Here is a 57,671-nt window from a genome sequence, read left to right as displayed (position 1 = left end):
CTTGTGTGTAAGTTATATTTTTAGGGTCTGCAATTTTCACAATAATGCTATTTTATAGTTAACAATTTTTAAGTTAAAGCAAACGAAAAACCTAGGTTTTTCGTTTGCTTAACATCAAACTAAACTTAAACTAATTTCAACTTTTGATATTAAAAATTAGGTCCTCCAACATCCCACCATAAACGAGTTCCGCCATGATCTGGGCCGTTTAAATAGCTAACAGCAGTTGCTACATTTTCTCCATTTGTATTTACTTCGCTTTCAACAAAATTTATTCTTCTTACTTGTATGTTTGTGTCTATATCACCGCCGCTATTATTAACCACTACAGGAAATATTCTTGGGTATCCTGTGCGTCTAAACTCACTCCAAGCTTCTTGTCCGTCGGGGAACATAGCTATCCATTTTTGGGTAATAATTTGCTCTAACTGTTCTTCGTTGGTGCCAGCATCGTTATATGCTATTTTTACATCGCTTGCATAAGCAATGTTGTTAGTGGCGTTAAGTGCATCTACAAAATCTGCTGGTGTACTGGTATTATCTGCTAGGTAAGTATCTGCTCCAGATATTCCATGTTGAGCAAACGATGCGGTAACTCCAGCTTCGTAATTGGTTTTAGCATCGCCAGCTCCTGTCCAACCTCTTAAAGCAGCTTCAGCTTTTAAGAAGTGTACTTCGGCAGCAGTCATCCAAGTTAAAGTTTCTCCATCAATAACGCTTCCTATAGAGGCATGATCGCCATATTGACTCTTTGCAGTAATATCAATACCCATTCTAATTCCTTTATAATCTCCTGCCAATGATGCATCAGCCGAAGGGTTAAAGTAGGTTTCAATTCTATCGTCATTATAACCGGTTAAGATCGATTCCATTTCGGCTCCCATTCTAACATCTCCCCAAGATCCGCTAATAACAGTAATTGGATGAGGGAAACCTGTATTAATTACCATATCTGTACTTTCCATTAAACCTGCATTACTAGATAACGAAAGTTCACCTTGAGTTTTTGCAAGTGTTGGGTTTACTTTAGATACTCTAATGGCTAAGCGTAACCTTATGCTGTTTGCAAATTGTCTCCATGAAGCTATATCGCCAGCAAAGTTAGACATATCGAAAGGTGCAAATTGGCCTTCGCCTTCAAAGGCTTCTAAACCATCAATAGCAGCTCCTAAATCGTCAAAAAATGCTTGGTAAGCAACATCTTGTGGGTCGTACTCTCCAGTTGTAGCAAAATCGTTAAATTTTGTATAACGAATTGGTCCGTAAATATCGGCAACACGATGCATGCCTGTTACTTTTATAATATTAGCTAGGTGAACAAACTTAGTACCATTTGCATCTCCACTTAACTCTACTGCATTTTTCACATTTAAAGCTTGTGGCATTACATTTCCGTAAGCATCGCTCCAAGGGAAACCATTCCATCCATCAACTAATGCATAGGTTTGGTTGTTTACATTTCCTGCAAAAGGTGTTGGTGCAGTCATGTATCCAGAAAACACATCGCCCATAAGGCCTTGTTGTAATTGGTAATTCCATGCTGGTGTTACATTAAACACATTTAAAAACATGGGGCCAAACTCGTTACCAACATTGTTGTTCATTTGAGTTAAACTCTCCTCTGAAATACCATGAGGGTTGGTGTTTGTTTTTTCAAAATCGTCTGTACAACTAGCTAAACTAATTGTTATGAAAGAAGCTAGTACGTATTTATATATATTTTTCATTTTTCTTAGAAATTTACGTTAATGTTTAATCCTATACTTCTTGTTGAAGGTTGCCCGTATATGTCTACACCTTGTAACCCTATACCGGTACTAGAAGCGATGTTTGGATCGAACGGTGCATCTTTATAAATAAAGAATAAGTTGTTGGCTATTAATGATAGTTTAATAGAATCAAAGAAATCGTTAACTTTTGGTAAGGTGTAACCAATAGATAGTTCTCTTAAACTTATGTTGGTTGCGTTGTATACGTATTCACCTAATAAACCAGCTCTGCCTGCTGTTTTAGTATAGTAATCTTGTGCTGTCATTTGTGCACTTGCCCCACCAGTTGTTACAACGTTAATCATTCCGCCGTTTTTATTTCTTGCATCGGCTGATGCTTGAGATACTCCGTAAAAATCGTTTACGGCTTCTGTAACACTTACAACATCGCCACCAAATTTACCATCGATTAAGAAGTTAACAGAAAAGTTTTTAAATTCGAAAGAGTTGCTTAAACCTAAAGTAAAGTCTGGTTGTGCATGAGCTATGGTTTCAAATTCTGTAGCTTCAATAGTTAAGTTTCCACCATCATCTGTAACAACAGGTAATCCGTCTTCATTTCGTACTATTGATCTACCTCTAATACTACCAAAATCTTCTCCTTCAATTAAAGAATATGCATAACCATTAACACCAGGAGCAGTTAGTATAGCTTCTCCATTATCAAGCGATGGGTGTACAGAAACTACTTTGTTTTTGTTTGATGCAAAGTTTAAAGCTGCATTCCATGTAAAGTTATCGTTTACAATTGGCTTACCATTTAATACTAATTCTATTCCTTTGTTTGAAATTTTACCTGCATTAACTATGTTTTGAGTATATCCTTGAACGTTAGGTTGCGCTGCTATAAAGAATATTTGATTTTCTGTGTTAGAGCTATAGTAAGTTAAGTCTAAGCCTAACCTGTTTCCTAAAAAGCGCCATTCTGTACCAATTTCGAAAGATTTTTGTTTTTCTGGTTCTAAAGTTTCTCCTTCTCTAGGTGCAAAAGTTGCTTGGTTTGCAGAGCCAACAGTACCTGTTGTGCCAGTTGTACCAATAGTTCTTAGGGGTACGGTGGCGTAAGCAGGAATATCTTTACCAACCTCGGCGTAAGAGACTCTTACTTTAGCAAAATCTATAGCCTCTGGCATTTCAAACATTTCTGATAAAACGTTAGTTAAACCAAATGATGGGTAAAAGAATGAGCTAGATTTTGTGTTAACTAACGTAGAAGACCAATCTGTTCTTCCTGTAATATCTAAATATAACATGTCTTTATAGCCAATGTTTGCCGCACCAAATACAGATTGTACTTCTCTGTTTGCTACAGTTTGTGCAATACCGTTAGACGATTCAAAATTAGCAATAGTAAATACGTTAGGGAATCTTAAGCCTTCTGGACCAGAATCTAATAATATTTGGTCTCCAATTTTGTATTTAGTTAAACTTGTACCAAGAGTTAAGTTAAAGTCGAAATCTTCAGATAAATCTTTGTTATAATTTGCTATTAAATCTAAATACTGTTGTGTGTTTTCGGTTTTTTCAAGGATATAACGACCTGTAGTTGGTACAAATGTTAAATCGCTACCTGCGTACAACCTTTTATCGTAAGTAAAGAATGATTTATCAAAACTACCTCTAGACTGTAGTGATAAATTTTCGTTTAGTTGATATTTAACACTTACACTAGCAAGTACTCTTTGGGCAATATCTTTACTTGGATTTCTGTGTATTAACCAATATGGGTTTTGTTGTATGTTTTCATCAAATGATGTAGCATATTGATCCATCATGTTGGTCGCCGTATTAAAATACTCGAATTTATTTTTGTAATTGTTTAAATCAATTCCAACAGGATTAAGGTATAAACCTGTTAACGGGTTAGAGTATAAGCCATTACCTGGTCGGTTCCAGATGCGTTGGTCTGATAAACTAATGTTTGCAGAAACTTGAATTTTATCGTTTAAAAAGCTAGCGGTTTCGCGTAAGTTTAAAACATTTCTGTTTAATCTGTTTTCTGGCATAACTCCAGTAGCAGATGTGTTAGCAAAAGAGAAATATGTTTGTGCTACTTTATTACCCGCACTTAAAGAAATGGCTTGTGTTGCTGTGGTACCCGTTTTAAAAAAGTCGTCAATAGTGTTTGATAAGCCACTTGTTTTTGCTCCCCAAGATTTAGGGTCTGTTACTCGACCATTTTCGGTAATAGCACCTCCTACAGAATTGGATTGGTATTCGGTTTGAGGCTCTGGTAACGATATAACATTATCTACCGTAAAGGTTGTATTAAAGTTTACTTTTATTTTACCTTCTTTACCGCTTTTGGTAGTAATTAATATAACACCATTTGCACCTTGACTACCATATAATGCAGCTGCCGAAGCTCCTTTTAGTACCGTCATACTTTCAACATCATCAGGGTTAATAAGTGATGTAATGTCTCCACCATCTCTATTACCAGTTTGGCTACCAAAAATACTAGTTCCAGGAGCTTCACCATTTTGTCCGTTACCGTTATTTAACATAGGAACACCATCAATAACATATAACGGGTCGTTATTACTTGTAGAAGAGTTACCTCTTAAAACCACTTTAGTAGCGCCACCTACACCAGAAGCACTTCGTGTAATAGTTAAACCTGCAGATTTTCCAGATAAACTATTAATAGGGTTGGTTTGTTTTACCCTTGTTAAGTCGTCTCCTTTAACGTCTTGAGCAGAATAAGTAAGTGTTTTTCTTTCTTTTTTAATACCTAAAGCTGTTACAACAACTTCGTTTAATTGTGTGGCATCTTCTACTAATTCAACATCAATCACACTAGAGTTTCCAACGGTAACTTGTACGTTTGTCATTCCTATATAAGAAAATGACAGAATGTCTCCAACATTAGCTGTTAATGAATAATTACCATCAAAATCTGTTTGGGCACCGTTAGTTGTTCCTTGTACAACCACATTCACACCAGGAAGCGGAATGCCATCGGCTTTTGAAGTTACTGTTCCTGTAATTTCTTTTTCTTGGGCAAAAGTTATTTGAGCCGTTAATAATAAAAAAGAAAACAAGAAGAGTGTTCGTAAATTTTGTTTCATAATTTGATTATTTTGTTTTTTTTAGTTAAGCCAATCTATTTAATATTAAAATAGTTTTAAAAAAAATTATATAAACGACATCATTTTGCATATAGACAACATTTTAGATTCGATAAGTGATTTTGGTAAAATAAACTATTGTTATTTTAATTGTTAATTAGTGAATATATCATTAAAATTGCTGTATATTGATGATGAATTTTCAATAAAAATCATTTAAATCTAAGAATTATTTCAATCTTTAATAAAAAAATAGGCGAAACTATTCCCATTAAATATCATGTTATTTTTTGGTTAGGATACTTTATTTTTAATGTTGTAAGATGGGGAAGTTATTATAACGATTACTGGTATTCGTTTAAATCGAATATCGTTACATTTTCTATGGCAGTTATTTTGGTATATGTGAATATATATATACTAATTCCTAAATTTATACTAAAGAAAAAATATAAAAGGTATGCATTTTACTTTATTGTTTCGCTCTGTTTATTTTATGTTATTAGAACAGAGCTTATTTATATGTTTATAAATAAAAATGTATGGCCAGAGTCGGGATCTCCACAACAAGCGTATTCTTTTAACCATATTGTTGTTGTGGTTTTAAGCGGAATTTATGAAGTTGGTTTGGCAACAACAATAAAATTAACCGCCGATTGGATTTTTGAGCGTAAGCGTGTAGAAAAACTTGAAAAATTACAATTAAGCTCGGAGCTTAAATACTTACGAACCCAAATACAACCTCATTTTTTCTTTAACACTTTAAATAATCTGTATGCATTAACATTAAAAAAATCGGATAATGCGCCACGTATGATTCTTAAATTATCCGATATGATGCAATACGTATTGTATGAGATTAAAGACTCGAAAGCTAGTTTGTTAAATGAAATTAGCCACATTAATAATTTTATAGATATAGAACATCTTCGTTTTGAAGATAGAGTAGATGCAGAAATGGATATTTCGGGTGATATTGAAGATATTTGTGTGCCACCATTATTATTACTTTCGTTTGTAGAAAACTCTTTTAAACACGGCATGAAAGATAACGAAAAACTTAAATTACGAATGAATTTTAATGTGTTAACTAATAATTATTTAGAATTTACACTAATAAATAATTTTAACCCCGAAGCATCTCAAGATAGCAGTTATGGTATTGGAAATGAAAATGCCAAACGTCGATTAGAATTGCTTTTTCCAAACGATTTTGTTTTAGAGACTAAAGCCGAAGGAAACAACTACATTCTGTTTTTAAAAATTCCGGTATCATGAAAATTAAGTGCATTATAATTGATGACGAGCCTTTGGCAATTTCTGTGATTGAAAATCATTTAAAGAGTTTTGATCATATTGAAATTATTGAAACTTTTACCAACCCATTAAAAGCCTATCGTATTTTAGAACAGGAAAAAATAGATCTTATTTTTTTAGATATTAATATGCCACAAATGACAGGGTTTTCATTTATTGAAAACTTAAGCCACAAGCCTCTTATTGTATTTACAACTGCTTATCGTGAATATGCCGTAAAAAGTTTCGAGCTTAATATTTTAGATTATTTGGTAAAACCTATACCGTTTAATCGCTTTTTAAAAACTATAAATAAAGTGTACCAACAAGTTTATGTTAGCAATACCTCGGCCGAGTATAGTTTGCAACAAGAACCACATATTTTTTTAAAAGTTAATAAAAAGCTAATTAAAATAAACTTAAACGATATACTTTATGTAGAAAGCCTAAAGGATTATATAAAGGTAATTACAACTATAGGCGATTATGTAGTGCATAAATCGCTTACTGCTATAACCGAAGAGTTACCACAATCAAACTTTATTCGTATTCATAGATCGTATACGGTTTCAATTAATAAAGTTATAGCGTTAGAAGGAAATACTGTTGAAATTTCAAACAGAAAAATTCCTATAGGAAGAAACTATGTAAAACAAACAAAAGAGCGCATTTTTAATATAAATGACGATAAAGACGCTAAAAATTAACCAGAAAACCAGTAAATAATCATGTCTAATACACACGAAAAATTAGTAAAAAACAACACTTTTATACCTATTGCAATCATAGCAGGATTATTTTTTATTTTCGGTTTTGTAACCTGGATAAATGGAGCGCTAATCCCGTTTATGAAAACTATAAACGAATTAACAGATGCGCAGTCTTACTTGGTTGCATCAGCATCTTATATTTCATTTGTGGTTATGGCATTACCAGCCTCAAGAATTATAAATAAACTTGGTTACAGAAAAGGCATGTCGTTAGGATTAATTATCATGGCCGTTGGTGCTTTAGTTTTTATTCCTGCGGCCGAAGCCAGAACATATTGGATGTTTTTAACAGCTATTTTTATACAAGGTGCAGGGATGACTTTGTTGCAAACAGCATCAAACCCATACATAACTATTTTGGGGCCTATAGAGAGTGCTGCAAAACGCATAGCCATTATGGGAATTGCTAATAAAGTAGCTGGAGCTTTAGGCTCTGTAATTTTTGGTGCTCTACTCTTATCTGGAATAGATGAAATTAAAGAGAAATTAAGTTTAGTTGATGAAACAGAAAAAGCTAGCTTGTTAAACACCATGGCCGATAGTGTTGTTACACCTTACATAGTAATGGCTGTTGTATTATTTTTACTGGGTATTTTAATAAGAAAAGCACCTCTTCCGCATGTAGAAGCGCAACCTATTGAGGCTTCAGAAACTGGAGAAAAAACAAAATCTAGTATTTTTCAATTTCCGCATTTATGGTTGGGCGTTTTAGCTTTATTTGTTTATGTAGGTGTTGAGGTTATAGCTGGTGATACTATAATTTCTTATGGCATTTCTCTTGATATTCCTGTAGAAAAAGCTAAATTTTTCACCTTATTTACGTTAATGGCTATGGTTGCTACTTATGCTTTGGGCGTATTTTTAATACCTAAATATATAAGTCAGGCTTTTGCCTTAAAGTCTAGTGCTATTTTAGGCATTATACTTTCATTTTGTATTGTATTTACTAATGGGTTTACTTCGGTGCTTTTTGTTGCGGCCTTAGGTATTGCTAATGCTTTAGTTTGGCCAGCCATTTGGCCGTTAGCATTAACAGGGTTAGGTAAATTTACTAAAACAGCATCTGCATTACTAATTATGGCTATTTCTGGCGGAGCTATCTTGCCTCCGTTATACGGTACTTTAGTTGATAATAAAAAAGAAGCCTTGTTGGCAATTGGAGCCAATGAAGCTAACGCTTTAGCGGAAGCTGCATCTTTTGGATATTGGATTTTGTTACCTTGTTATATTATTATTTTTTATTACGCCTTTTGGGGGCATAAAGTAGGGCTTAAAAAAACATAAGCTTTTAAAATGATGTCTAACAAAAATAGAATTGAATCGGTTGATGTTTTAAGAGGGTTTACTATAGTAGCAATGATTTTGGTAAATACTCCTGGCGATTGGGGTGCTGTTTACTCACCATTATTACATGCTAATTGGCACGGTTTAACACCTACCGATTTAATATTTCCTTTCTTTTTATTTATTGTAGGTATCTCTATTTTTTATGCATATAAAAATAAACGAACTACAAGTAAAACGTATAAAAAAATTGCTATTAGAAGCCTTAAATTAATTGGTTTGGGTTTGTTTATTAATGTATTTACACCCATTTTTCCTTTTGTTGAAGATTTTGAAACTTTACGATTACCAGGTGTATTACAAAGAATAGGTGTTGTGTTTTTTATTTCATCGGTATTATACATTAATTGTAGTTGGAAACAATTGTTAGGTATTTCTATATTTATTTTAATTGCGTATTGGTTGTTTTTAGGTTTTGCCCCTTTACCAAATGACGTTTCACCTACTTTTGATAGAGCATCAAACAATTGGGTTAGTTTTATTGATTTGAAGTTTTTACAAAACCATATGTGGCAACCAGATTACGACCCCGAAGGTATTGTAAGTACAATTCCCGCAATTGCAACTTGTGTTTTAGGGGTTTTAACAGGTAAAATATTAAATCAAATAAACCCAGTTAAGCAGTTGTTTATTGTAGCTTTTGGTTGGTTGGTTTTGGGTTATGTTTTTAATTTGTTTTTTCCTATAAATAAAGCCATTTGGAGTAGTAGCTTTGTTTTAGTAACTAGTGGTTGGGGTGCATTAATATTGGCTGTTATTTACTATTTTAAAGATGTGAAACAGTACAAATTTGGAAGTATTTTTAAATACGTAGGGATGAATGCGATTACCATTTACTTTTTATCGAGCATAATATCAAAAACCATGTATTTAATAAAAGTAGATCAACAAAACAATGTACATTCGTGGCTTTACAATACGTTGTTTATTCAAGATTTTTTAAGTTTAAAATTCTCTTCGCTGTTGTATGCATTAACGGTTGTAATGTTTTATATTTTTTTAGGATATTTTATGTATAGGCAAAAGCTGTTTATAAAAGTATAAACTTATTTAAATTCTTTATCGTAAAAAGTAGTTGCATCTTTTATTAAAAGGTTTAGTTTTTCTTTTTCTAAAGATAATTTATGTGGTGTCCATTTTAAATACATTGCAAAATCGTTTGCCACAATGTTTAAGTATTTATTGATGCTTGAAATATTAAAGTATAACCGCCCAGTACGCCTAACAAAAAAGTCTGAAAGCGCATTAACCATTTCGTAATGTATGCAATACCAAAGTTCAGCTCTAATTAGGCATTCTAATTTAGTTGTGTTTTTAAAAGTATTTAACTTATTTAGTATTAAGTCTGTTTGTTTTCCATAAGTAGAGCATAGGTAAGTAGCGTAATATTTGTCTTTTACTCCAAGGTTTAATAACAGGTTTTCAATGTGCTTCTTGTAGTTGTTTATATTGATTTCGGAATTAAATGACGCTGAGCCTAACGGAATTTGTTCTGTAAACGATGTTTTAAATTTCGCTTTTTCTTTAATGGTCATTTGTTTTAAAACAGTTTCGATAACACGTTGTGCCATTTTTCTATACCCTGTTAGTTTTCCTCCTGCAATAGAGATAAGTCCGCTTTTTGAAATAAAAATTTCATCTTTCCTTGATAATTCCGATGGTTTTTTACCATTTTCGTGAATAAGTGGCCGTAAACCAGCCCAGTTAGATTCTATATCGTTTATTGTTAATTCTACATTTTTAAATGTATTATTAATGGCGTTTAGTAAGTATTTGGTATCGTTTATAGTTGTAACAACACGATCTAAATTTCCGTTATAATTAGTGTCTGTTGTACCAACATAAGTTATGCGCTCTCTTGGAATTGCAAAAATCATTCTACCATCTGGGGCATCAAAATAAATAGATTGTTTAATAGGTAACTTGTTAAAAGGAAAAACTAAATGTATACCCTTTGTAAGGTGTAAATATTTATTGTTTTTAGAGGTGTCTATTGTACGTAATGTGTCTACCCAAGGCCCAGTTGCAGAAATATAGTACTGGGCTTTTATGGTTATTACTTTATTGGAATTATAATCTATACAATTAAGGCTTTTAATTTTAGAATGCTCGTTATATTCGAATGATTTTAATTCGCAATAATTTAAAATTGTAGCACCGTAAGAAGCTGCTTTTTTTAAAAGTTCTATGGTTAGCCTAGCATCATCAGTCCGATATTCCGAATAGAAGCCTCCGCCCGTAATTTTTTTATTATTTAATAGAGGCTCTTTTTTTATTGTTTCTGTTTTATTTAGCATGATGCGTTGATCTTCTTTGTTTACATCTGCTAAAAAATCGTAAATTTTTAGACCAATTGCGGTTATTAATTTTCCGTAGTTTCCGCCTTCAATTAAAGGAAGAAGCATTTTTTCTGGAATTACTAAATGTGGTGCTAGTTTGTGCACTATAGCTCGTTCTGTTCCAGACTCTTTTACTAATCCTATTTCAAACTGTTTTAGGTAACGTAAGCCTCCGTGTATAAGTTTTGTTGATTTATTACTTGTTCCTGATGCGAAATCGTTTTTTTCGATAAGGCAAACATTTAAGCCTCTCGATGCTGCATCTAATGCTATTCCAGCTCCAGTAATACCACCACCAATAATAACGATATTAAAAGTATTGGTAGTTATTTTTTTAAGTTGGTTTTCTCTATTTAGTATTGAAAAATTTGCCACACATTTATTTTATAATAAATCAATTTAAAAAGTTAATAATTTTATTTGTGGTATCGTTTAAGTTTTTTGGTAATTCTTCTTTATTCCAAGGGTGCGAGGCATCAAAAACATGATTAGCGCCTTTTATTACTTCTAGTTTACTTTTAGGGTTCCATTTATGAAGTTTTTTAGCTTCTTCAATTAGTATGTTCGTGTCTCCGCTTCCATGAACAATTAAATATGGTATTTTTAAGTTTGTTACGGCTCGTTTTATAGTTAATCTTTCTTGATTAGCAATAAAGTTTTCGTAAAATTGATAATAATGGGGCATTTGTTGTTTAGTACGCCCATTTAAAATATATTTTACGCCATCTTTTTTCCATTGTTTTAAATTTCCAGATGTTGATGATCTTTTACCAAAATCGCATACTCCGGCAAGGCTTATTACTTTTTTTATGCGTATATCTTCTTCTGCTTTTATGGTTACTATGCCTCCTGCTCTGCTATGGCCTATTAAACTAATGTTATTAATGTCTGCTTCTGTTTTAAATTTATTTTGATTGCAAATCCAATTAATTACGGTTTCTAAATCATCTAACTCTTTAGTATAATTATTATTTCCAAAGGCTTCTAGGTCTGGAAAATCTATAGGTTGATTAACTGTACCGCCGTTATGCGAAAAATTAAATTTTATAAAAAAGAAACTTGCTTGAGAAAAAGCATTTGCCATTAAATTCCAAGCACCCCAATCTTTAAATCCTTTGTAACCATGGCAAAATATAATTATTGGTTTTTTATGGTTATTGTTTTTGTAAAATAGATCTGTAAGTATAGGTTTTTGGTGTTTCCCTTCAATAATAATGTTTTTTAATATTGCCATAATGCTAAATTTCTTTTTCTATAAAATCGATATTTTGATTACAAATTTCTAGTATTAAATGTTTCAATTCTGTTTCAAAAGCCATTAAAGTTTCGTTGGTAATTAATGTGTTTTTTTTACTTCTAGGCGAGTCTTTTTTAGCAAATTTTAAAAAGCCTGCTTTTAAGTTTTTAAACGATATAATACCGGCTTCAATAGGTAAGGTTATGTGGTTGGATTTATGCATCATATAGGCATAAGTAAGTATTTGGAAGCTTTTGCTGTACTTTTTGTAATCGGTTGTAATGTCTTGCCAGTTAATTACTTCTACTTGATTTTGTTGTACGGTTCCTGTTTTGTAATCAATAATTCGAGTTGTTCCGTTGTATTGATCAACTCTATCAACTTTTCCTTTAATTCTTATAACACTATTAATTTCTGGAATTTTAATTTCAACATTATTATCTGTTTCTATAGCTATAATTTTAATTTTGTTTCCAGCGTTTAAATTTTTAATTTCTGAGTTTAAAAAATTTTCTACGTAGCGTTTTGCTATTTCGTAAACTATTAGATTTTTACCCGTAGTTATATCTCCTTCTTTATATTCGTTTTTAAAGTGATGGGTAACCGTTTCGTCTATTTTGGGTTTTAGGCTTTTAATATCATTTTCGGTTATAAAATGGCCAGTAAAGGGTTTGTAAAAATCTTCTAGTGTATTGTGTACAACAGTACCTAAAGTGTTTGCTGCTACTGTTTCTTCAACCTCATTGTACTCTTTAATTTTTAAAATTTTCTGATAATAAAAATCAATAGGGTTTCGCATGTAATTTGTTAGTGAGGATGGAGAAAAACCATTAGCGGCTAATTGAAAAATTTGTTGTTGTAAGTTTTCGGTTTTTTCAATTATAGTTAATTTAGGTTCGATATTTGGAACCTCTGGTGCTATAATTTTATAATTTATTTTGTGTATGTTTTCTAGCTCTAATTGTGTTATAAACCTGCTTTTTTCTCCTCCAGTTAAAACATCGGCTTCGGTATTATATAGTATATATACATTTTTAGCACGTTGTAATAGTTTGTAAAAGTGGTATGTGTATACCGCGTCTTTTTCTTTATAGGTTGGCAGTTTGTTTTCTAATTTTACATCAAAAGGAATAAATGAATTGTTGCTTTTTCCGGCTGGTAAAATACCTTCGTTTACAGACGAGATAATAATTGTTTCGAAATCTAATACGCGAGACTCTAGCATACCCATAAGCTGTAAACCTTGTAAGGGCTCGCCTTGAAAATCTAAAGATTCACTACTTAATAGCTCTTTGTAAATGCTGTGTAATGTAGTTATGTCTTTAATATGTTTATGTTCTAAATTTAACCTATTAAGTTCGTTAAAAAGCTCGTTAAATCGATAGACATATTCTAACGATAATAAGTTTGTTTCTTTATTTTTATCTAAAGAGTTTTTAATGGCCATTATTAGATTAGAACAATTTTCTAAGAAAATGGATGTAGAGTTTTCCCAATTAGAAAACAAAAGATTTATAATTTTGCTTGCTTCTTTAGCTGCTTCTGTTAATCGTTCGTTGTTTAAAAAAACCAGATTATTTTTATCAATAATTTGTATTAATTTTGAAGCATAGTCTACATTGTTTATATGTAATAAGGGTCTAATAAATTGATGTGAGAGTATGTTTATAACCTCTTTATAGTAAAATGAATTTGAACTGCTTTTATGTAGCTTAAATAGTGCATTAAACAATGAAGCTAGGGGAACACTTTTTAAAGGAAACCCCATTGTAATATTTAACGCCTGGATGGTGTTGGGTATAGAGTTTAATACAGGAATTAGTAAGTTTTCATCTCCTAGTACTACTGCAGTACTATTTAGCGAATTGTTATTTTTTTGTAGTTTACTTAAAAGTGAGCCAATATATTTTGCCTGGCCTATGTTTTTTGGAATACCAATTACCGATATATTTTTGGGTTTCGAATAATTTTTAGATACCCAATTAAAAGGGTTGTTTTTAAAGTATTTCCAATTGTTAAGGTGTTGTCTTGTAAATAAAGCAGCATCATGTTTTTTATTATTCATAAAAGCAGCATCAATATCCCAATAAATTTTTGCTAAATTGTTTTGAAGTAGTTCTTGAATAATGGTTTCTTCAGATGTATTTAATGCATTAAACCCAACAAACACATATTTTTTGTTGGGGTTGTTTTGTATATAAGTGTTTAGGTTTTCTGCAGCTTTTCTATATATTAAACCTTGGTATCCCACTTTTTTGTTTAAAAGTTGATTTGTAAAATGGTTGTAATAGGTGTTTAGTTTATTCCAAAATGCTAGATAATTTTTTACAAATTGTGTTTTGTTTTCATCTACCGACCAATGTTTTAAATCTTGAATTGCGCTTAAATAATTAAATATTTTTTCTTGAGGTATTTTATATCTATCAATTTCGTTAAAGTCTTGAAGTAATATTTGCGCCCATTTTGAAAACGTTTCAAAAGTATCTAGGTTTTCTTTTTTTGTAAGTTGTGTGTAAGAAGTATAAAACTCAAATAGCAGTTCGGTATTCGAAATAGATTTTAATTGCGATATGTTTTCAACAAACTCTTCAATACTTAAAATTTGAGGGGCAAAAATAGTTTGATTTACAACATGCGAGAGTTTATGTTTTAAAAACAATCCTGCTCTTTTACTAGGTAGTATAAAGGTTAAGCCAGAAAGGTTTTGGTTGTTTTTGTATAAATCTTCAAGTACATCGTGAATAAAAGTTGTCATGTTATAAAAATAAAAAACGCTTCGGATATCCGAAGCGTTTTTTGTAAACTTATTTGTTTAAAATTTTGTTAGCTATGTTTTTTAGTTAGCTAAGTTAATTTCAACACGTCTGTTGTTAGCTCTACCAGCTCTAGTTTTGTTAGTGTCAATTGGTTTAGACTCTCCATATCCAAGAGCAGATAATCTGAAAGCATCAATACCATTTTCAATTAAGTATTCTTTAACTGAATTAGCTCTAGAATCAGATAATCTTTGGTTTAATTTTTCGCTACCTACGCTATCAGTATGACCTTCAACTGTAAATTTAGCAGTAGAGTACTCTTTAAGAATTCCAATAATATCAGCTAATACAGCAGCAGATTGTGCTTTTATAGTTGATTTACCAGTATCAAATAAGATTGTTTTAGCGTATTCGTTAAGTGTTTTTTGAACAGCTTCAGTTACTTCTGGACAACCGTTGTTAGCAACAGTACCTTTAACGTCTGGACATTTATCGTCTTTGTCTAATACGCTATCACCATCAGTATCTGGCCATGGGCATCCTTTGTTAGCAGAAGGACCAGCTTGGTTAGGGCATTTATCATCAGCATCAGTAACACCGTCACCATCAGCATCAGGACAACCGTTTAAAGCTTTTAAACCAGCAACTGTAGGACAGTTATCTTTGTTATCAGCAATACCATCACCATCAGTATCAGGACATCCATTAAGCTCAGCTAAACCAGCTTCGTTAGGACAATCGTCTTTGCTATCTTCAATACCGTCACCATCAGTATCAGGACATCCGTTGAAAGCTTCTAAACCAGCAACTTCTGGACAAGCATCATCTTTGTCATATATTCCATCTCCGTCAGTATCTGTTCCACCAAATTTGATAGAAAGACCAGCAGTATGTTGGAAGTGAGATGCTAAGTAATCTTCAAAAGCATGTTTATATCCAGTTTGTAGTGTTAAACCAATGTTTTCACTAAACCATACATTAAAACCTAAAGTACCGTTTAAAGTACCAGCACCAATTTCGTCAACCCAAGTGTATCCACCACCAAGACCAACAAAAGGATCTAAAGTTTTTCCTTCTAAGAAGTTATACTTAATTGTACCATCTATTCCGTAGTATGATAAATCACCAACTTCATTAGTTACGTCTGGGTTTGTGCTAATGTCTCCCCATTTTTCTATTTTATTTAAAGATCCAGTTACTCCAAAAGAGAAACCATCGCTTAAATATTTAGATACAGAGATCGTTGATAAAGAAGGTAAAATGTTCCAGTGGTCTGTTGCGTTAAAGTATTCGTCACCGAAAGAGTCACTAAATAATCCACCGTCTCCGTTAGGATAAGCATCAACTGCATTTACCCCAATAGTAATTTGCCATGGGTTGTTTTGGTCTTGCGCATTAGCGTTGCTATAACCAAGTACAAGCAACATAGCGAACAATAATCTGCTAAGATTTTTCATATTCAAAAGTTTAATTTTTAAGTGTTAATTGTCTGCAAAAGTAAGTTGTTAAATGTTATTAACAAAGACAAATATATAAAAAAATGAGAGATATATGCAGTTCAACGATAGTTCATAATGAATTTATATAACATTTAATGCTTTACCCACTTTTACAAAGGCATTGAGAGCCTTGTCTAAGTGCGATTTTGTGTGCGCGGCAGAGAGTTGTACTCGTATTCTGGCTTTCTCTTTAGGTACAACTGGAAAAAAGAACCCAATAACATAAATACCTTCTTTTAATAGCATATTTGCCATGTTTTGAGAAAGTTTAGCGTCGTATAGCATTACGGGAACTATTGCCGAATCGCCATCTACAATATCAAAACCAGCAGATTTCATGCCTTCTTTAAAATAACTTGTATTCCACTCTAGTGTGTCTCTTAATTCTGTATTGTTAGCTAACATATCAAAAACTTTAATAGATGCACCAACTATAGCAGGAGCTAATGAGTTTGAGAAAAGGTAAGGCCTAGAGCGTTGACGTAAAATATCGATAATTTCTTTTTTTCCTGTGGTATATCCCCCCATGGCACCGCCTAGTGCTTTTCCTAGTGTACCTGTAATGATATCTATTCGATTTAAAACATTTTTTTCTTCAAGAGTTCCTCGGCCTGTTTTTCCAATAAAGCCAGCAGCATGACATTCATCAATCATGACTAGGGCCTCATATTTATCGGCTAGATCACAAATTTTATCTAGCGGAGCAACTAGGCCATCCATAGAAAAGACACCATCTGTTACTATAATTTTAAACCGAGCCTTATTTTTATTAGCTTCAATGAGTTGTTTTTCTAGATCGGCCATGTCGTTATTTTGATAACGATATCTAGCAGCTTTACATAAACGTACACCATCTATAATAGAGGCATGATTTAATGAGTCTGAAATTATAGCATCTTCTTTTCCTAATAAGGGCTCGAAAACACCACCATTAGCATCAAAAGCGGCAGCGTATAAAATGGTGTCTTCGGTTTGGTAATAATTGGCTATTTTTTGTTCTAACTCTTTGTGAATATCTTGAGTTCCGCAAATAAAACGAACCGAGCTCATACCAAATCCATGAGTATCCATAGTGTTTTTGGCTGCTTGAATAACTTCTGGGTGTGCAGATAAACCTAAGTAATTGTTAGCACAAAAATTTAAAACAGTTTCGCCAGTATTTAAAGTTATTTCGGCGCCTTGAGCCGAAGTAATTATGCGTTCTTCTTTATAAAGGCCATTGTTTTTTATTTCTTGAAGTTCTTCTTGAAGATGATTTTTCAGTTTTCCGTACATTTTATTGCGTTTTACACAAATTTAAATATCTTTTACTAAAATATCATCATTTATGTAGATAAGAATCTTCTTTTTGGTTGTTATTTTCATATCCTTTAAAACATCTTGATACGATTGCAGTTGTTGCTCGTGTTTTTTGTTTTCTAAACCTGTTTTGTAGTCTATTATAACAGCATCGTTTTGTGGGTTTATTACAATTCGGTCTGGTCTTAAAATTATACCATTTTTAGATATAATGTCGCGTTCGTTAATTATTGTTAAGTTTGGTTTGTAATAATCTTTAAGCTCTGGGTGGTTAACAATATTTAATACAGTTGTTTTTAATAATAAAGCTTGTTCTGGGGTTATAGTGGCGGTGTTTATAAAATCTTGAATTACAAAATTAATATCGCTTTTTGTGTTTATTTTTGCCATTATATTGTGTATTAAGTTCCCTTTTTCAATGGCTTTTTGCTGTGTCGTGTCCCATAGTAACCCAGATTTTGTAACAACTTTTATGTTATGATCTTCTTTTGCTGTAGAAACAAAATGTTTTTGTGTTTGGGTTTCTTTTTTTGTTACAGTAGTTTTTAATGTTCTTTTTTTGTTACCAAAACTATAAACAGTTTCTGCATCATTCCAAATGCCTATGTGTTGAAGGTAGCTAATTAGTAATCCGGAATATTTTGTGGTTTTTATTTCGCCTTTTTCTGATATGTCTTTTGTTGAAATTATATGCATCTGTTCTACGGCTCGAGTTAAGGCTACATATAATATATTAATAGTGTCTAGTTCTTGTTCAGATTTGTGTTTGTTGAAAATGCGTAGCCCTTCTTCTCCATAATTTTCAAAATCATTATTATAGTTTAAAAGTGTATGCGAAAAACCATTGTATTTTGTTTTATCTAGGTTAAACCATTCTTTAGGTTCAAGTTCTTTATAGATATCTAAATCGGCATACGGGAATATAACTACAGGAAACTCTAAGCCTTTTGATTTATGAATAGTCATGATTTGTACGGCATTTTGACCCTCGGGAGAAATAACACTTAATGTGTCTTTTTTCTTTTCGAAATACTCTAAAAAGCCAAAAATATCGGAATCTTTTTTTTGTGTAAAATCTAAAACAACATCCAAGTAAAACTGAATATATGCGTTTGATGAGTTTACTAAGTTAAATGTTCTAACAATAGTTTCAACCAAATCGTAAAGTGGTAATTGTAGTAGTTTGTTTGCATTAATAAAAACGTTATAAGCTTCTAAGTTTTTTAGTAGTTTTTCTGTAGAAAGTTTAATGTGTTTTATAAAAAAATCATGCTTATCTTCAATATTAAAATGTGTGGTTAAAAAATTTAAAACTTTAATTTTCGTTTCATTATTTTCGGGCTTAATTAGTAGCCATAATAAATTATTTACAAAAACAACTTCGGGTGCGTTATTAATTAATAATGTTTCAGAAGAGATTATAGGGATTTTATTTTGGTTTAAGTAATTGGCAACGGCAACACCTTGTTTTTTCTTTCTAACTAAAATGCAAATATCTTCAAGTTTAAACCCATTATTTAGGCATGTGTTTATTGTGTTTAAAACTTCTTGAGGGAAAACATCATCTCTATCGTCGTCTTTGTTAATCTCTAAAAAGGATAGTTTTACTAAGCCATCATTAGTTTTGGTTATGTTTTGATGTGCGTTTTGATAAAGTATTTTATAATCTTCGTTATTAAAAACTTTGCCAGATAAAAATTTAAAAAAACCATTGTTAAAGTTTATAACCTCTTTAAAGCTTCTGTAGTTTTCACCAAGGTTTTTTATATTTTGTTCTAAATAAAAAGGCTTGCTTTTTTTGTTAAATAAGTCTATAAACTGTTCAGCTTTTCCGCCACGCCAACGGTAAATGGCTTGTTTAGCATCGCCAACCAGCATGGTGCTACCGTTTGCTCCAGATAACGCATTGTCTAATAACGGAATTAAATTTTCCCATTGCATTTGCGATGTGTCTTGAAACTCATCGATAAAATAGTGCTTAAATTTTTCGCCTAATCGTTCGTAAATAAAAGGGGTAGGTTGGTTTTTTATTTCGTTACTAATAATAGTGTTAAACTCAGAAATAAGCATTTTATTTTGATCTTCTTTTAATATTTGAAGCTCGCCATTTATAGCATTTAAAACCGATAGAGGTGTTACGTTTTTATAAAATGCTTTTAAGAATTTAACATGAAAAATAGCTTGTTTGGTTGCCTTAAAACTAGCGGCTATTTGGGGTTGTATTTTATCAATGGTTTCTGCAATAGCTGTGGTAACTCGCTTGGGGTACAAATTTTTAGTTTCTAAGTCTTCTTGCCATTTGGTATTAAAACTTACACTAAAATTATGTACTGCTAATTTTTTAAAATAATTTGGCAGGTAGCTTCCAGAAAAATCATTAAACTCTAAACCAGAATTTTGAATTAAATTAAGGACAGCGTTTGCATTTTCGGTAATTTGTTTTTCTAGGCTTAAAGTTTCCTTTTTTATTTGTGTTTTTAGTATTTTAAAGTCGTTTAAAGTTTTGTTTTTTAGGTTGTTAATGTATGGTAGGTCGTTTTCGTTTACTAAGAGTTTAGCAATCTTATTAAAATCAAAAGCAACATCCCAACTCTTATCATCGTCGGCCTTTTCAATAGCAAACTCTACTAGAATTTTAGTAAGTTCTTTATTGCTTCCTGCTTTAGCAATTAAACTATCTACAGCTTCATTTAAAAGTGCATTTTGGTCTAATTCTACTTCAAAATTTAAAGGCAGTTTTAAATCGTAAGCAAAAGTTCGGATTAATTTATGAGTAAAACCATCAATTGTCGAAATATCGAAGGCAGCATAGTTGTGTAATATAGTGTTTAGTAGTTTTGAAGATTTTTTATGAAGTTTAATAGGCTCTATATCTAGCTCTTTACAAATGCTATTAAACATAGCGTCTTCACTTTTTATAATGGCTTCGTTAGAAAATATTTTTAGTGTATCTACAATTCTAGCTTTCATTTCGGCAACAGCCTTATTTGTAAAAGTAATGGCGAGTATTCGTTTAAAAGACTCGTTATGGGTTGATTTAAATAAAATTTTTAAATATTCTTTTACTAGTGTAAAGGTTTTTCCGCTACCAGCCGAAGCATTATATATAGTAAAAGGATTAGTTTTTTGCATGACGAAAGATTTGCTTACAAGATAAAAACAATCAATGGTTTGATAACAATTTATTATTTTTAAATAACCTGTTTTATGTGTAAATTTGAAGGAAATTAAATATTAATACTAAAAACAAAAAATTATGGCTTTCGAATTACCGAAATTAGGATATGCTTATGATGCCTTAGAACCTCATATTGATGCTAGAACAATGGAAATACACCACTCTAAACATCACCAAGGATACACAAACAATTTAAATAATGCTATTGCAGGAACAGACTTAGAAGGAAAATCTATTGACGATATTCTTGCAAACTTAGATATGAATAATGGCGCTGTTAGAAATAATGGTGGTGGATTTTACAATCATACATCGTTTTGGGAAGCAATGAATCCTGAAGATAAAGGGTATTTATCTGGTGATTTAAAAGAAGCTATTGAGTCGACATTTGGGTCTAAAGATGAGTTTATTGCCGCATTCTCTAAAGCAGCAGCAACACGTTTTGGTTCTGGTTGGGCTTGGTTATGTGTACATAAAGGAGGTAAATTGGAAATTTGTTCTACACCAAATCAAGATAACCCATTAATGCCAGGTGTTGGTTGTGGTGGTACTCCAATTTTAGGTCTTGATGTTTGGGAGCACGCTTATTATTTAAACTACCAAAACCGTCGTCCAGATTATATTAATGCATTTTTTAATGTGGTTAACTGGAATGTAGTAGAAAAACGTTACGCAGAGGCAAAGTAGTAGTTTACGTTATACTTTAAAAATTAGGAAAGCAAATTCAGAAATGGGTTTGCTTTTTTTTATATAAAATGTAATGCGTGCATTTGTTTGCTTTAAACCTAATGTGTTTAAAATGAAAAAGGTGAACAGAAGTTCACCTTTTTGCCCCAAATCTACCATAAACTTAACCTACTTATGTTATGGTGGTTCAAATATATAACAGCTGTAATGTTTGTTAAAATATTTTAGTTAAACGGCTTAAATATTGGCTTAAAAGAGATTGAGATGTTTAATTGTTATCATGGAGGAAATCGATAACATTTTTGCTTAATAAGGATACAAAATAGCATAAAAAAAGCCGAACAGAAGTTCAGCTTTTTTTGCCCCAAATCTACCATGAACTTAACCTACTTATGTTATGGTGGTACCAATTTATGTGTAAATTAAATATTCTTGTTATTTTTTAGATGAAAAGCGTTTTTTTTGGGTGAAATACGTATTTTGCGGTTTTTCCACACAAAAATTAATAATTTAATAATTAATAGGCGCGTTCTTTGTTGCCTTCGTAAAAATTAATAAACGCACGGTTTACAACTCTATTGCCACCTACGGTTGGATAATTTCCAGTAAAGTACCAATCGCCTAAATGTTCTGGGCAAGCCTTATGTAAATTTTCTACAGGCTGAAAAATTATTTTTACTTCGGCTTTAATAGATTTATCGCTTAAAAGTACTGATATTTTATCTGAAATTTCTTCGTCTGTAAATGGTTCGTAAATTTCTTTTACAAAATTTTGAACATGCTTATCGTCTAAATCTGTTTGTTTTATACATTTCTTGTAAACCTCTTCTACAATGTTGTATTTGCCAGCTTCTTTTAAAAGTTCTAGTGCGGCTCTAAAAGCAACTAGACTTTCAAGGTTTGCCATGTCTATACCGTAGCAATCTGGATAACGAATTTGCGGGGCAGACGATACAACAATTATTTTTTTAGGGTTTAGGCGATCCAGCATTTTTAAAATGCTCATTTTTAATGTAGTTCCTCTTACAATACTGTCGTCAATAATAACTAGGTTGTCGTTAGGTTTTATAACGCCATAGGTTACATCGTATACATGAGCTACTAAATCGTCTCGGCTACTATCTTCTGTAATAAAGGTTCTAAGTTTTACGTCTTTAATAGCTATTTTTTCAACACGAGCACGTTCAGATAGTATTTCTGTTACTTTTTCTGAAGATAACGAGCGTTGACCATTTAATATGGCAGCCGTTTTTGTTTTGTTTATATGTGCTTCGGCAGTTTCAATCATTCCAAAAAATGATGTTTCTGCGGTGTTTGGTATATATGAAAATACCGTATTTTTGGTGTCGTTATTAATAGCTTCAAGTACTTTTGGCATTAATAATTTCCCTAATGTTTTTCGTTCTTGGTATATTTCTGCATCACTTCCTCTTGAGAAATAAATACGTTCAAAAGAGCATGATTTTCTTTCTAATGGTTCTAATATTTTTTTAATTCTAACTTCGCCAGATTTTTTGGTTATAATAGCATGTCCGGGTTCGAGTTCTTTAACCTTATCAAAATCTACATTAAATACAGTTTGAATTACTGGGCGCTCTGAGGCTACAACTACAATTTCGTCGTCTTGATAGTAATATGCTGGACGAATACCGGCTGGATCTCTTAACACGAAAGAGTCGCCATGACCAATAAGTCCTGCCATAGCATAACCGCCATCCCAGTTTTTTGCAGCGCGTTTTAATATTTTAGCAACTTTTAAGCGTTCGGCTATTTGTGGTGATGCGTTTCTTTTATTATAGCCTTCTTTTTTTAGGTCTTTGTATATTTTGCTAACAGCATCATCTAGGAAATGGCCAATTTTTTCCATAATAGTTATGGTATCGGTATATTCTTTTGGGTGCTGGCCTAGTTCTATTAGGTTACTAAAAAGTTCTTTAACATTTGTCATGTTAAAGTTACCTGCCATAATAAGGTTTCTGTGCATCCAGTTGTTTTGTCTTAAAAATGGATGTACACTTTCTACGCTATTTTTCCCAAAAGTTCCGTAACGTACATGGCCTAGTAAAACTTCGCCTATGTAGGGGATGTTTTTCTTTTGTGCTGCTACATCGTCTTTGTATTCTGGATGTGCTTTAAACTCGTTATTAATTCGTGCATTAATTTGTGCAAAAATATCTTGTATAGGTTGTTGTTCTATAGATCGTATTCTGCTTATATAGCGTTCTCCAGGTTTTGTATCTAATTTTATGCTTGCAAATCCAGCACCATCTTGACCGCGGTTGTGCTGTTTTTCCATCATTAAATACATTTTATTTACACCATAAAATGCGCTGCCATATTTTTCTTTATAAAACTCTAATGGTTTTAAAAGCCTAATCATTGCAATTCCGCATTCGTGTTTTAAAGCATCACTCATATTTGTAAGTGTTTTCTATAATGAAAAACTGTTTTAAATTAAAAACGCACTCTATTTTAGAGCGCGTTGGTTTATGTTAATTCTATTTCAAATTGCGTTAGTTGCTTAAATTGCAACAGTCGCTTATGTACTTCGTTATTGGTTAGGTTTTGCATGCGTTCTGTTCCAAATTTTTCAACACAAAAAGATGCTAATGTGGAGCCGTATATTACAGCGTTTTTCATGTTTTCAAAAGAAGTATCGCCTGTTTTAGCAATATATCCAGCAAAGCCTCCTGCAAATGTGTCGCCAGCTCCAGTAGGATCGAATACTTCTTCTAATGGTAATGCTGGAGCGTAAAACACATGGTCGTTATGGAAAAGTAAAGCGCCATGCTCTCCTTTTTTTATAACCACATATTTTGGTCCCATTTCATGAATTTTTCTAGCAGCTACAACTAAAGAGTATTCTCCAGTTAATTGTCTAGCTTCTTCATCGTTTATTGTAATAACGTCTATGCGTTTTATAACGTTTAATAAATCGTTTAATGCGCAATCCATCCAAAAGTTCATAGTATCTAAAATTACTAATTTTGGTTTTGTTGTCATTTGGTCTAAAACGCTAGATTGTACGAGAGGGTGTAGGTTTCCTAACATTACAATTTCTGCATTTTTATAACCTTCAGGAACTACAGGGTTAAAATCGGCAAGTGTATTTAGTTCTGTTACTAAAGTGTCGCGAGAATTCATATCGTTATGATATTTTCCGCTCCAAAAAAACGTTTTGCCTTCCTTTATAATTTCAACACCAGAAACATTAATGTTTTTATTGGACAATAAGTTTAAATAATCTTGAGGGAAATCGCCTCCAACAACAGATACAGCAGCTGCATCTATATTAAAATGAGAAGCGGCAAGACCTATGTAGGTTGCTGCACCACCAAGAATTTTATCGGTTTTGCCAAAAGGCGTTTCAATAGCATCAAAAGCTACAGTTCCTACTATTACTAATTTACTCATAAAAAAGAGACCTGATAATTTTCTGCAAATATAATTCTTTTGAGAACTATTGCGGCAATATTTTTATCAATAACTTTTAAATAAAGTATATCTATAGGTATAGTGACTTTTTAAAAAACGCTGTGTCTTAAATTTAAATGCTATTATTAATTTAAAATTGGGGTGTGTAATTAATTGCATGCCCTTATTTTCTTCCAAAATCGGCAGGAATTTCTCCCCAAGCTTTTGTTTCCCATTTTACAATAATGGTATTGTAAGTGTTGTTTTTTAGCCATTCTATAGCGCGATCTACCAAATCGAAAACAGGTTTGTTTCGTTCAGTACGCTTTAATTTTGTGTTGCAGTTTTTCTTTTTTACCCAGCTCATGGCTGTTTTAGAGTCTGTATATAGTATGCGGTCGCTGTTATTTTTTTTAAGTATGGCTAAACCATGTACTAAGGCTAAAAATTCACCAATGTTGTTTGTGCCCTCTTCAAAAGGGCCTTGAATAAATAATTGTTTTTTTGTTTTTGTATCTACACCTCGATATTCCATAATGCCAGGATTTCCGCTTGAGGCGGCATCAACAGAAATTGAATTGTAGTTTGGCTGTCCTATTTTTTTTAATTCTTCAGAAGATAATTCGCTTTTAAAACCTTTGTTTTTGCCTACAAAATCAAAATAATTGCCTTTTAATGCGCTTTTTGCAGCATCAAAAGTTGAAAAAGATTTGTATTGAGCGCCTTGAAAATCTTTTATCATTGCCTTACAATCGTTCCAAGAATCAAAAACGCCAGTTTTGTGCCCTTTCCAAACGGTGTAATATTTTTTTTTCTTTTTTGACATGTGTAGTTTTTTTAGCTTTCAAAAACAGCAACTGCTCTAACAGGAGATCCTGTTCCTCCTTTTATTTTTAAAGGAAAGGCAATAAATTTAAACCGTCCTTTATTTATAAGTTTGTGTAGATTTATTAAGTTTTCGTAATGTGTAAAACCTAATTCGCCACAAATGTAATGTACTTCTTTATTTCCTTTTTTGGGTACGCCGGGCGACATGGTTTCTACTCCAAATGCCGAAATTTTTTGGTTGCCTAACCATCTTGTAGCTTCAATTGAAATTCCTGGGCCGTTACTCCAATTATTGGTTCCAAAAGCATTTCTGTAATGGTTTGTGTAAAGTAAAACCGTATCTTTCTTTTTTATAGTTAGGTTTTGTTTTTTACATGCATGAATAATATCATTAACTTCAATTAATTCGTTAAAACCTTTATTAGAAAAATCTAAGCAAATGCCTTCTGTATAAAACATAGAAAGGGGCATGGTGTCTATAGATTGCCCTTTGTATTGTTTGGCCATGTGGTTTATGGCATCAACATGTGTGCCTGTGTGCTCGCCAAGTTCAAGTTTGTGTACAGCGGGTGTTTTTGTTGTGGCATTAAAATCGCCATTCCATTCTTCATGTGTGTTGTGAATAGATATTTTAACTTGAGGCAAATCTTTGTAAACAGGCATGCCTTCATAAATTTCTTGACTTAAATCAATAATTTCGGTCATAATTTTATTCTGAAACTAAAAGTTTGTTTACTACATTAGGAAAATGTTCCATTTCTAATTCATGAATTTTATTTGCTACATCTTGAGCAGTGTCATTACTGTTTACTTGGCAAGTAGCTTGAAAAATAATAGCGCCTTCATCGTAATGCTCATTTACATAATGGATTGTTATACCCGTTTTAGTTTCATTATTGGCAATTATAGCCTCATGAACATGCATACCATACATGCCTTTTCCTCCATACTTTGGTAATAATGCGGGATGTACGTTAATTACTTTGTTAGGAAATTTATTTAAAATATGTTCGGGGAATTTCCATAAAAAACCTGCTAGGATAATTAAATCTGGTTTTGCAGCTTTTAGTATATTAAGTACATCGTTGGTTTGTGTAAAGGCTATTTTGTTGAAAGACAATGCGCTAACTTTTAGTTTTTTTGCGCGCTCTAAAACTTTGGCATGAGGATTGTTGGTTAATACTTGAATAACAGACGCATTATCGCTGTTGTGAAAAAACTTAATTAAATTTTCAGCATTAGTACCACTTCCGGACGCAAAAATTACAATACGTTTCATTTTACAGACTATAGTGTTAATATTATTCAAACAAAAAAAAGAATAATTATTAACAATTAGAAGGTAAAAACTAAATACTTAAAACTAATTTTAGTAAATTACCAACACATTTTTATTGTAAAGGTGTATTATAAAATAAAGTTTTTTATTTTTGCCAACTAATTAAAACATTTAAATTAAAAAATTATGTCAGACATTGCATCAAGAGTAAAAGCGATTATCGTAGACAAATTAGGAGTAGATGAAAACGAAGTTGTTACTGAAGCTAGCTTCACAAACGATTTAGGAGCAGACTCTTTAGACACTGTGGAATTAATTATGGAATTCGAAAAAGAATTCGATATTCAAATACCAGACGATCAGGCTGAAAACATCGCTACAGTAGGTCAAGCTATCTCTTATATAGAAGAAGCTAAATAAGTAAAAAACAATCAAAATACTTTATGGAATTAAAGCGAGTTGTAGTCACAGGATTGGGTGCTTTAACACCAATAGGTAATACCAAAGATGAATATTGGGAAGGCCTAATTAGTGGTAAAAGTGGAGCTGCGCCTATAACATATTATGACACTGAAAAGTTTAAAACAAAATTTGCTTGCGAATTAAAAAACTTTAACGTTACAGATTTTCTAGATAGAAAAGAAGCTCGAAAAATGGATAAATTTGCGCAATACGCTATGGTAGCCGCAGATGAAGCTATATTAGATGCTAAATTAAATCTAGACGAAGTAAATAAGTTACGTGTTGGTGTTATATGGGGTGCAGGTATTGGTGGATTAGAAACCTTTCAGAACGAAGTATTAAACTTTGCTGATGGTGACGGAACACCAAGATTTAACCCTTTCTTTATTCCTAAAATGATTGCTGATATTGCACCAGGTAATATCTCTATAAAACATGGTTTTATGGGGCCTAATTACACTACAGTTTCTGCCTGTGCATCTTCTGCTAACGCTATGTTTGATGCTTTAAACTCTATACGTTTAGGACATACAGATGTGGTAGTAACCGGAGGAAGCGAAGCCGCAGTAACTATTGCTGGTATGGGTGGTTTTAATGCCATGCATGCACTATCTACTAGAAATGAAAGCCCAGAAACAGCCTCTAGACCTTTTGATGCTACCAGAGATGGTTTTGTTTTAGGTGAAGGAGCCGGTGCTTTAATTCTAGAAGAATACGAACATGCTAAAGCAAGAGGCGCTAAAATATATGCCGAATGTATAGGCGGAGGATTATCTTCTGATGCACACCATATGACAGCCCCACACCCAGACGGTATTGGAGTTATAGCAGTAATGAAAAATTGTTTAGAAAATGCAGGCCTAAAGCCGGAAGATGTAGACCATATTAATACTCATGGTACATCTACACCTTTAGGAGATGTTGCAGAACTTAAAGCAATTTCTGAAGTATTTGGAAGTCACGCTAAGAATATAAATATTAATTCAACAAAATCAATGACAGGCCACCTTTTAGGTGCAGCTGGAGCTATTGAAGCTATTTCGGTTATATTGGCAATAGAACACGGTGTTGTACCGCCAACAATAAACCACACTACAGTAGATGAAAATATTGATCCAGAGTTAAATTTAACCTTAAACAAGGCTCAAAAGCGAGACGTAAAAGTAGGAATGAGTAATACATTTGGATTTGGCGGACATAACGCTTGTGTATTATTCAAAAAAATAGATTAAATCCCGAATGGATAGCATTCGTAACATACTAAATTCCCGTTTTAAACGCAACGGGAATTTTTTTATGCAGCTAACCAAAATACTAGGGTTTAAACCTAAAAAAGTTAAATATTATAAAAAGGCCTTTACACATAGGTCTATGAATATTAAAGACACTAAGGGTAACCCATTTAATTACGAACGTTTAGAGTTTTTAGGTGATGCCATGTTAAGCTCGGTAATAGCTTCGCATCTATATCTAGAAGTCCCTAGTGGAGACGAAGGTTATTTAACCAAAATGCGATCTAAAGTAGTAAGTAGAGAGCATTTAAACGAGCTAGGAAAAGGTTTAAAACTAATTAATTTAGTTGAAAGTAAAATACCAGCAGGCCAATTTGGAGATAACATTCACGGTAATTTATTTGAAGCTTTAGTTGGAGCCATTTTTTTAGATAGAGGCTATAAATATTGCGAAAAATTTATTTTTAAACGCGTTATTATTCCCTATGTAGATATTGAAACCTTAGAAGGTAAAGTAATAAGTTACAAGAGTTTACTTATAGAATGGTGCCAAAAAGAAAAAAAGACCTTTGATTATAATGTTTATGAAGATACAGGAAATGACGATGTTAGGCATTTCTCAGTAAAACTATCAATAGACGATAAAATAATATCAAAAGCCAGAGCAACTTCAAAGAAAAAAGCAGAAGAAAAAGCATCAAAACGTGCCTTTTTTGTATTTCAAAACAAAATGTCTAAAATGCTATAAATATCTAGCAATTTTAACCCCATTTACTACAACGTTTTAGTCGTATTTCTTACTAAGATTAGCAAAAACTTAATATAACTGTACGTTATAAATATTATATTTACGAAAATTAAAATAAGTTATGGCTGTTCACAAACTTATTCTAGATGATGCTTTCGATGAGGCATTATACACCTTAATAGCAATACATTGTAGGTTAGAAAACTATAGGTTAGCATACTTACTTAATAAGCATTTAGGTATAACACTATCAAGAAAAGCATCAGATTTAGATTTTAAAAACGGACAAATTTCTTATTCAATTTACGAATGGGAAGATAAAAAGCATTTAATAACATGGAGTTTAGTATCAAACATTTGTAAAACAGAAGAGCTCCAACAATTAAACCATACGTCGTTATTCGACAACCAAGAAAAAATAACTAAAACATTTCAATTAATACCAGAATATAAAACGGTAAACTATTTTTTAAAAATAAATACCGAGTTCAGTATAAGTAAAGAAAAATATATCATAGATAGTATATTAAAAATACCGCAAATAGCAACGGCTTATAGTGTAGATTCTAGCCAATTGAAATCTAAACAAAATTTAATTTTTAACTAATGTCAATAGATAAAAAAACCAAAATAGTAGCCACCTTAGGGCCAGCTACAAGCACGAAAGAAGTTTTAAAAGGCATGCTTGAACAAGGCGCAAATGTATTTAGAATTAATTTCTCTCATGCCGATTATAACGATGTAAAAGAGCGTATACAAATGATACGCGAATTAAACGAAGAGTTTGGTTTTACTGCAGCAATACTTGCAGATTTACAAGGCCCAAAACTTCGTGTAGGCGTTATGAAAGAAGAGGTTGTTGTAAACCCAGGCGATGAAATAATTTTTGCAACAGGCGAACGCTTCGAAGGTACTAAAGAGCGTGTTTATATGACCTACGAACGGTTTCCTCAAGACGCAAAACCAGGAGAGCGTATTCTTTTAGACGATGGAAAATTAATTTTTGAAGTCGTTTCAACCGATAAAAAATCTGAGGTAAAAGCTAAAGTAATACAAGGCGGTCCCTTAAAATCTAAAAAAGGAGTTAACTTACCAAACACCAATATCTCGCAACCTGCATTAACAGAAAAAGATATTGAAGATGCTATTTTTGCCATTAGCTTAAATGTAGATTGGATAGCACTATCCTTTGTGCGCCATGCAGAAGATTTAATGGAATTACGCGATTTAATAGCAAAACATAACGATCATAAAATACCTATTATAGCAAAAATAGAAAAACCAGAAGCGGTAGAAAATATCGATAAAATTGTGGCACATTGCGATGGTTTAATGGTAGCTCGTGGCGATTTAGGTGTAGAAGTTCCAGCCGAAGAAGTACCACTTATTCAGAAAAAACTAGTATTACGAGCTAAAAAAGCAAGAATTCCAGTAATTATTGCAACGCAAATGATGGAAACTATGATAGATAGTTTAACACCAACACGAGCAGAAGTAAACGATGTTGCCAACTCGGTAATGGATGGAGCCGATGCCGTAATGCTTTCTGGCGAAACCTCTGTAGGACAATACCCAGTACAGGTAATTAAGCAAATGGCAAGTATTTTAAAAAGCGTTGAAAACTCAGAGTTAATTAAAGTACCACAATTACCACCACACATTCGTACCAACCGTTACATTACAAAATCTATATGTTACCATGCCGCTAATATGGCAAACGAAATTAATGCTAAAGCCATATCAACACTTACAAATAGTGGGTATACAGCATTTCAAATCTCGGCATGGAGACCATCCTGTCACATATTAGTATTTACATCAAACAAACGAATTTTAACGCGTTTAAGCTTACTTTGGGGAGTACGTGCATTTTATTACGATAAGTTTGTAAGTACCGACGAAACCATAGAAGACGTTAATGCTATAGCCTGTAAAATGGGGTATTTAGATGTAGGCGACATGCTTATAAGTCTAGCAGCCATGCCAATGAAAGATAAAGGTATGGTAAATACATTACGTGTAACCGAAATAGAAACATGTAACTTAAAACTTTAATATTATACTATACTGGGCGTTACCACAAGGGTCGCGCTATCCACTATATCTTTTAAATAGAAAAAACTGCCCTAAAAGCAGTTTTTTCTATTTAAAAGGATGCCGTTACTATCGCTAACGCAAGCCCGAGCCAGTTTTTTTTACAAGGCACTATTTTAAAACATATTTGCCTTAAACTTGTTTAGCTTATTAATAGGTAAAATAGTGGCATTAGCTTTTATAAATTTAAACTTACCAAAATCCTTTCCTTTTTTAACAAATTCGCCTTTTTTAAAAAAATCGTCACAAGCAATCCAACCAAGAATCCAGCCTTTACTATAATCATTTAAAATTCTTAAAAATATATAAAAATCGGCATCTTGTTTGTAAACCCCCGATAAGTCGTGCGAGTTAACCGTACACCAATAATCGGGTTTAGGTTTAAACTTACAAGTAATGGTTTTAACCTCAAGTTTTTTACCTTTATTCGATATTAAATCATAATGGTATTTATCTTCATCATTTTTAAGCCCAAGATGTTTCATAATAATTCGTTCGCCAATATAGCCTACTAAAATCCTATCTCGTTCAGACCCAAACTTACTTAAACCTAAATTATCGCGTGTATTTACATGTTCCAATTTGTTATTGGCATAATCAATAATATCAGGAGTAATTAAAATTTCAATCAAACTAGTAAAAGTTTTATTATAAATATTTTTTAATGGCTAAAGCCACGGCTTTTGCTAATAAAGGCGGTACAGCATTTCCTGTTTGTACTCTAGCTTGCACAGTTCCACCTTTTACAACAAAATCATCAGGAAAACTCTGTATTCTGCATCTTTCTCGAATGGTTAATCCACGATTATCTTTTGGGTGTCCAAGTTGAAATTGAGGCCTTATGCCACCAGAAACCTGTGTAGGGCTTAAAATATCCCAGGCCAATCGTATACGTTGTTTAAACCTTTGGTACATAGGTTCGCCAGGTTTTGTATTTCGTATTCTATCAATCGTAGCCATAGGATGGTTTGGAGCCGTATGCCCTGTAAATTTTTTATCTGTATTTAAGCGCATTAATTTTTGGTAATCGCTAAAAGGTTCAGAATTATAAGTGGTTTTAGTTTCTTTAGTTTTTAAAGCAGGCAAATCGCCAATGGCATTTTTTATGGAAACATAAGCATTGTTGGTTTCGGGGCCGTGTGTTTTAATGATATCTTTAAAATTAAATGTTTTATCCTTTATGCCAACAAATATTAATCGTTTTCTTTTTTGCGGTACACCGTAATCGGGTGCGTATAGCATTTGGCTTTTTACTGTCATTTGTCCAATATCGCTTAAGTGCGTTTCAATATCTGTAACAAAACTACCAACGCTTTTCATGCCCGAAACGTTTTCTAAAACAATAACTTTGGGTTGTAAAACTTTAACAAAACGAGCAAATTCCATATACATAAAATTTCTATCGTCTTGCTCGTGTCTTTTTCTGTTATTTAATGAAAAACCTTGACAAGGAATGCCACCAATAAGCACATCGAGTTGCCTGCCATTTAAAAGCTCTTTTATAACTTGAGGGTTAACCTTTTTAATATCGCCATTAATAGTAGAGCAATTGGGGTGGTTTGCTTGAAATGTTTTAATAGAAGGTGTATGAATATCGCAACCTAAAACAGTTTCAAAACCAGCCATTTCAAACCCTAACGATGTGCCACCGCAACCACAAAATAATTCGGCAACAATAGGTTTTTGTGTGTTAATATTATTCCCTTTTTTAAAAACAGGTTCGTTATTCCAGTAATAACCGTTTTCTTCAACTTTCACAGAAGTATCCCAAGCACTTTTTTTTATTATTTTGGGTTCTATAGTTTCGGGCATATTTTATTTTTAAGGTAATGAAGATAATTTATAGCATACCAAAAGTAATAAATAATTAAATGTTAAAAATGGTATTAAAACTCAAACTTTAATTGTACACTAACACGTTGTTTTGTTTCTGGTTTTTTCTTTTTTTCGGTGTTTAAATTAGATATAGATATGCCTAGCAACCTAACCGAGTTTGTCATTTTTTCTTGGTATAATAAATCTTTAGCCGTTTCTAAAATTACACTTTTGTCGCTAATAAAATAAGGTAGGGTTTTGCTTCGAGTTTGTAATGTAAAGTCGCTATATTTTATTTTTAAAGTTACAGTTTTGCCAGCAACTTTACTTTTTAGTAACCTGCGCGAAACCTCATTAGCAATGTGTTTTAACTTTTCAAGCATAAATACTTCAGACGATAAATTTTCGCTAAAAGTACGTTCGGCAGCTAAGCTTTTTCGGGTTCTGTGTGGTTTTACTTCGCTAGTATGTATGCCTCTAACAATGTAGTAATAATACCGTCCAGATTTACCAAAGTGCTCGTCTAGATATTCTAAAGGTTTGTTTTTTAAATCTAAACCTGTAAAAATGCCTTTTTGGTACATTTTTTCGGCAGTAACTTTACCAACACCATAAAACTTTCTAATATCTAAGGCTTCTAAAAAAGCTGTAACTTCTTCAGGGTTAACTGTTTTTTGTCCGTTAGGTTTATTGTAATCGCTTGCAACTTTAGCAATAAATTTATTTATTGAAATACCAGCCGATGCGGTTAATCCAACCTCTTCATATATTCTTGCTCTAATTTCTTTAGCAATTAAAGAAGCGCTTGGGTTTCCTTTTTTATTTTGTGTAACATCTAAATAAGCCTCATCTAGAGATAAAGGTTCTACTAAATCGGTATATTCATGAAATATTTTTCTAATTTTTTTCGATATTTCTGTATACCTTTCAAAATTGGTTTTCACAAAAATTAAGTCGGGGCATAGCTTAATAGCTAAACTACCAGGCATGGCACTTTTTACGCCAAATTTTCTAGCTTCGTAGCTTGCAGCACTAATTACGCCTCGTTTACCACCACCGCCTACAGCAATAGGTTTCCCTTTTAAATTAGGGTTATCCAACTGCTCTACAGAAGCATAAAACGCATCCATATCAACATGAATAATTTTTCGTAATGGTAAATTGGCAGACATGTTGTAAATTTAATGAATAATAAAAAATGTATGAAAAAAAGTATCTGGCTCTTGTTAATAGTAATATCGGTAATAGTAACAATTGTTTCGGCATATACAAATACCAAGCTAGTACAATATGTTTTTAAACCGCTATCTACATTGCTGGTTATTATTATACCTATTTTATTTGCTAAAAATGGGTTAAAACCTTATAAAAATATTATTTTAATAGGATTAGTGTTTTGCCTTATAGGAGATGTGTTTTTAATGTTCGATTCGTATTTTATTTTTGGTCTTGTTGCTTTTTTAATTGGTCATATATTCTTTATATACGCATTTACCACCATTAATGGAATTTCTACAAATATTAAAACGTTAGTTCCACTAGTAGCTTTGGCGTGCTTAGTTTTTTTTATTTTAAAAGATCATTTAGGAAGTTTGTTAGTGCCTGTAATTTTATACATAGCATGTATTGTATTTATGGTATGGCAAGCTTTAAACTTATATGTTTGGAAAAAGGATTATGCCTTTTTACTAATTTTATTGGGTGGCATCTTATTTTTAATTTCAGATTCTGTTTTAGCTTATAGAAAATTTATTTTTAATTTTACAATTGCGCAATTTTTGGTGTCTACTACGTATTGGTTGGCAATAACATTAATTTCGCTTTCAACAATTTATATAAATGACAAAGCTAGAACAAGTATCTAATATAGAAATAGAGCGTAAATTTTTAGTAAAATCTGATGCTTTTAAGACAGACGCTTTTAAGTTTACTAGAATTATTCAAGGTTATTTAAACTCAAATAAACAAAGAGCAGTTAGAGTTAGGATAAAAGACAATTTGGGCTTTTTAACTGTAAAAGGCGAATCATCAAAAAATGGATTGTCTCGCTTCGAATGGGAAAAAGAAATTACAAAACAAGAAGCCATTGAATTGTTAAATTTATGTGAACCAGGCGTTATTGATAAAATACGATATGAAATAAAAGTTGAAAATCATATTTTTGAAGTCGATGAATTTTTAGGAAACAATGCAGGTTTAGTTATTGCAGAAGTCGAATTAAGTAGCGAAAACGAAACCTTTAACACGCCTAACTGGCTAGGGAAAGAAGTAACAGGGCAAACAAAATATTATAACTCGCAACTAAGTAACAAACCTTATAATACATGGATTTTATGAAAAAAATTGTAGTGCTATTAGTGTTTATTTCGGTTTTATTTTGCTGTAAAGAAAAGCCAAAAGCTTCACTACCAGATATAAAAGAAAATGTTGAAGAGGTAGCAACAGCTATAAAAGATTCTGTTTTTGTTGAAACTGAAAAAGTAGTTGAAAAAACCATGAAACAACTTAAGGAAGAGCTTACTGCTAAAGGGTTTAAAACGTTTGATTATGTTGATGAGAAAACAAAAGATACTATTTTAATGCAGCAATATTTTATGGCTTTCTTAAAAAAAGGCCCTATTCGTGGGCAAAATGAAGAGGAGTCTGCAGAGCTTCAAAAACTACATCTAGAGCACTTAACCAAAATGTACGATATGGGTTATGCAGATATTTCTGGTCCTTTTGGTGACGATGGAGATATGAGAGGTGTAACCATTTATAACGTACCAACATTAAAAATGGCAGATAGTTTAGCCAACTCAGACCCTATGGTTATAGCTGGCAGATTAGTAATAGAAATACACCCATGGTGGGCAGCCAAAGGGTTTCCTTTAAGATAGTAAGTAATGTTTAAGTTTATAAAACGCCATTTTTTCCGGTTCAATATTTTAGTAATACTAGTATTGCTTTTAATTCATTTTGTATTAAAAGAAAGTAGTTTTTCTCTTTCGGTTATTTATTATACGTTTCCGTTGCCATTAATTATAATTGTGGTATTACTGTTATCGGTATTTTTAAGAAAAAAAAGAAGACATTACAACCTTGTTTTAGCACTTATATTAATAACCATTTGGCTAGCTAGAAGTTTTAAAATAAATACTTCTGAAGATATTCTAGAAACCGATATTGAAATTATGTTTTGGAATGCTACACACAAGCGCGAGCTTATAGATGTTTTTGAAAACAATAATAATAACCTACCAGATGTGGTTGTTTTGGTAGAATATCATGCCGAAGATATTGAGGACGACAAATTAAAATATCCTAATTTTCACTTTTATTGGCATAAAGAAAGTGAAATAGGGGTGTTTTCTAAAACACCAATAGAGATAAAAAATGTTGCCATTTCTGATGATGAAACTGTAGTTATAAACTTTACAACCTATAATTTAAACTTTTATGCTGTTGATGTTGATGGAAACATGAATATTTACAGAGAAGATCAATTAAAATTTGTTACTGAGACAATTAAAACAACAACAAACACGGTGGTTTTAGGAGATTTTAATACACCAATGGAATCAAGGTTTCTAAATAATATTGAGGTTGATTTTAATCAGGTTTTAAACGAAAAAGGCACAGGTTTTCGAGAAACTTGGTTTTGGAATTTACCATTATTATCTCTAGATCATATTTGGGTTTCTAAAGACATGCAAATTTTAAATGCCGAAAAATTAAGCACGCTAAAATCGGATCATTCAATGATTAAAACTGTAATAAGAAAATAGTTATTCTGTTATTTCAAATGTTTGTTTGGCTTCATTTCCAAATTCATCAATAACTGTAACCGTGTGCTTGCCTTGTTTTGGTTTAACAGCTAATTCATGTAAGGTTTTGGTGCTTCCTATAAAAGTATTATCAATATACCAAAATACCGTGCTTTCTGGTTTAGAATGTGCTATTTTTAAAATTAAGTTATTTGTTTCGCCATTAAAATCTTTAGGTAAAAACACCGTATTATTTTTATTTGGATAAATAAACTCAATGGTAATTAAATGTTCACCTAAACAATCATTTTTAAATTTAGGAAGCGGCTTATAAAACGGGTTTTTAGTTTTGTAATAATGCGCCATAAGAGGCGGTAATACAAACCACGATTTGTGCTTAATTTGATCTAAATTTTCGCAAGAGGAATTTACTTGATAAGTTTCATTTTTATCTAAATGAACTAAAATATGGTACGGGCAAGGTTTGGTTTTTAACCCACTAATTTGAATATGTTTTTCTTCAACATTAATACAATATTGCGATGCTCTATACCCGCTTTGTTTACATATAAAAACTTGTTGCATTTCATCAAAAGGCTTATCAAACCAATTACTATTAGGTAGTAAATTAAAAACATCAAATAAAATAGGAGCCGCAGTTTGTACGCCAACCAAACCAGGGCGTCCTTCTCCATCGGCATTTCCAACCCAAACGCCAACTACATAATCTTTAGTGCTTCCAATAGCCCAAGCATCTCTAAACCCAAAACTGGTTCCGGTTTTCCAGGCAATGTGTTTAGAATCATCAAAAAATTCCCAACTCTCATCACTTTCAGGTCTGTTAACTTCTTTTAAACTTTCGTAAGTTAAGTAAATAGAAGCTGCATCAAAAAGTGTTTTATCGTTCGTTTTTTTTCCAAAATTTATAGTTTTAGAAGCTAAAAATGTAGGCTCGCAAAATTCATTTGAAAAATATGTACTAGAGTTATCGGAAAAATGGTTTAGTGTTGATGATAATGCGGCGTAACTTTTACATAAATCCCAAAGATTACTTTCGGCACCGCCTAATGCTAACGATAGCCCGTAATGGTTAGCATTATATTTAAGATCTTTAAGGTTTAATTGTTTTAAATAATGAAAAAACCTATCTAAGCCAAACTCGTGTAACATTCTAACAGCAGGAACGTTTAACGAGCGCGATAAGGCTTTGCTAGCAGGTACAGCACCATCATAAGTTTTATTATAATTTTCGGGGTTATAGCTGCCAAATTGTGTAGGGACATCTGCAACCAAACTATTAGGTAGTAAATTACCGGAATCTAACATTGATGCGTACAAGAAAGGTTTTAAAATACTGCCTGTACTTCTGGGTTTATTAATAATATCTACATCTTTTTGGTGGTTTTTGTTGGTTGGTGTATTGCCAATATAGGCTAAAACCTGCCTGGTTTTTACGTTTAAAACTAAAACCGCAGCGTTATGAATTTCGTTCTGTTTTAATTGGTTATAATGTGTTTTAACAATATAATTTACACGTTTTTGAAGATTGGCATTAATAGTTGTTTTAACGCGTTTTCCATGGTGTTTTTTAGCCACTTTTTGTAATAAATGAGGTGCCGTTTGGGGTAACCTATAAGGTTTTAAAGGTAAAGTTTCTGCAACAGCAAGTTGGTATGTAAGTGAGTCTATTATAGAATTGTTTAACAGTTTTTTTAAAAGTCTATTACGCTTTAGTAATAAGTGTTTTTGGTTTTTGCCCGGATAAATTAAGCTTGGCGCATTAGGTAAAACGGCTAATGTGGCACTTTCTGCCCAAGATAACTGGTTGGCATTTCTATTAAAATAACGCCACGAAGCCGCATCTAGTCCAACTACATTTCCGCCAAAAGGAGCGTTGCTAGAATAATAAGCTAAAATAGTTTCCTTACTATCTCGAATTTCTAGACGTGAAGCTAAAATAATTTCTTTAAGTTTTTCTATGTAAGTGCGTTTTTGCCCTTTTCTAGAAAGCCTAATTACTTGTTGTGTTATAGTGCTGCCACCGCGTTTTATGCTGCCAGATTTTAAATTATCTCTTAAAGCTTTAAAAATAGATACGGGGTTAAACCCTGGGTGCGAATAAAAGTATTCATCTTCAAACTGAATAATACAGGCTTTAAATTTTTCTGGAACAACCTTGTTATACGGAAATCTCCATTGGCCATCACGGGCTATTTGGGCACCTAATAGTTCGTTTTCTGTGCTAGTAATTACTGTAGCAGTTGGAGTTTTAAAAAGCTGTTTAGGTAAACAAAAAACATACGCAATTAAAAGCATAAGTATAATTGCCATTTTAATTTTATGCGTTTTTATGTAGTTTATTACTCGTGTCATTTATTTTATGTACTCTTAAACGCTTAAATTAGATGCTTTTTAAGATAATTTTATATTAACTAATATATAATACTTACTTTGGCTAAAGTAATATAGCATTTGTGAAACTAATTTCCTTGAATACATTATTAAAAAATAAGTTTTATTTACTGTGTGTAATTGTATTGGTGTCTTTTCAGTCTTTTGCACAATTAGGGTTTTGTACTGGTAATTCTGGCGACCCTATTTTTACCGAAACTTTTGGTACAGGATCTACAACCTCACTACCACCAGGAACAACATCTTATTCTTATACCGCAGGAGCTCCTAACGATGGGTCGTATAATGTTTCAAGTAATACCAATTGGTTTGGGTGGCATATTATTCCAGACCATACACCAGGCGATTCTAATGGAAGAATGTTAATTATTAATGCCGATTTTACTGCTGGCGAATTTTACCAAACAACCGTTAGTGGGCTTTGCGAAAATACGACTTACGAGTTTTCTTCGTGGATGATTAATTTACTTCCGCCTTCTAGCTGCGGTGGCGGAATTCCTATAAATGTAAAATTCGAGATTTGGGATAATACCGATACTAATCTTTTAGCCAGCGGTGATACTGGAGATATAAACGGAACCACTAACCCTAATTGGCAACAATACGCATTAGTGTTTCAAACCTTACCAAGCCAAACCTCTGTAATATTAAAAATGTTAAATAATGGTGTTGGAGGTTGCGGTAACGATTTGGCTTTAGACGATATTGTTTTTAAATCTTGTGGCGATACTATCGAAATAGAAGATGCATTAAATACAAACACTACCATTTTGTGCGAAAACCAACTTCCATATTCAACAACACTAACAGCAATGCCAGATTTTACTATTTTTTCATCTCATTTTTACCAATGGCAACAAAGTGTAGATGGTGTTAGTTGGGTAGATATACCAGGCGAAACAAATAATAGTTATACCATGGCGCCTATAAATAGCACTACATTTTACAGAACCAAGGTAGCCGAAGCTGAGGTAAATGTTAATAATAACTCATGTAATTCGGTTTCAGATATATACGAAGTTAGAGTTGTTCCAACACCTAGTGCACCAACAAATAATGGCGATTTAGCAATTTGCGAAAACGATACAACACCATTATCGGTAACCGTCGGGCCTGGCGAAACTGTAAATTGGTTCGATGCCAACACAGGAGGAAATTTATTACTAGCCAATAGTGCAACATATAAACCAGCTACATCTGGCACTTATTATGCAGAAACCCAAACTATTACAGGAGGCTGTTTATCTTCAACCAGAACAGCTGTGCAAATGCATTATTTTGAAACACCAGATGTAACAGACCAAACCTTAGAGTTTTGCGAAAATACAACCATTAGTTTGCATGCAAATCCAGCAAATCCTAGTCCGTCAACTACTTACCTGTGGGATAACGGTAGCACCCAAGAGCAAATTCAAGTTTCCAGTCCGGGTACATATTCAGTAGTCGTTTCAAATAGTACATGTAGTGTTACAAAAACCATAACGCTATCTCAAATAGATAACCCAGTAATAGAAAGCGTAGAAAGTAATGGCACCAATATTAACATTACAACCACCAATACTGGTAATTTTCTGTATTCTATAAACGGAAGCGAGTTTCAAACCAACCCCACATTTTATAATATCGAGGGCGGGCAATATACCATTTATATAAAGCATCAAAATTGCAGCCAAGTAATAACCACACAGCACATACATTTTTATATTCCATCGTTTTTTACACCAAACGGCGATGGTGTAAACGATACCTTCAGCTTAAAAGGTATCGAGTTTTATAGTACAACGCAAGTTTCTATTTTTAATAGATATGGTAAACTTTTAAAAAGCGGTATAAACACAGCGCTAAATTGGGACGGAACTTACAACGGAAACCTATTACCAACAGCCGATTACTGGTATGTAATAGTTATAGAAGGGCAAAAATTTACGGGGCACATTACTTTAAAACAATAATTTTTTTGGGCGTTACCACAAGGGTCGGGCTTTCACTACTCAATCCCTCCTTCGTCGGGGATTTCAAACATACCGTTCAATCCCTAACACAGGCTGGTTTGCATAATTGGTTTTTATATGGTTTGTATTTGTTTTGAAGTCAATAGTCTTTCCACCAAACTCTTGTTCGTTTATAATTGCAATTAGCTAATTTTTCTAACACATAAATATGTTCAAAAACCTGATTATTTGTTTCTATTATTTTAATCTTTTTCTTTTTTATACCTTCCTTTAAAATTGAATCGCTTATAGACCGTCCTTCTCTCCATAAACTTTCTACAGAAGTTAAACTTACCTTTTTAACAATATTTATTTTAATAGTATCAATTTTGTTATATCTATTAATATCAAATAGATTCTTGTCGATTTTATAATATTTTGTTTGCCCAATATCAATAACGCTATCTTTTGATTTATCAAATAAAAGATATTTTGCTGTTTGGCTTGACACTAAATTCGTCATGATGGATACAAACAAACAAGTAAATATTATTTTATTTACAAATTTTGCTTCCATTTTGTTTTTCATCTGTTATAATTTGTAAAATTGTTGTTTGTTCTTCACTAGAAAGTTCATTCCAAGCAGTTGTATATATAGATTAAGTCATGATTATTATTTGCATCTTTAATTTCGGAAAGCCCTTCCCAAGCCAATGCATCATAATATTCGTCTGTATGTTGTGCATTATCAAATTGTTTCAAGCCTTCTGCAATGGTAGTTCTGTAAAAAGCCGCCATTTGTTCGTGATCCCAGTTTTTCCCATAAATTCTCATATGTTCATATATACCAGGGAAATCATTAGGAGTTACTCCAACACCATCTCTGTAATAAAACTCCCAGAGTCTAGCATGTATACCTTCATGCAAAATTGTTCTAGCAACAGTAAGCATAGTATTTATATTTTCAGACCTATTTTGGTTAATACTGATGACAAAGGTATTGGGCATACCACTTTGTGCTGGTGTAGCCGTAGAGGCGTTTGTTCCATTGCCCAGAGTCGTTGACATTTGTAGGTTTAAATTAAATTGAGATGGTTTGTTTCCATCCAAGAAGTTTTCCAATATCCAATTTATATTATTACTGTTATTAACCATTTTATTATAAACACAAAGAGCTTTTCCTGTAAGATTATTGGAAATTTCATCTACATCAAGTACGAGCTCATTACCGTGGTTATTACTACTGACAGTATTGCTAATATAAGATGGTGTTTCATGGCTATGGTACGTAATATTTTGATTTGGACCTGGAATATATACGAATTCTACAGATACACGGTTAAGAACCGAATGTGTATAAGTAAAACCACCATTACCATCTGATTTATACCAATCAGTATAATGCTCGGTATAAACAGGGGCAAAGCAGTCTGAACAATTGGTCTCTATATTTTCCTGTTTAGAAAAAAGTGAGCTATCTTTATTTTTAAATTCATTTATCAAATTACCTTTTTCATATCCTTTTACTTTTAGTGTTTCCCCTTTTAGATTATAGTGATATAATGTACCAGAGAATGAATCAATGGAAAAATACGATGTATTGCTTAAATCCTTGTCGTCATTGGCCAAAAATTTGATAATTTCGAAAGACCATGAGTTTTGACTATTTTTTGCTACTAATACCTTGTATCTAAAACTAAACTGATATTTACCACTTTCAATGGATTTACTGGTATTAAGCGAAGTATTAAATTCATATAAAACAAAACCATTTTTATTTGAATCTTCAATATTAAAATCATTCCAATCTACAATTAAATTATCTTTTATAAACAAATCATTAAAGTTGTCAAGTGAGAATTCATTCTGTATTTTTTGATTTTCTGAAAATTCGATTTCAGAGGATTCATCATAGGAACAATTTATAAATAGAGAAATTAGTAAAGATAAAGTTCCAGTTTTAAGAAAGTTTTTCAGTTTTCGTTTTTTCAAGTTTTCCTTTGTCTAAATTTAGTGATTGAATTCGGATAATGTGTTGGCATATTGCCTGCCAATATTCCGTGAATATGAAAACGTTTCAATATTTCATATCCGACGTTAAACGAAAGTAGTAGAAAATTTTTACAAAATCTAGTAAAAAGTAATAGGTTAGGATTCCTGCGAAAGCAGGAATTTGTTACTTATCAATAACAACCCATTTCCCTTTAGTTCTCACCAAAAACTCGTTATCGTACATGGCTTCGGCTTGTACACCAGGTAAATAATAGGTTCCTAAATACGATGCGTTTAACATTACATTAAAGGTTTTGGTGCTGTGTTTGCCTTTTTCGGGTAAATCGAAATAAAAATTTACACGGTCGTCTCTAATATCGGTATGTCTTGCGGCACTTATTGTACTGCTTCCAAAGGCAGTAAAGCGAGTGTTTACAATGTCCCAACCCGACGGAAATATTTGGGTTAAAGCCACATTGTTTACAGCTATATTTTTTAAATTACTAACACTAACTGTAGCTATAAAATCTTGCCCTTGTGTAAGTTTAGAAACATCAATACTATGGCCTTTTAAATCTTTATATTGTACTAAAACACTTAAACCGCGTTGCTCTACTAATTCTTGACCAAGTGGTAGTTTTCCAGAATTTAATACACGAACATACACGAGGTTATCTTTGGTGTTTGTAAAGGTTAAATTATTCGTGCCATCTGTGCTGTTTAGTTGGCGTTGTGCAATGGCGCTTTTAGTGTTTATACTTTCGGTTTTTCCGTTAATGGTATACTTTACATTTATAGCTTTTCCGCCATTGGCTTCAACCATTTTAGCCATTGCTAGTAAGCTGTAAGCTGTAGTTTGTGTGCTCATCCAACGGTTGCTCGATAAATCTTTAGCAATAACTTCGGCAAGTGTTCGCATATTAGAGTTTTTGGTTAATACCATGGTTTCTAAAGCCATGGCTCTATTTCTATCTGCCGAGCCATAGGTGTAATAATTATAACGTTGAGGTTTAAAGTTAATATTTGCCGATTGCGAAATGCTAAGGCTGGCTTCGTTTTGTCCTACTAAAGCATAGGCTGCTGCTAGTCGCCATTTGGCTTCGTTAGAAATTTCTGAAAACTCGCGTAAACGGTTCATGCTTCCTAAATCTGGGTTTCCGGCCAATGCCAAAGTGTACAAGCGGTAGGCTTGCGCTAAATCGGAATTATAGGTTCTGTAACTTGGACGCCAGTTTCTAGCGGCTTGTTTTTGGTAGCTTAGCCAATTGTTTTTAAAGGTAAGTGGCAATACGTAACCTTTTTTTTCGGCTTCTAACATAAAATGGCCAGCATAGCTTGTATTCCAATCGTTGGTTTGGTTTTCTCCCATCCAATAACTTAATCCGCCATGGGCGCGTTGAAATTGTCCTATACGCTTAATGCCATTTTCAACATGAGTTTGTATTTGTTTCTTTTTATCGGGAGTTAAATCAAAAATATTGGCTAAAAACAATTGCGGAAATACACTAGATGTGGTTTGCTCTAAACAACCATGCGGATATTGAATTAAATATTGTAACCTACGCGAAAAATCCATTGGAGGTAAGGTTGAAAATTCTAGTAATGCCGAGTTTGTTCCTGCTACACCAAAGGTTGAAAATGCCATAGTTTTTGAAGCATTAGCACCCAATGTTTTGTTTATAGCTTTTGATGTTATTGGGTTGGTGTTTACAACATCTAACTCTACTTTATAAGTTGAGGTTTCGCCGTTACTTGTAGCAATAACTTCAATAGTATTTATACCTTTAGCTTTGCTAACATCTAGTTGGAAATAGATCATTTTTTCATCAGGCTGAGCAAAACTTAATGTTTTTAATGCGTTTCCAACTATAGATATGCCATTGCTTAGTTTCAAGTTAATTTTTACATTTTTCACTTTAGGTTCCATAGCAAAAACGGTAACAGGTAAGGTTACTTTTTCTCCAGGGCTTAATTTCCGCGGAAGCGTTGCTAAAACCATGAGTGGCTTTTTAACTTGAACGGTTTTTTCTGTGCTTCCGTAAGCCTCGTTAGTGTTGTTTCCTGCGACAACCATAGTGCGTACCGAGCCAATATAATTTGGTAGTTTTATTTGATGTTTTTGGGTTTGTCCTGCATCTAATTTAAAAGGGCCTAAATAACTAACAACAGGTTTAAAACGGTTTGCTTTTTTGTTTTTTCCGCCAGCAGCATTGCCGTCGCCACCAATAGCAAATACTTGGTCTATACTTCCAGAATAGGCGCCAATAACATCATCAAAAATATCCCAAGTTTTAACACCTAAAGCTTCACGTTTGTAAAACTCATTCCAAGCATTAGGTGTTTTAAAACGGGTTAAATCTAGTAAGCCTTCTTCAACTAGGGCAATAGTATAAGTCATGCCTTTTTTATTTTTTTCTGAAACTTTAACCTCAAAGATTTGCTCGGGTTTTAGTTTGTCTGGCATTTGTAATTGTGGTTCTAATTTAGTGTTTGGATCTTCCACCATAATTGGAATAACACCATATAAACGTATTGGCAAATCGTTTTCTGTTATGTTGTGCGGTTGTAATAATGAAATGTTTACAAAAACGTTTGGAGCCATTTCTTTACTAATTGGAACATCTACAACGGTTTCTCCTTTGGTTGTTTTTATCCATTTATAATCTAGAACCTCGGTGCCATTTTCTATGCTTACTAAAGCACGGCCTTCGTTACCCGAAGCAAATGTAATTTTGGCGGTTTCGCCAACATTGTATTTTTCTTTATTGGCTGTAAAGACTAACATTTTGGCTGCTTCCTTATTGTTAGTTGGTGCCTTTTGCCACCAGTTTTTATAGAAATAGGCTGTTCTTCCTGTGGCATGACCACTTACGGGGTCTATAACTCTTATTAAATAGCGCCCTCTATCATTATTGGGTATTTTAATGTTGAAGTTTGCTTTTCCGTTAGCATCGGTATTTATTTTTAATGTTGAATATGGTTTGTGATAACTACTAGATACGTAGCTTGATAAATTATCGTAAGACGAATTCCACCACCAGCGCCATTCAATTTTATAAATTTTTACTTCAAGGTTATTGCGTTTTATGGGTTTGCCCTTTTCATTAACCACCACCACATTAAAGGTTTGGTTTTCATCAGTAAAAAATGAACCATAAGCATTGCCTTTTGGCGAGCGAAGACCAACAAACGATGTGTATGGCGCATATTGTTTGGTAAAGGCATCCATTGAAAAATCGCCGCCACTCTCGAACGCTCTAACTAAAAACTGTACATTTAGCATGCCTGGAGCATTTTTTCCAACTTCTAAATTTTTGTTTATAGTTGCTAGCCCTTTTTCATTTACTTGGCCTTCAAACACATTAATATCTTCGGTTTGAAATTGGCGTGTTGGGTCGTTAAACGTGTAGTTTTTATAGTTTTTAAAAGCAGTATATGCAGAACTAAACTTGGCTTTAACTTCGGTTTTTAAATTTTTTCCTGGTGCACCATGAAGCCATTTAATATCTAAATAACCCTTTAGTGGCGTATTACTTGTAAGGATATCGTTTTCAAAATCTATTTTAATTTTTAAGCGATTGGGTTTAACGGTTTCAATTTTTAAACTTTTATAAAATGTGGCGCCGCCAACCAAAACTTTGGCGTTATAGTTGCCGGTTTTATCTTCGGTTGATGTTGGAACTGTAAATTTGTAGAAGTTATTAATATTTTGGGTTGTAACGTTTTTGTAAGTAAGTTTCCCGTTTGGATCTATAATTTCTAGTTTTACAGGATGTTTTTTAGGTAGCGGATTGGCCTTGTCGTTTAACATAAAGGTTAAATGTAAAGTATCTCCAGGTCGCCAAACACCGCGTTCGCCATAAATGTAGCCTTTAAGCCCGCGTTGTAATCTGTTTCCAGAAACATCAAATTTGCTTAATGATAGCGAATTGCCATCATGAAGTTTTACGTATGTGGTATTATTGCCTTTTGTAACAATGGCAAAAGCTGCATTTTTATTGGAATCTATTAAGGTTAAACCGTGTTTGTCTGTAATGCTACTTGCTAATTTTTGTTGCTGGAAATTGTAAATAGAAACCGTTGCTCCGGCTTCAGGATTGGTATTTAAAATATTAGTAACCGCAAAATAATAGGAGTTGTTTGTGCCTTGTTTAGCTATAACGCCTAAGTTTGAAGCCAATAAATTTTGAGAGACTATTTTATTTTCGCCATAATAGGCATCATGGCAAGGGTTTTGCTCTTGGCGCCAATTGTATGTATAGTTTTTGTAACGATAGGCTTTATTATCCCAGTAGGCTTCTTCGCGTAAATTTTCATCTTCACTATCTGTTTCTGCGTAATCGCCCTCGTAATAATCCTCTTCGTAATAATCATGATAATTATCGCTTTCAGAATTAGAAATTCCAGCATTAGCCTCGCAATTGTATAAAGAATAGTTTTTGTTAAAGCTTAATTCTATGCGGTAAATGGCACCAGCATCTGCTTTGAAGAATTTTGATAAATCGATGCTGTATGCTTTCCATTTGCCTAAATTTTCAGTATTGGTTTGTAGTTTAATGGTTTGTTTTGCAATACGACGCCCCACTTTTTTTATCTCGTAATTGTTGTTACTATTTAAGTTATTGTCTTGTAGGAATTGAAGTATATTGTTTTCAAAAATTTTAATAATGCGTACATCAACAGCGCTTAAATTAACAGCTTCAAAATTAAATTTTAATTGTTCAGAATTTGGTAAAATGGTGCCGTTGTTAATTAGTCGTATTTGAGGTTTTAAGGCTTCGAAAGCTATAGTTTCAGAAAAGGGTTGCTTTAGCTTATAGTTTTCGGTGTTTTTAATGCCCTGAAAGATATCGACCAGAATGTTGCCAACCAATTTGCTATCTGGGTATACCTTTAATACATTACCATTAACTACATATTTTAGGTTTTTTACGTTTTGAATATTTACTAAACCATCAAAATTTTGTTGTTTTTTTAATGGGTCTGAAAAATTGATAGAAAGGTGTTGTTCTGGCGATTGCGTAACATTTACATCAACAATAGTAAAATTATTAATACCAGGAATTACAATGGTATTTTCGCCTTCATTTGAAGCTTCAATACTTTTTCCGTTCCATTTTACCAGAATTTTATCGTCTTCAATTTTTCGGTTTATACTATCAATCTTAAATTCAAAATATTTTGAAACTTCGTTTACTTCATTAAAAACAATTGAAAGATTTTTTCTGTTTTGAGATGCTTGAACTAAAGTTTTGGCGTCTTTTAAAGAAATAACATCGGCCGATGTTATGATACCTTCTAAATATTGCCAGTTTTTGCTGTACGATTGTAAATGGTTAGTTTCAATATTAAAACTTGGTGTTATGGTTTTAAACTGGAAGGTGTAGTTTTTAAAAGTGTTAGGTATATTTTTATAAATGTCTCCAAGTTTTATGGTAACGGTATACTCGGTATTAGCACTTAAATGTTCGTCGGGCGTAAAAAGTAAAGTATGTTTGTTTGCAGCGGTTAATTTACCTTGAACATGAGGTTTTATATTTACAATATGGTTTGTTATTTCTTGACCAGTTTGCCAGACTTCAACCTCTTTAGCCAAATTAATTTGTATGGGCTTTGCTACAGAAACTACTCCAGAGGTTGTGTAACTAATGTAATCTCGAAACTTAAACAGATTATCTGTTTCTATAACTTTCTTTTTACAGGACCAGGTTAACGTAATAATTAATACGAAAACAATATGTTTTTTTAATGACATGGATTGATGTGTTTTTTACAAACTAAATATACTTATAGAACGAAGGTGTAGGTAGAGTATCGTTACGTTAATAAATTTACGTTGTAAATTTTAAGCTTAGACTTTGTTATTTTGTTAAATCGTTCTTAAAGTTAATTTTTAAACATGCCAATGTACAATTCGCCTTTATCGTTCATGGTGGCTCTAAACATGCCTTGAGTATTAAATTCCATAGCCATATTACCATTTTTATCTATAGCTACAACACCGCCTGTTGCGCCTTGGTCTCCAATGTTTGGTAATTTGGTTTGAATAACGGTTTTGGTGGCTTCTTTAAGGCTTAATCCTTTGTATTCCATAAGCGCTGATATATCGTGGGCTACCATTCCTCGAATAAAAAATTCGCCCCACCCAGTACTAGAAACAGCGCACGTATTGTTGTTAGCATAAGTACCTGCCCCAATTATTGGAGAGTCGCCAATACGCCCCCAGCGTTTATTAGTCATGCCTCCTGTAGAGGTTCCTGCTGCTAAATTGCCATATTTATCTAAGGCGGCACAACCTACGGTACCGAATTTAGAATCTTGTAAGTCTGCATTATAAAACGTGGCAACCTTATTTTTTTCTGAAGCTTTAACACGCTCAAGAGATTTTAGCTTTTTTTCGCTAAAAAAATAACTTGATTCTACAATTTCAAGATTTTGATTTTTTGCAAACAATTCGGCACCTTGCCCAGAAAGCATAACATGTGGCGAATTATCCATAACCGCTCTAGCTAAATTAATAGGGTTTTTTACGGTTTTTGTTCCTGCAGAAGCTCCAGCATTTAAGGTTTTTCCATCCATAATAGAAGCATCATGTTCGTTAATACCTTCGTAGGTTAAAACAGCACCTCTACCAGCGTTAAAAAGGGGAGAGTTTTCTAGTATAGTTATCGTTTTTTGTACAGCATCTAAACTGGTTCCGCCAGCTTGTAGAATGTTATAGCCTGTACGAATGGCTTCCTCAAGTTTTTTGCGGTATTCTATTTCTTTTTCTTTAGATATATTGTCGCGCCTAATACTTCCTGCTCCACCATGAATTACGATTGAAAACTCGGCTTTTTCAGGCTCGTTTTTAATAGGCTCTGGCTGAGGTTCAGTTCCTTTTTTACAGGATAAACTAATTAAAAAAACAAAGCTTAGATAGGTGATTTTTTTCATGAAGATTACATATTAAATTGCCAATAAAGTTAATAATTTTATCGTTAGTTAATTTCAATAAAAACGACTATTTATTAGTATATTCGCAAATAAACTCAATATTAATATTAAATTAATAATTAATGAAAGATGTAGCGACCAATTTTGGTATAAATAAAGCTCTGGATGTTTTAGGTGTAAAAGCTGTAAATGAAGGCTCTTCAACAGGGTTAAATAATTTTTCTAATGGCAATGTTATTGAAAGTTATTCGCCAGTTGATGGACAATTAATTGGAAAGGTAAAAACAACTACAAAAGCAGATTATGAGCAGGTTATGGATGCTGCAGCATCTGCGTTTAAAACCTGGCGAACTATGCCTGCCCCGCAGCGTGGTGAAATTGTACGACAGTTTGGAGAAAAATTAAGAGAAAAAAAAGAGGCTTTAGGAAAATTAGTTTCTTATGAAATGGGGAAAAGCTATCAAGAAGGATTGGGAGAAGTTCAGGAAATGATTGATATATGCGATTTTGCAGTAGGGTTATCGCGTCAGCTTCATGGGTTAACTATGCATAGCGAACGTCCAGGCCATCGTATGTACGAGCAATACCATGCGCTTGGTGTTGTAGGGATTATTTCGGCATTTAATTTTCCTGTGGCTGTTTGGGCATGGAATACGGCTTTAGCATGGGTTTGTGGCGATGTATGTGTATGGAAACCATCTGAAAAAACACCAATGTGTGGTGTAGCATGCCAAAATATTGCTGCACAGGTTTTTGCTGAAAACAATTTACCAGAAGGAATTTCTTGTTTAATAAATGGCGATTATAATGTGGGTGAGTTTATGACAAAAGATAAGCGTATTCCTTTAATATCTGCAACAGGATCGACTAGAATGGGTAAAATTGTAGCTCAAGAAGTAGCAGGACGATTAGGTAAAAGCTTACTAGAATTAGGTGGTAATAATGCTATTATTGTAACGCCTGATGCCGATATAAAAATGACAGTAATTGGCGCCGTTTTTGGAGCCGTTGGTACAGCCGGACAACGTTGTACAAGCACACGTCGTTTAATTATACACGAATCTATTTACGATACGGTTAAAAATGCGGTTGTCGATGCTTATAAGCAATTGCGTATTGGTAATCCTCTAGATGAAAATAACCATGTAGGTCCTTTAATTGATACTGATGCTGTTAACATGTATAAAAATGCATTAGAAAAAGTGGTAGAAGAAGGTGGAAATATTGTGGTAGAAGGTGGTGTGCTATCGGGCAAAGGCTATGAGAGTGGCTGTTACGTAAAACCAGCAATAGCAGAAGCAAAACCACATTTTGAGATTGTACAACATGAAACTTTTGCCCCTGTTTTATATTTATTAAAATATTCTGGTAATGTTGAAAATGCTATTGATATACAAAATGAAGTGGCACAAGGTTTAAGCTCTGCAATTATGACTAATAATTTGCGTGAAGCAGAACGGTTTTTGTCTGTTCAAGGATCTGACTGCGGAATTGCTAATGTAAATATAGGAACCTCTGGTGCCGAAATTGGAGGTGCTTTTGGTGGAGAAAAAGAAACTGGTGGTGGTCGAGAATCTGGCTCTGATGCCTGGAAAGTATATATGCGTAGACAAACAAATACAATTAATTACACAACAGAGTTGCCTTTGGCACAAGGAATTAAGTTTGATTTGTAGTGATTAAGCTATACATTTAAAACTAAGGTCGCATTTTAAAATGCGGCTTTTTTTATTTTTAAATGCCTTTTTTAAGATGTATTGATAATATTAATGACTAAACACACAACAAATAAAACAGGTGTAATTAGCGCAAAAAAAAAACCTTGATCCAGATTTATAAAAATCGATTTGGAGCTCAAGGTTTAATTAAAATGATTAATAGCAATGCAAAGGTAGTCTTTTTTTTACTTCATCAAAATTTTAAAGTTAACTTAAGGTTAAATTTATTAACATTTGTTAATTGTACTTCATTTTTCTTAAAATTCTTAATGATTCTTTATATGAATTGTAAACGTCTTTGTTGTATGCTTTTAGGTAGGGTTTTGCTTCGTTAAGCTTGTCTATGGCTTGATAAAACAAATTTAAATAACAAATTAAATAGGTTGCAGGAAGGTTTTTTAAATCAAGCTCGTCTCTTTTAGTAAGTGTTATGTTTTTTTTTAGTTTTTCTAAAATGGCATTGTTGGTGTTATAGGTGTGATGAAGCTCTTTTTTATTAAATTGAGGAGGTTTAAATAGTAATTTGGTTTCTATATTGTAGTTTGCATTGTCTTCAAATTTAATTAAGGTTTCTTCAAGTTTGTAGTATTTATTAGAGCCTTGTAAACCTAAGTTTACGTATTCAATAATTTTAAAACTATCATCATTAATATCTATTGAAACTTCGTCTAGTGCCGAAAAAAATAATCGTACTTGTTCGTTAATTAATTCTATATCCACACGAGAGTAAAAAGTTTCGTTTTTTACTACTTTTTGTTGGCCAGCCCAACATACTACGAAATACTCTTTAAATACTTTGTATTGTGCATTAAAGTCTTTTCGGTTTTTCATAAAATCGAAAACTCCATTTAAAGTATGCTCGATATTGTTTTGCGCGTGTTTTTCAATAGCTTCAACAATTTTAGAGTTTACATCTTTAATTTCAATGTCAAAAACTTTAGGCATACTCATGCTGCCGTCTCTAAAAAAAACAGAACCGCCATAATATTTCCAAATATTTTTTCTTAAAGAGGTAAGTTTTCCGGCTGCTCTAATGGTAACCAAACCAACTACTTTGTCGTCTGGTAAGTGAGGAAACGGAATGTTTTCGTATTGCACTATTGGCGGGTTGGTTAAATAGGCATTAATAAGGTTTTGAATTTTGCTATCGTCAAAAAAATCGACACCAATAATGTTATTGTCTTCGTCCTTTACCCCAATAACTATAAACGAATTGTTTTTTGGGTTGCTATTAGATAGTGCGCAAACGTGTTTTAAAAATTTTGCTTTTCCTTCTTTGTGACCTATATCTATTTTACGCTTTTTATCATAAAAACTGTTCTCATCGTTATGAGCTAAAAGATGTTTTATAAGAAGGCGTTTATTAATCATGTTTGGTGTTCTAGCAAGACTTTAATTTTTACATTATAACGTTTTTTTTTACAGTTGTAGAGTTGGCTTGAGCGGTTGGAAATACTAGTAGATCGGCAATATTAACATGTGGCGGTCTGGATACTGCAAAATAAATAATTTCTGCAATATCTTTTGCTTGCAAAGCTTTGTAGCCTTTGTAAACGCTATTTGCTATAGCATCGCCTTTAAAACGTACTTGAGAAAACTCGGTTTCTACCAAGCCAGGATTTATAGATCCTACTTTAATTCCAAAAGGGTTTAAATCTATACGCATGCCTTCGGTAATCGCTAAAACCGCATGTTTACTAGCGCAGTACACATTTCCTTTTGGGTACACTTCTTTTCCTGCAGAAGATCCAATGTTTATAATATGTCCAGATTGTCGTTCTGTCATTTGCGGTATTACAGCTTTGCTAACATAAAGCAGTCCTTTAACGTTAATATCCATCATGGCATCCCAGTCATCAATATTTCCAGATTGTATAGGGTCTAAACCATGTGCATTTCCTGCATTGTTAATAAGTATATCTATGGTTTTAAATTTTTTCGGAAGCGTTTTAATTGCATTAAAAGCTTTTTCTTTATCGCGTACATCAAAATTTAAAACATGAACTTCTGTTAAGCGTTCTAAAGCTTTTTGTATGGTGTTTAGGCGTTCTATACGTCTTCCGCATAGTACTAAATTAATACCTTGTTTTGCAAATTCGTAAGCGGTGGCTTCGCCAATTCCGCTTGTTGCTCCAGTAATAAGGGCTGTTTTTTTCATGTATTATAAATAATTATTTATAAAAATAGTTAAAAGCCATTATATAAAAATAATGATGTATTATCTATTTAAGATAAACTTATAATAATTTATTGTTAAATACCATTAACATTGAGATTCCTTAATATTTTTAACCATTTTTTAACACGGTATCAATAAAAATTTTAACATTTTGCAGGGCATAAATAAGTACTGTATTTTTAGGCTTAAAATAAAAATTAAAAATGATGGAAGAAACAGGTACAATTGATATTAAATCAATTAACGAGAAAATTGAAAAAGAAAGTGCTTTTGTTGATTTACTAATGCTTGAGATGAATAAAGTTATTGTAGGTCAAAAACACATGGTAGAGCGATTGTTAATTGGCTTATTGGGTCAAGGACATATTTTGTTAGAGGGTGTTCCTGGATTGGCAAAAACATTAGCTATTAATACATTGTCTCAGGCTGTAGATGGAAGCTTTAGCCGTATTCAATTCACACCAGATTTGTTACCTGCCGATGTAACAGGTACATTAATCTATAACATGAAGGTTAATGATTTTTCAATTAAAAAAGGACCAATTTTTGCCAATTTTGTATTGGCAGACGAGATAAATAGAGCGCCAGCAAAAGTGCAATCGGCTTTATTAGAAGCTATGCAAGAAAAGCAAGTTACAATTGGCGATGAGACCTTTAAATTAGATAAGCCATTTTTAGTAATGGCAACGCAAAACCCTGTAGAACAAGAAGGTACTTACCCGTTGCCAGAAGCGCAGGTAGACCGTTTTATGCTAAAAACAGTAATTGATTACCCTAAAATTGATGAAGAGCAATTAATTATGAGAGCTAATTTAAAAGGTTCTTGGGATAAGGTAAAGCCTGTAGTTTCTATATCTCAAATAATAAAAGCTCAAGACGTAGTTCGTGAAGTTTACATGGATGAAAAAATTGAAAAATATATTTTAGATATTATTTTTGCAACACGTTACCCAGATAAATATAGATTACCGGCTTTAAAACCATTAATTTCTTTTGGAGCTTCTCCTCGTGGAAGTATAAACTTAGCAACAGCAGCAAAATGTTATGCCTTTATAAAGCGTCGAGGATATGTAATTCCAGAAGATGTTCGTGCGGTAGTTTACGATGTATTAAGGCACAGAATAGGTGTAACTTATGAAGCCGAAGCAGAAAATGTAACTTCGGTTGATATTATCAATAAAATAGTAAACGAAATAGAAGTGCCATAAACAAGTTTCTAGAATTTTATTTTGGTAAGTAACTACTTGCTAAACAAAATACAAAAACTTAACGGTTTATTGATAACTGAAAACTGCGACTGAAAACTGTTTACTTAATTGATGGATACTAAAGAATTACTAAAAAAAGTACGTAAAATAGAGATTAAGACACGCCGGCTGTCTGATCATATTTTTGGAGGAGAATACCACTCTACCTTTAAAGGTCGTGGTATGACTTTTAGTGAAGTACGCCAATATCAATTTGGTGACGATGTAAGGAATATCGATTGGAATGTTACCGCCCGTTACAACGAGCCTTATGTAAAAGTTTTTGAAGAAGAACGCGAACTTACCATGATGCTTATGGTAGATGTTTCGGGATCCGAACTTTTTGGTACAAATAAGCAATTTAAAAACGAGGTTGTTACCGAAATTGCTGCAACACTAGCATTCTCTGCAACACAAAACAACGATAAAATAGGTCTTATTTTATTTTCAGACAAAGTAGAGCTTTATATTCCGCCCAAAAAAGGACGCTCGCATGTGCTTCGTATTATTCGAGAACTTATAGAATTTCAACCCGAAAGTAAACTTACTAATTTGGCCGAGGCTTTAAAATTCATGCAAAACGTTATGAAAAAGAAAGCTATTGTATTTGTGTTATCCGATTTTATTGCAGACGATTATCATCAAACCATGAAAATTGTATCCGGAAAGCACGATGTTACTGGTATAAGGGTTTATGATAAGCACGAAGAAGAAATTCCAAACTTAGGAATAGTGCAAATGCAAGACGAAGAAACAGGCGAGTTAATGCTAGTAAATACAGCATCAAAAAAAGTGCGCCAAAACTATAGTAAATTTTACAACCAAAAAGTAAACTATTATAAAGAAAGTTTTAGCAAATCTGGAGCAGGGGCTATAAATTGTCGTGTAGATGAAAGTTATGTTAAGAAACTACTAGGCTATTTTAAAAGAAGAGGATAATTTAAGTTAAAAATAAAAAGTGATTAAGGATAAGTTTCAAAATAAAAATAATAAGAAAACACTTAAAATTAATTTTAAGCTCTTTTTTGTATTTGCCTTTTTGCTATTTACAATGGTTTTAAATGCTCAAGTATCATCAACTATAGATTCAACATCTATTAAAATAGGAGAGCAAATTACGTACCATATTCAAGTTGAAACAGATACTACAAAATTGGTTGTATTTCCAGAAGGACAAACATTTTCGCCTTTAGAAATGATTGAATCCTACGACATAGATACACTTAAAAAAAAGGATAAATATAGCCTAATAAAAAAATATGGTTTAACTCAGTTTGATTCTGGATTGTATACCATTCCAAGACAAAAAATTATTTTAGGAGATAAAACTTTTTTTACCGATTCGTTAAAAGTAGAAGTTAGAAACGTAGTGGTCGATACTACACAAGGACTTTATGATGTAAAACCAATTATTGGTGTTGAAAAACAAGGCAACGATTGGTGGAAATACGTGTTAATTACACTTTTGGTTATTGGTGCTTTATCATTTTTATTATACTGGTTTATTTGGAGAAAAAAACCACTAACAGACGACGAGAAAATTGCCCTATTACCACCCTACGATAGAGCAAAATTGGCTTTAAAAAAATTGGATGATAGCTCGTATTTAGAAAACCAAAATTTAAAAAGTTATTATTCAGATTTAACGTTTATAATTAGAAAATATCTTGACGAAAAAGTATATGATAGAGCTTTAGAAAGTACTACAGACGAGCTAATATCAAGATTAAATTTACTTAAAGAAAGCAATCAAGTAACTTTAAGTCATGAAGATATAAAAAACTTAGAAAGCATTTTAAAACGTGCCGATTTAGTAAAGTTTGCCAAATCTGCACCCGATATTGAGTTGGCAAAAATTGATAGAAACACTATCGATTTAGAGATAGACCATGTTAAAGAAGCTTTGCCCGAACCAACCGAAGAAGAAAAGCTTTTAGACGAAAAATACAGAGAAGAGCAAGAACGTAAAAAGAAACGTAAAAAAGTATGGCTAACCGTTGGTATAAGCATTTTTTTATTGTTTGCTACTTTAACAGGATTTTCAATAAAATATGGTTTTAGTTACGTAAAAGATACTATAATAGGTCACGATAGTAAAGAGCTACTTGAGGGCGATTGGGTTCGTAGCGATTACGGGTTTCCGCCAATATCAATAACAACACCAAAAGTTTTAAAAAGAACAACGCCAGAGTTACCAGAAGAAATGGCTCAACAAATAGAGTTAACACAATTTAGTTACGGAAGCTTAATTGATAAATTTCAGATTCAGGTAGCCACCACTAAAATTAAAAATTTAGGAGAAAATAAAATAGATTTAGAGCAAGCTTTGGATGGCACATTAAAACTTTTTGAAAACGCAGGAGCTCAAAATATAATTACCAAAAACGAAAAGT

General features: G+C 32.8%; 43 protein-coding genes (2 of these 43 only partly in view). 19 read left to right on the top strand and 24 right to left on the bottom strand.

Annotated elements, in window-relative coordinates; translation table 11 throughout:
- From nagB to ACNG5D_RS11475, 3 genes are all read right to left on the bottom strand, one after another.
- Positions 1–46 carry the beginning of a glucosamine-6-phosphate deaminase gene (gene nagB, locus ACNG5D_RS11485; RefSeq protein ID WP_418183787.1) on the bottom strand. 1,883 nt of this gene lie to the left of the window's left edge, so only the first 46 of its 1,929 coding nucleotides appear in the window; its start codon is at positions 44–46; its stop codon lies off the left edge, out of view.
- Positions 47–149: 103 nt separating this feature from the next.
- Positions 150–1,727, bottom strand: a complete 1,578-nt coding sequence (locus ACNG5D_RS11480) for a RagB/SusD family nutrient uptake outer membrane protein (RefSeq protein WP_418183663.1) — start codon at positions 1,725–1,727, stop codon at positions 150–152.
- A 5-nt stretch (positions 1,728–1,732) separates the two neighbouring features.
- Positions 1,733–4,840, bottom strand: coding sequence for a SusC/RagA family TonB-linked outer membrane protein (locus tag ACNG5D_RS11475; protein WP_418183662.1), 3,108 nt, complete (start codon positions 4,838–4,840; stop codon positions 1,733–1,735).
- A 522-nt stretch (positions 4,841–5,362) separates the two neighbouring features.
- On the opposite strand from ACNG5D_RS11475, the gene ACNG5D_RS11470 reads away from it, so the two are divergent.
- From ACNG5D_RS11470 to ACNG5D_RS11455, 4 genes are read left to right on the top strand one after another with little or no spacing between them, the layout of a single operon-like run.
- The gene (locus ACNG5D_RS11470) at positions 5,363–6,118 is read left to right on the top strand and encodes a sensor histidine kinase (protein WP_418183661.1); all 756 of its coding nucleotides are present in this window, start codon (positions 5,363–5,365) and stop codon (positions 6,116–6,118) included.
- The gene (locus ACNG5D_RS11465; RefSeq protein ID WP_418183660.1) at positions 6,115–6,843 is read left to right on the top strand and encodes a LytR/AlgR family response regulator transcription factor; all 729 of its coding nucleotides are present in this window, start codon (positions 6,115–6,117) and stop codon (positions 6,841–6,843) included. Before ACNG5D_RS11470 ends, ACNG5D_RS11465 begins: the two co-directional genes overlap by 4 nt.
- 21 nt (positions 6,844–6,864) lie before the next feature.
- Complete coding sequence (locus tag ACNG5D_RS11460; RefSeq protein ID WP_418183659.1) at positions 6,865–8,190, top strand: sugar MFS transporter; 1,326 nt, start codon at positions 6,865–6,867, stop codon at positions 8,188–8,190.
- Positions 8,191–8,199: 9 nt separating this feature from the next.
- The gene (locus tag ACNG5D_RS11455) at positions 8,200–9,294 is read left to right on the top strand and encodes an acyltransferase family protein (protein WP_418183658.1); all 1,095 of its coding nucleotides are present in this window, start codon (positions 8,200–8,202) and stop codon (positions 9,292–9,294) included.
- Between the two features lie 2 nt (positions 9,295–9,296).
- Here ACNG5D_RS11455 and ACNG5D_RS11450 read toward each other — a convergent pair whose 3' ends face one another.
- The 6 genes from ACNG5D_RS11450 to ACNG5D_RS11425 form a co-directional block, all read right to left on the bottom strand.
- A complete protein-coding gene (locus tag ACNG5D_RS11450; protein ID WP_418183657.1) occupies positions 9,297–10,964 on the bottom strand; it encodes a glycerol-3-phosphate dehydrogenase/oxidase in 1,668 nt (555 codons plus the stop codon).
- Between the two features lie 19 nt (positions 10,965–10,983).
- Positions 10,984–11,823: an alpha/beta hydrolase family protein gene (locus ACNG5D_RS11445; RefSeq protein WP_418183656.1), complete on the bottom strand. Its 840-nt coding sequence runs from the start codon at positions 11,821–11,823 to the stop codon at positions 10,984–10,986.
- A gap of 4 nt (positions 11,824–11,827) precedes the next feature.
- Complete coding sequence (locus tag ACNG5D_RS11440) at positions 11,828–14,581, bottom strand: PD-(D/E)XK nuclease family protein (protein WP_418183655.1); 2,754 nt, start codon at positions 14,579–14,581, stop codon at positions 11,828–11,830.
- An 81-nt stretch (positions 14,582–14,662) separates the two neighbouring features.
- A complete protein-coding gene (locus ACNG5D_RS11435; RefSeq protein ID WP_418183654.1) occupies positions 14,663–16,039 on the bottom strand; it encodes an OmpA family protein in 1,377 nt (458 codons plus the stop codon).
- A 123-nt stretch (positions 16,040–16,162) separates the two neighbouring features.
- Complete coding sequence (gene kbl / locus ACNG5D_RS11430; RefSeq protein WP_418183653.1) at positions 16,163–17,356, bottom strand: glycine C-acetyltransferase; 1,194 nt, start codon at positions 17,354–17,356, stop codon at positions 16,163–16,165.
- 21 nt (positions 17,357–17,377) lie between these two features.
- A complete protein-coding gene (locus ACNG5D_RS11425; RefSeq protein ID WP_418183652.1) occupies positions 17,378–20,512 on the bottom strand; it encodes a UvrD-helicase domain-containing protein in 3,135 nt (1,044 codons plus the stop codon).
- Positions 20,513–20,636: 124 nt separating this feature from the next.
- On the opposite strand from ACNG5D_RS11425, the gene ACNG5D_RS11420 reads away from it, so the two are divergent.
- Positions 20,637–21,245, top strand: a complete 609-nt coding sequence (locus tag ACNG5D_RS11420; RefSeq protein ID WP_418183651.1) for a superoxide dismutase — start codon at positions 20,637–20,639, stop codon at positions 21,243–21,245.
- 517 nt (positions 21,246–21,762) lie between these two features.
- On the opposite strand, the gene ACNG5D_RS11415 is transcribed toward ACNG5D_RS11420, so the two are convergent.
- From ACNG5D_RS11415 to purN, 5 genes are all read right to left on the bottom strand, one after another.
- Complete coding sequence (locus tag ACNG5D_RS11415) at positions 21,763–23,661, bottom strand: amidophosphoribosyltransferase (RefSeq protein WP_418183650.1); 1,899 nt, start codon at positions 23,659–23,661, stop codon at positions 21,763–21,765.
- Between the two features lie 71 nt (positions 23,662–23,732).
- Entirely contained in the window at positions 23,733–24,659 is a 927-nt protein-coding gene (locus tag ACNG5D_RS11410; protein ID WP_418183649.1) for a PfkB family carbohydrate kinase, read from the bottom strand.
- A gap of 184 nt (positions 24,660–24,843) precedes the next feature.
- Positions 24,844–25,485 carry a ribonuclease H1 domain-containing protein gene (locus ACNG5D_RS11405; protein WP_418183648.1) on the bottom strand — a complete coding sequence of 214 codons (642 nt, stop codon included), beginning with the start codon at positions 25,483–25,485 and terminating at the stop codon, positions 24,844–24,846.
- An 11-nt stretch (positions 25,486–25,496) separates the two neighbouring features.
- Positions 25,497–26,192, bottom strand: a complete 696-nt coding sequence (locus tag ACNG5D_RS11400; protein ID WP_418183647.1) for a cyclase family protein — start codon at positions 26,190–26,192, stop codon at positions 25,497–25,499.
- Between the two features lie 4 nt (positions 26,193–26,196).
- Positions 26,197–26,766, bottom strand: a complete 570-nt coding sequence (gene purN / locus ACNG5D_RS11395; protein ID WP_418183646.1) for a phosphoribosylglycinamide formyltransferase — start codon at positions 26,764–26,766, stop codon at positions 26,197–26,199.
- Positions 26,767–26,952: 186 nt separating this feature from the next.
- Here purN and ACNG5D_RS11390 point away from each other — a divergent pair, with 186 nt between their 5' ends.
- The 5 genes from ACNG5D_RS11390 (at position 26,953) to pyk (ending at position 31,263) form a co-directional block, all read left to right on the top strand.
- On the top strand, positions 26,953–27,186 hold the full coding sequence (locus ACNG5D_RS11390; RefSeq protein ID WP_008269813.1) for an acyl carrier protein: 234 nt from the start codon (positions 26,953–26,955) through the stop codon (positions 27,184–27,186).
- A 23-nt stretch (positions 27,187–27,209) separates the two neighbouring features.
- The gene (gene fabF, locus ACNG5D_RS11385; protein ID WP_418183645.1) at positions 27,210–28,460 is read left to right on the top strand and encodes a beta-ketoacyl-ACP synthase II; all 1,251 of its coding nucleotides are present in this window, start codon (positions 27,210–27,212) and stop codon (positions 28,458–28,460) included.
- A gap of 7 nt (positions 28,461–28,467) precedes the next feature.
- Positions 28,468–29,208, top strand: a complete 741-nt coding sequence (gene rnc, locus ACNG5D_RS11380) for a ribonuclease III (protein WP_418183644.1) — start codon at positions 28,468–28,470, stop codon at positions 29,206–29,208.
- 121 nt (positions 29,209–29,329) lie between these two features.
- Entirely contained in the window at positions 29,330–29,815 is a 486-nt protein-coding gene (locus tag ACNG5D_RS11375; protein WP_418183643.1) for an IPExxxVDY family protein, read from the top strand.
- A complete protein-coding gene (gene pyk / locus ACNG5D_RS11370) occupies positions 29,815–31,263 on the top strand; it encodes a pyruvate kinase (RefSeq protein WP_418183642.1) in 1,449 nt (482 codons plus the stop codon). The genes ACNG5D_RS11375 and pyk overlap by 1 nt, the downstream gene beginning before the upstream one ends.
- Before the next feature lie 155 nt (positions 31,264–31,418).
- Here pyk and ACNG5D_RS11365 read toward each other — a convergent pair whose 3' ends face one another.
- The 3 genes from ACNG5D_RS11365 to dinB all read right to left on the bottom strand — a co-directional run bounded on the left by ACNG5D_RS11365 (position 31,419) and on the right by dinB (position 34,289).
- Complete coding sequence (locus ACNG5D_RS11365) at positions 31,419–31,934, bottom strand: hypothetical protein (protein ID WP_418183641.1); 516 nt, start codon at positions 31,932–31,934, stop codon at positions 31,419–31,421.
- A gap of 16 nt (positions 31,935–31,950) precedes the next feature.
- The gene (locus ACNG5D_RS11360; protein ID WP_418183640.1) at positions 31,951–33,114 is read right to left on the bottom strand and encodes a DNA cytosine methyltransferase; all 1,164 of its coding nucleotides are present in this window, start codon (positions 33,112–33,114) and stop codon (positions 31,951–31,953) included.
- Positions 33,115–33,188: 74 nt separating this feature from the next.
- Entirely contained in the window at positions 33,189–34,289 is a 1,101-nt protein-coding gene (gene dinB / locus ACNG5D_RS11355; RefSeq protein WP_418183639.1) for a DNA polymerase IV, read from the bottom strand.
- A 30-nt stretch (positions 34,290–34,319) separates the two neighbouring features.
- Here dinB and ACNG5D_RS11350 point away from each other — a divergent pair, with 30 nt between their 5' ends.
- From ACNG5D_RS11350 to ACNG5D_RS11335, 4 genes are read left to right on the top strand one after another with little or no spacing between them, the layout of a single operon-like run.
- Positions 34,320–34,982, top strand: coding sequence for a lysoplasmalogenase (locus tag ACNG5D_RS11350; RefSeq protein ID WP_418183638.1), 663 nt, complete (start codon positions 34,320–34,322; stop codon positions 34,980–34,982).
- Positions 34,957–35,454: a CYTH domain-containing protein gene (locus ACNG5D_RS11345; protein ID WP_418183637.1), complete on the top strand. Its 498-nt coding sequence runs from the start codon at positions 34,957–34,959 to the stop codon at positions 35,452–35,454. The genes ACNG5D_RS11350 and ACNG5D_RS11345 overlap by 26 nt, the downstream gene beginning before the upstream one ends.
- A complete protein-coding gene (locus tag ACNG5D_RS11340) occupies positions 35,451–35,996 on the top strand; it encodes a YciI family protein (protein ID WP_418183636.1) in 546 nt (181 codons plus the stop codon). Before ACNG5D_RS11345 ends, ACNG5D_RS11340 begins: the two co-directional genes overlap by 4 nt.
- Positions 35,997–36,002: 6 nt before the next feature.
- Positions 36,003–36,884, top strand: coding sequence for an endonuclease/exonuclease/phosphatase family protein (locus tag ACNG5D_RS11335; protein ID WP_418183635.1), 882 nt, complete (start codon positions 36,003–36,005; stop codon positions 36,882–36,884).
- Here ACNG5D_RS11335 and pbpC read toward each other — a convergent pair whose 3' ends face one another.
- Positions 36,885–39,236 (bottom strand): penicillin-binding protein 1C, encoded by a 2,352-nt coding sequence (pbpC, locus tag ACNG5D_RS11330; protein ID WP_418183634.1) that lies wholly within the window; start codon positions 39,234–39,236, stop codon positions 36,885–36,887. It abuts the gene before it with no gap.
- A 116-nt stretch (positions 39,237–39,352) separates the two neighbouring features.
- Between pbpC and ACNG5D_RS11325 the strand changes: the two genes are divergently transcribed.
- A complete protein-coding gene (locus ACNG5D_RS11325; RefSeq protein ID WP_418183633.1) occupies positions 39,353–41,227 on the top strand; it encodes a T9SS type B sorting domain-containing protein in 1,875 nt (624 codons plus the stop codon).
- A gap of 139 nt (positions 41,228–41,366) precedes the next feature.
- Here ACNG5D_RS11325 and ACNG5D_RS11320 read toward each other — a convergent pair whose 3' ends face one another.
- The 4 genes from ACNG5D_RS11320 to ACNG5D_RS11305 form a co-directional block, all read right to left on the bottom strand.
- On the bottom strand, positions 41,367–41,795 hold the full coding sequence (locus ACNG5D_RS11320; RefSeq protein WP_418183632.1) for a hypothetical protein: 429 nt from the start codon (positions 41,793–41,795) through the stop codon (positions 41,367–41,369).
- Between the two features lie 44 nt (positions 41,796–41,839).
- Positions 41,840–43,198 (bottom strand): hypothetical protein, encoded by a 1,359-nt coding sequence (locus ACNG5D_RS11315; protein WP_418183631.1) that lies wholly within the window; start codon positions 43,196–43,198, stop codon positions 41,840–41,842.
- A gap of 184 nt (positions 43,199–43,382) precedes the next feature.
- Positions 43,383–48,953, bottom strand: a complete 5,571-nt coding sequence (locus tag ACNG5D_RS11310; protein WP_418183630.1) for an MG2 domain-containing protein — start codon at positions 48,951–48,953, stop codon at positions 43,383–43,385.
- 131 nt (positions 48,954–49,084) lie between these two features.
- A complete protein-coding gene (locus ACNG5D_RS11305) occupies positions 49,085–50,134 on the bottom strand; it encodes an isoaspartyl peptidase/L-asparaginase family protein (RefSeq protein ID WP_418183629.1) in 1,050 nt (349 codons plus the stop codon).
- 122 nt (positions 50,135–50,256) lie between these two features.
- Between ACNG5D_RS11305 and amaB the strand changes: the two genes are divergently transcribed.
- Positions 50,257–51,810 (top strand): L-piperidine-6-carboxylate dehydrogenase, encoded by a 1,554-nt coding sequence (amaB, locus tag ACNG5D_RS11300; protein WP_418183628.1) that lies wholly within the window; start codon positions 50,257–50,259, stop codon positions 51,808–51,810.
- A 279-nt stretch (positions 51,811–52,089) separates the two neighbouring features.
- Here the strand turns inward: amaB and ACNG5D_RS11295 are convergent, their stop codons facing one another.
- Entirely contained in the window at positions 52,090–53,223 is a 1,134-nt protein-coding gene (locus ACNG5D_RS11295; RefSeq protein WP_418183627.1) for an ATP-binding protein, read from the bottom strand.
- A 28-nt stretch (positions 53,224–53,251) separates the two neighbouring features.
- The gene (locus ACNG5D_RS11290) at positions 53,252–54,010 is read right to left on the bottom strand and encodes an SDR family NAD(P)-dependent oxidoreductase (protein WP_418183626.1); all 759 of its coding nucleotides are present in this window, start codon (positions 54,008–54,010) and stop codon (positions 53,252–53,254) included.
- A 227-nt stretch (positions 54,011–54,237) separates the two neighbouring features.
- On the opposite strand from ACNG5D_RS11290, the gene ACNG5D_RS11285 reads away from it, so the two are divergent.
- The 3 genes from ACNG5D_RS11285 to ACNG5D_RS11275 form a co-directional block, all read left to right on the top strand.
- Positions 54,238–55,239 carry an AAA family ATPase gene (locus tag ACNG5D_RS11285; RefSeq protein ID WP_418183786.1) on the top strand — a complete coding sequence of 334 codons (1,002 nt, stop codon included), beginning with the start codon at positions 54,238–54,240 and terminating at the stop codon, positions 55,237–55,239.
- A 111-nt stretch (positions 55,240–55,350) separates the two neighbouring features.
- Positions 55,351–56,217: a DUF58 domain-containing protein gene (locus ACNG5D_RS11280; RefSeq protein WP_418183625.1), complete on the top strand. Its 867-nt coding sequence runs from the start codon at positions 55,351–55,353 to the stop codon at positions 56,215–56,217.
- 67 nt (positions 56,218–56,284) lie between these two features.
- Positions 56,285–57,671: the 5' portion of a hypothetical protein gene (locus tag ACNG5D_RS11275; RefSeq protein WP_418183785.1), read on the top strand. It continues 221 nt past the right edge of the window; the window shows 1,387 of its 1,608 coding nt (coding positions 1–1,387); the start codon lies at positions 56,285–56,287; its stop codon lies beyond the right edge, outside the window.

The organism is Algibacter ulvanivorans, assembly GCF_048381495.1.
Taxonomy (GTDB): Bacteria; Bacteroidota; Bacteroidia; order Flavobacteriales; family Flavobacteriaceae; genus Algibacter_B; species Algibacter_B ulvanivorans.
The sequence above is the reverse complement of the archived record's forward strand: the minus strand, read 5'-3'. Positions and strand labels throughout refer to the sequence as shown.

What these genes read in the sequence shown, in the direction of transcription:
- ACNG5D_RS11480 (WP_418183663.1), bottom strand. Translation starts at nt 1,727, where the DNA reads ATGAAAAATATATATAAATACGTACTAGCTTCTTTCATAACAATTAGT.
- ACNG5D_RS11475 (WP_418183662.1), bottom strand. Translation starts at nt 4,840, where the DNA reads ATGAAACAAAATTTACGAACACTCTTCTTGTTTTCTTTTTTATTATTA.
- ACNG5D_RS11470 (WP_418183661.1), top strand. Translation starts at nt 5,363, where the DNA reads ATGTTTATAAATAAAAATGTATGGCCAGAGTCGGGATCTCCACAACAA.
- ACNG5D_RS11465 (WP_418183660.1), top strand. Translation starts at nt 6,115, where the DNA reads ATGAAAATTAAGTGCATTATAATTGATGACGAGCCTTTGGCAATTTCT.
- ACNG5D_RS11460 (WP_418183659.1), top strand. Translation starts at nt 6,865, where the DNA reads ATGTCTAATACACACGAAAAATTAGTAAAAAACAACACTTTTATACCT.
- ACNG5D_RS11455 (WP_418183658.1), top strand. Translation starts at nt 8,200, where the DNA reads ATGATGTCTAACAAAAATAGAATTGAATCGGTTGATGTTTTAAGAGGG.
- ACNG5D_RS11445 (WP_418183656.1), bottom strand. Translation starts at nt 11,823, where the DNA reads ATGGCAATATTAAAAAACATTATTATTGAAGGGAAACACCAAAAACCT.
- ACNG5D_RS11440 (WP_418183655.1), bottom strand. Translation starts at nt 14,581, where the DNA reads ATGACAACTTTTATTCACGATGTACTTGAAGATTTATACAAAAACAAC.
- ACNG5D_RS11435 (WP_418183654.1), bottom strand. Translation starts at nt 16,039, where the DNA reads ATGAAAAATCTTAGCAGATTATTGTTCGCTATGTTGCTTGTACTTGGT.
- kbl (WP_418183653.1), bottom strand. Translation starts at nt 17,356, where the DNA reads ATGTACGGAAAACTGAAAAATCATCTTCAAGAAGAACTTCAAGAAATA.
- ACNG5D_RS11425 (WP_418183652.1), bottom strand. Translation starts at nt 20,512, where the DNA reads ATGCAAAAAACTAATCCTTTTACTATATATAATGCTTCGGCTGGTAGC.
- ACNG5D_RS11420 (WP_418183651.1), top strand. Translation starts at nt 20,637, where the DNA reads ATGGCTTTCGAATTACCGAAATTAGGATATGCTTATGATGCCTTAGAA.
- ACNG5D_RS11415 (WP_418183650.1), bottom strand. Translation starts at nt 23,661, where the DNA reads ATGAGTGATGCTTTAAAACACGAATGCGGAATTGCAATGATTAGGCTT.
- ACNG5D_RS11410 (WP_418183649.1), bottom strand. Translation starts at nt 24,659, where the DNA reads ATGAGTAAATTAGTAATAGTAGGAACTGTAGCTTTTGATGCTATTGAA.
- ACNG5D_RS11405 (WP_418183648.1), bottom strand. Translation starts at nt 25,485, where the DNA reads ATGTCAAAAAAGAAAAAAAAATATTACACCGTTTGGAAAGGGCACAAA.
- ACNG5D_RS11400 (WP_418183647.1), bottom strand. Translation starts at nt 26,192, where the DNA reads ATGACCGAAATTATTGATTTAAGTCAAGAAATTTATGAAGGCATGCCT.
- purN (WP_418183646.1), bottom strand. Translation starts at nt 26,766, where the DNA reads ATGAAACGTATTGTAATTTTTGCGTCCGGAAGTGGTACTAATGCTGAA.
- ACNG5D_RS11390 (WP_008269813.1), top strand. Translation starts at nt 26,953, where the DNA reads ATGTCAGACATTGCATCAAGAGTAAAAGCGATTATCGTAGACAAATTA.
- fabF (WP_418183645.1), top strand. Translation starts at nt 27,210, where the DNA reads ATGGAATTAAAGCGAGTTGTAGTCACAGGATTGGGTGCTTTAACACCA.
- rnc (WP_418183644.1), top strand. Translation starts at nt 28,468, where the DNA reads ATGGATAGCATTCGTAACATACTAAATTCCCGTTTTAAACGCAACGGG.
- ACNG5D_RS11375 (WP_418183643.1), top strand. Translation starts at nt 29,330, where the DNA reads ATGGCTGTTCACAAACTTATTCTAGATGATGCTTTCGATGAGGCATTA.
- pyk (WP_418183642.1), top strand. Translation starts at nt 29,815, where the DNA reads ATGTCAATAGATAAAAAAACCAAAATAGTAGCCACCTTAGGGCCAGCT.
- ACNG5D_RS11360 (WP_418183640.1), bottom strand. Translation starts at nt 33,114, where the DNA reads ATGCCCGAAACTATAGAACCCAAAATAATAAAAAAAAGTGCTTGGGAT.
- dinB (WP_418183639.1), bottom strand. Translation starts at nt 34,289, where the DNA reads ATGTCTGCCAATTTACCATTACGAAAAATTATTCATGTTGATATGGAT.
- ACNG5D_RS11350 (WP_418183638.1), top strand. Translation starts at nt 34,320, where the DNA reads ATGAAAAAAAGTATCTGGCTCTTGTTAATAGTAATATCGGTAATAGTA.
- ACNG5D_RS11345 (WP_418183637.1), top strand. Translation starts at nt 34,957, where the DNA reads ATGACAAAGCTAGAACAAGTATCTAATATAGAAATAGAGCGTAAATTT.
- ACNG5D_RS11340 (WP_418183636.1), top strand. Translation starts at nt 35,451, where the DNA reads ATGAAAAAAATTGTAGTGCTATTAGTGTTTATTTCGGTTTTATTTTGC.
- ACNG5D_RS11335 (WP_418183635.1), top strand. Translation starts at nt 36,003, where the DNA reads ATGTTTAAGTTTATAAAACGCCATTTTTTCCGGTTCAATATTTTAGTA.
- pbpC (WP_418183634.1), bottom strand. Translation starts at nt 39,236, where the DNA reads ATGACACGAGTAATAAACTACATAAAAACGCATAAAATTAAAATGGCA.
- ACNG5D_RS11320 (WP_418183632.1), bottom strand. Translation starts at nt 41,795, where the DNA reads ATGAAAAACAAAATGGAAGCAAAATTTGTAAATAAAATAATATTTACT.
- ACNG5D_RS11310 (WP_418183630.1), bottom strand. Translation starts at nt 48,953, where the DNA reads ATGTCATTAAAAAAACATATTGTTTTCGTATTAATTATTACGTTAACC.
- ACNG5D_RS11305 (WP_418183629.1), bottom strand. Translation starts at nt 50,134, where the DNA reads ATGAAAAAAATCACCTATCTAAGCTTTGTTTTTTTAATTAGTTTATCC.
- amaB (WP_418183628.1), top strand. Translation starts at nt 50,257, where the DNA reads ATGAAAGATGTAGCGACCAATTTTGGTATAAATAAAGCTCTGGATGTT.
- ACNG5D_RS11295 (WP_418183627.1), bottom strand. Translation starts at nt 53,223, where the DNA reads ATGATTAATAAACGCCTTCTTATAAAACATCTTTTAGCTCATAACGAT.
- ACNG5D_RS11290 (WP_418183626.1), bottom strand. Translation starts at nt 54,010, where the DNA reads ATGAAAAAAACAGCCCTTATTACTGGAGCAACAAGCGGAATTGGCGAA.
- ACNG5D_RS11285 (WP_418183786.1), top strand. Translation starts at nt 54,238, where the DNA reads ATGGAAGAAACAGGTACAATTGATATTAAATCAATTAACGAGAAAATT.
- ACNG5D_RS11280 (WP_418183625.1), top strand. Translation starts at nt 55,351, where the DNA reads ATGGATACTAAAGAATTACTAAAAAAAGTACGTAAAATAGAGATTAAG.